General features: G+C 62.1%; 54 protein-coding genes (1 of these 54 only partly in view). 34 read left to right on the top strand and 20 right to left on the bottom strand.

The annotated features are described in order from the left end of the window. The 4 genes from NCT03_RS02040 to aroG form a co-directional block, all read left to right on the top strand. Positions 1–773 carry the final stretch of a YhdP family protein gene (locus NCT03_RS02040; RefSeq protein ID WP_250491800.1) on the top strand. Its footprint begins 3,550 nt before the window's first position, so the window shows 773 of its 4,323 coding nt (coding positions 3,551–4,323); the start codon falls outside the window, past its left edge; the stop codon is at positions 771–773. 57 nt (positions 774–830) lie between these two features. Further along, a complete protein-coding gene (locus NCT03_RS02035) occupies positions 831–1,658 on the top strand; it encodes a carbon-nitrogen hydrolase family protein (RefSeq protein ID WP_250491799.1) in 828 nt (275 codons plus the stop codon). 133 nt (positions 1,659–1,791) lie between these two features. After that, on the top strand, positions 1,792–3,258 hold the full coding sequence (gene tldD / locus NCT03_RS02030) for a metalloprotease TldD (protein ID WP_244827035.1): 1,467 nt from the start codon (positions 1,792–1,794) through the stop codon (positions 3,256–3,258). Between the two features lie 351 nt (positions 3,259–3,609). Beyond that, positions 3,610–4,683 carry a 3-deoxy-7-phosphoheptulonate synthase AroG gene (gene aroG / locus NCT03_RS02025; RefSeq protein WP_250463084.1) on the top strand — a complete coding sequence of 358 codons (1,074 nt, stop codon included), beginning with the start codon at positions 3,610–3,612 and terminating at the stop codon, positions 4,681–4,683. Positions 4,684–4,732: 49 nt separating this feature from the next. Here aroG and NCT03_RS02020 read toward each other — a convergent pair whose 3' ends face one another. Beyond that, positions 4,733–5,299 carry a cob(I)yrinic acid a,c-diamide adenosyltransferase gene (locus tag NCT03_RS02020; protein WP_250491798.1) on the bottom strand — a complete coding sequence of 189 codons (567 nt, stop codon included), beginning with the start codon at positions 5,297–5,299 and terminating at the stop codon, positions 4,733–4,735. 345 nt (positions 5,300–5,644) lie between these two features. Here NCT03_RS02020 and NCT03_RS02015 point away from each other — a divergent pair, with 345 nt between their 5' ends. The 6 genes from NCT03_RS02015 (at position 5,645) to proC (ending at position 12,784) form a co-directional block, all read left to right on the top strand. Next, the gene (locus NCT03_RS02015; RefSeq protein WP_250491797.1) at positions 5,645–7,066 is read left to right on the top strand and encodes an FAD-binding oxidoreductase; all 1,422 of its coding nucleotides are present in this window, start codon (positions 5,645–5,647) and stop codon (positions 7,064–7,066) included. 157 nt (positions 7,067–7,223) lie between these two features. Beyond that, on the top strand, positions 7,224–8,777 hold the full coding sequence (locus NCT03_RS02010) for an FAD-linked oxidase C-terminal domain-containing protein (protein ID WP_244827031.1): 1,554 nt from the start codon (positions 7,224–7,226) through the stop codon (positions 8,775–8,777). A gap of 111 nt (positions 8,778–8,888) precedes the next feature. Then, positions 8,889–9,977 carry a glycolate oxidase subunit GlcE gene (glcE, locus tag NCT03_RS02005; RefSeq protein ID WP_244827030.1) on the top strand — a complete coding sequence of 363 codons (1,089 nt, stop codon included), beginning with the start codon at positions 8,889–8,891 and terminating at the stop codon, positions 9,975–9,977. A gap of 8 nt (positions 9,978–9,985) precedes the next feature. Beyond that, positions 9,986–11,212, top strand: a complete 1,227-nt coding sequence (glcF, locus tag NCT03_RS02000) for a glycolate oxidase subunit GlcF (protein WP_244827029.1) — start codon at positions 9,986–9,988, stop codon at positions 11,210–11,212. A 41-nt stretch (positions 11,213–11,253) separates the two neighbouring features. Continuing rightward, complete coding sequence (locus NCT03_RS01995) at positions 11,254–11,949, top strand: YggS family pyridoxal phosphate-dependent enzyme (RefSeq protein WP_250491796.1); 696 nt, start codon at positions 11,254–11,256, stop codon at positions 11,947–11,949. A gap of 22 nt (positions 11,950–11,971) precedes the next feature. Beyond that, the gene (gene proC / locus NCT03_RS01990) at positions 11,972–12,784 is read left to right on the top strand and encodes a pyrroline-5-carboxylate reductase (RefSeq protein WP_250491795.1); all 813 of its coding nucleotides are present in this window, start codon (positions 11,972–11,974) and stop codon (positions 12,782–12,784) included. 149 nt (positions 12,785–12,933) lie between these two features. On the opposite strand, the gene NCT03_RS01985 is transcribed toward proC, so the two are convergent. The 7 genes from NCT03_RS01985 to recG all read right to left on the bottom strand — a co-directional run bounded on the left by NCT03_RS01985 (position 12,934) and on the right by recG (position 21,078). Next, positions 12,934–13,764 (bottom strand): FkbM family methyltransferase, encoded by an 831-nt coding sequence (locus NCT03_RS01985; RefSeq protein ID WP_250463073.1) that lies wholly within the window; start codon positions 13,762–13,764, stop codon positions 12,934–12,936. 114 nt (positions 13,765–13,878) lie between these two features. Continuing rightward, positions 13,879–14,736, bottom strand: a complete 858-nt coding sequence (gene ubiA, locus NCT03_RS01980) for a 4-hydroxybenzoate octaprenyltransferase (protein ID WP_250491794.1) — start codon at positions 14,734–14,736, stop codon at positions 13,879–13,881. 139 nt (positions 14,737–14,875) lie between these two features. Continuing rightward, positions 14,876–15,364 carry a Dps family protein gene (locus NCT03_RS01975; protein WP_244827024.1) on the bottom strand — a complete coding sequence of 163 codons (489 nt, stop codon included), beginning with the start codon at positions 15,362–15,364 and terminating at the stop codon, positions 14,876–14,878. A gap of 196 nt (positions 15,365–15,560) precedes the next feature. Next, positions 15,561–15,719 (bottom strand): hypothetical protein, encoded by a 159-nt coding sequence (locus tag NCT03_RS01970; protein WP_244827023.1) that lies wholly within the window; start codon positions 15,717–15,719, stop codon positions 15,561–15,563. A 20-nt stretch (positions 15,720–15,739) separates the two neighbouring features. Then, on the bottom strand, positions 15,740–17,224 hold the full coding sequence (locus NCT03_RS01965; RefSeq protein WP_250491793.1) for a catalase: 1,485 nt from the start codon (positions 17,222–17,224) through the stop codon (positions 15,740–15,742). Between the two features lie 336 nt (positions 17,225–17,560). Continuing rightward, a complete protein-coding gene (locus NCT03_RS01960) occupies positions 17,561–18,520 on the bottom strand; it encodes a hydrogen peroxide-inducible genes activator (RefSeq protein ID WP_244827021.1) in 960 nt (319 codons plus the stop codon). A 140-nt stretch (positions 18,521–18,660) separates the two neighbouring features. Next, positions 18,661–21,078, bottom strand: a complete 2,418-nt coding sequence (gene recG, locus NCT03_RS01955) for an ATP-dependent DNA helicase RecG (RefSeq protein ID WP_250491792.1) — start codon at positions 21,076–21,078, stop codon at positions 18,661–18,663. 84 nt (positions 21,079–21,162) lie between these two features. Between recG and queA the strand changes: the two genes are divergently transcribed. The 5 genes from queA (at position 21,163) to secF (ending at position 27,209) form a co-directional block, all read left to right on the top strand. Beyond that, entirely contained in the window at positions 21,163–22,215 is a 1,053-nt protein-coding gene (gene queA, locus NCT03_RS01950) for a tRNA preQ1(34) S-adenosylmethionine ribosyltransferase-isomerase QueA (RefSeq protein ID WP_250491791.1), read from the top strand. Positions 22,216–22,326: 111 nt separating this feature from the next. After that, the gene (gene tgt, locus NCT03_RS01945; RefSeq protein WP_250491790.1) at positions 22,327–23,487 is read left to right on the top strand and encodes a tRNA guanosine(34) transglycosylase Tgt; all 1,161 of its coding nucleotides are present in this window, start codon (positions 22,327–22,329) and stop codon (positions 23,485–23,487) included. A 222-nt stretch (positions 23,488–23,709) separates the two neighbouring features. After that, on the top strand, positions 23,710–24,036 hold the full coding sequence (yajC, locus tag NCT03_RS01940; RefSeq protein ID WP_244827017.1) for a preprotein translocase subunit YajC: 327 nt from the start codon (positions 23,710–23,712) through the stop codon (positions 24,034–24,036). Between the two features lie 123 nt (positions 24,037–24,159). After that, a complete protein-coding gene (secD, locus tag NCT03_RS01935) occupies positions 24,160–26,232 on the top strand; it encodes a protein translocase subunit SecD (protein WP_244827016.1) in 2,073 nt (690 codons plus the stop codon). A gap of 26 nt (positions 26,233–26,258) precedes the next feature. After that, positions 26,259–27,209: a protein translocase subunit SecF gene (secF, locus tag NCT03_RS01930; RefSeq protein WP_250463062.1), complete on the top strand. Its 951-nt coding sequence runs from the start codon at positions 26,259–26,261 to the stop codon at positions 27,207–27,209. 132 nt (positions 27,210–27,341) lie between these two features. On the opposite strand, the gene NCT03_RS01925 is transcribed toward secF, so the two are convergent. The 3 genes from NCT03_RS01925 to NCT03_RS01915 form a co-directional block, all read right to left on the bottom strand. Beyond that, positions 27,342–27,860, bottom strand: coding sequence for a YceI family protein (locus NCT03_RS01925; RefSeq protein ID WP_244827958.1), 519 nt, complete (start codon positions 27,858–27,860; stop codon positions 27,342–27,344). Between the two features lie 124 nt (positions 27,861–27,984). Beyond that, positions 27,985–28,548 (bottom strand): YceI family protein, encoded by a 564-nt coding sequence (locus NCT03_RS01920; protein ID WP_250491789.1) that lies wholly within the window; start codon positions 28,546–28,548, stop codon positions 27,985–27,987. 119 nt (positions 28,549–28,667) lie between these two features. Further along, positions 28,668–29,237 (bottom strand): cytochrome b, encoded by a 570-nt coding sequence (locus tag NCT03_RS01915; RefSeq protein WP_244827013.1) that lies wholly within the window; start codon positions 29,235–29,237, stop codon positions 28,668–28,670. A 498-nt stretch (positions 29,238–29,735) separates the two neighbouring features. Here NCT03_RS01915 and NCT03_RS01910 point away from each other — a divergent pair, with 498 nt between their 5' ends. The 5 genes from NCT03_RS01910 to NCT03_RS01890 all read left to right on the top strand — a co-directional run bounded on the left by NCT03_RS01910 (position 29,736) and on the right by NCT03_RS01890 (position 34,147). Next, positions 29,736–30,401, top strand: a complete 666-nt coding sequence (locus tag NCT03_RS01910) for a paraquat-inducible protein A (RefSeq protein WP_250463059.1) — start codon at positions 29,736–29,738, stop codon at positions 30,399–30,401. After that, entirely contained in the window at positions 30,398–31,087 is a 690-nt protein-coding gene (locus NCT03_RS01905) for a paraquat-inducible protein A (RefSeq protein ID WP_250463056.1), read from the top strand. Before NCT03_RS01910 ends, NCT03_RS01905 begins: the two co-directional genes overlap by 4 nt. Continuing rightward, the gene (locus NCT03_RS01900; RefSeq protein ID WP_250491788.1) at positions 31,080–32,747 is read left to right on the top strand and encodes a PqiB family protein; all 1,668 of its coding nucleotides are present in this window, start codon (positions 31,080–31,082) and stop codon (positions 32,745–32,747) included. Before NCT03_RS01905 ends, NCT03_RS01900 begins: the two co-directional genes overlap by 8 nt. Continuing rightward, positions 32,744–33,466 carry a PqiC family protein gene (locus NCT03_RS01895; RefSeq protein WP_250491787.1) on the top strand — a complete coding sequence of 241 codons (723 nt, stop codon included), beginning with the start codon at positions 32,744–32,746 and terminating at the stop codon, positions 33,464–33,466. The genes NCT03_RS01900 and NCT03_RS01895 overlap by 4 nt, the downstream gene beginning before the upstream one ends. 72 nt (positions 33,467–33,538) lie before the next feature. Then, positions 33,539–34,147 (top strand): glutathione S-transferase N-terminal domain-containing protein, encoded by a 609-nt coding sequence (locus NCT03_RS01890; RefSeq protein WP_244827008.1) that lies wholly within the window; start codon positions 33,539–33,541, stop codon positions 34,145–34,147. 422 nt (positions 34,148–34,569) lie between these two features. Here NCT03_RS01890 and NCT03_RS01885 read toward each other — a convergent pair whose 3' ends face one another. From NCT03_RS01885 to NCT03_RS01875, 3 genes are all read right to left on the bottom strand, one after another. After that, positions 34,570–35,127 carry a TetR/AcrR family transcriptional regulator gene (locus NCT03_RS01885; protein WP_244827007.1) on the bottom strand — a complete coding sequence of 186 codons (558 nt, stop codon included), beginning with the start codon at positions 35,125–35,127 and terminating at the stop codon, positions 34,570–34,572. Positions 35,128–35,290: 163 nt separating this feature from the next. Next, positions 35,291–36,427, bottom strand: a complete 1,137-nt coding sequence (gene mnmA, locus NCT03_RS01880) for a tRNA 2-thiouridine(34) synthase MnmA (RefSeq protein WP_250491786.1) — start codon at positions 36,425–36,427, stop codon at positions 35,291–35,293. A gap of 14 nt (positions 36,428–36,441) precedes the next feature. After that, complete coding sequence (locus NCT03_RS01875; RefSeq protein ID WP_250491785.1) at positions 36,442–36,933, bottom strand: NUDIX hydrolase; 492 nt, start codon at positions 36,931–36,933, stop codon at positions 36,442–36,444. A gap of 222 nt (positions 36,934–37,155) precedes the next feature. Here NCT03_RS01875 and NCT03_RS01870 point away from each other — a divergent pair, with 222 nt between their 5' ends. From NCT03_RS01870 to ruvB, 12 genes are all read left to right on the top strand, one after another. Beyond that, on the top strand, positions 37,156–38,301 hold the full coding sequence (locus tag NCT03_RS01870) for a Re/Si-specific NAD(P)(+) transhydrogenase subunit alpha (RefSeq protein WP_250491784.1): 1,146 nt from the start codon (positions 37,156–37,158) through the stop codon (positions 38,299–38,301). A gap of 16 nt (positions 38,302–38,317) precedes the next feature. Further along, a complete protein-coding gene (locus NCT03_RS01865; protein ID WP_244827003.1) occupies positions 38,318–38,638 on the top strand; it encodes an NAD(P) transhydrogenase subunit alpha part 2 in 321 nt (106 codons plus the stop codon). Further along, on the top strand, positions 38,639–40,081 hold the full coding sequence (locus NCT03_RS01860) for an NAD(P)(+) transhydrogenase (Re/Si-specific) subunit beta (protein WP_244827002.1): 1,443 nt from the start codon (positions 38,639–38,641) through the stop codon (positions 40,079–40,081). Between the two features lie 156 nt (positions 40,082–40,237). After that, complete coding sequence (locus NCT03_RS01855) at positions 40,238–41,551, top strand: THUMP domain-containing class I SAM-dependent RNA methyltransferase (RefSeq protein ID WP_250463021.1); 1,314 nt, start codon at positions 40,238–40,240, stop codon at positions 41,549–41,551. A 328-nt stretch (positions 41,552–41,879) separates the two neighbouring features. Next, positions 41,880–43,277, top strand: a complete 1,398-nt coding sequence (locus tag NCT03_RS01850; protein WP_250491783.1) for an aminopeptidase P N-terminal domain-containing protein — start codon at positions 41,880–41,882, stop codon at positions 43,275–43,277. Between the two features lies 1 nt (position 43,278). Further along, the gene (locus NCT03_RS01845; protein ID WP_250491782.1) at positions 43,279–44,490 is read left to right on the top strand and encodes a UbiH/UbiF/VisC/COQ6 family ubiquinone biosynthesis hydroxylase; all 1,212 of its coding nucleotides are present in this window, start codon (positions 43,279–43,281) and stop codon (positions 44,488–44,490) included. Between the two features lie 257 nt (positions 44,491–44,747). Next, on the top strand, positions 44,748–45,839 hold the full coding sequence (gene dusB, locus NCT03_RS01840; protein WP_250491781.1) for a tRNA dihydrouridine synthase DusB: 1,092 nt from the start codon (positions 44,748–44,750) through the stop codon (positions 45,837–45,839). Beyond that, positions 45,836–46,069 (top strand): Fis family transcriptional regulator, encoded by a 234-nt coding sequence (locus NCT03_RS01835; protein ID WP_040052966.1) that lies wholly within the window; start codon positions 45,836–45,838, stop codon positions 46,067–46,069. The genes dusB and NCT03_RS01835 overlap by 4 nt, the downstream gene beginning before the upstream one ends. Positions 46,070–46,133: 64 nt before the next feature. Next, positions 46,134–47,699 (top strand): bifunctional phosphoribosylaminoimidazolecarboxamide formyltransferase/IMP cyclohydrolase, encoded by a 1,566-nt coding sequence (gene purH / locus NCT03_RS01830; RefSeq protein ID WP_244826997.1) that lies wholly within the window; start codon positions 46,134–46,136, stop codon positions 47,697–47,699. 111 nt (positions 47,700–47,810) lie between these two features. Beyond that, positions 47,811–48,353: a crossover junction endodeoxyribonuclease RuvC gene (gene ruvC, locus NCT03_RS01825; protein ID WP_244826996.1), complete on the top strand. Its 543-nt coding sequence runs from the start codon at positions 47,811–47,813 to the stop codon at positions 48,351–48,353. A 24-nt stretch (positions 48,354–48,377) separates the two neighbouring features. Beyond that, positions 48,378–48,959: a Holliday junction branch migration protein RuvA gene (gene ruvA, locus NCT03_RS01820; RefSeq protein WP_244826995.1), complete on the top strand. Its 582-nt coding sequence runs from the start codon at positions 48,378–48,380 to the stop codon at positions 48,957–48,959. An 80-nt stretch (positions 48,960–49,039) separates the two neighbouring features. Further along, positions 49,040–50,098, top strand: a complete 1,059-nt coding sequence (gene ruvB / locus NCT03_RS01815) for a Holliday junction branch migration DNA helicase RuvB (RefSeq protein ID WP_244826994.1) — start codon at positions 49,040–49,042, stop codon at positions 50,096–50,098. A gap of 3 nt (positions 50,099–50,101) precedes the next feature. Here ruvB and NCT03_RS01810 read toward each other — a convergent pair whose 3' ends face one another. From NCT03_RS01810 to tyrS, 3 genes are read right to left on the bottom strand one after another with little or no spacing between them, the layout of a single operon-like run. Then, the gene (locus NCT03_RS01810) at positions 50,102–50,749 is read right to left on the bottom strand and encodes a histidine phosphatase family protein (protein WP_250491780.1); all 648 of its coding nucleotides are present in this window, start codon (positions 50,747–50,749) and stop codon (positions 50,102–50,104) included. Beyond that, positions 50,746–51,219: a D-aminoacyl-tRNA deacylase gene (gene dtd, locus NCT03_RS01805; protein ID WP_244826992.1), complete on the bottom strand. Its 474-nt coding sequence runs from the start codon at positions 51,217–51,219 to the stop codon at positions 50,746–50,748. Before dtd ends, NCT03_RS01810 begins: the two co-directional genes overlap by 4 nt. Further along, positions 51,216–52,463 (bottom strand): tyrosine--tRNA ligase, encoded by a 1,248-nt coding sequence (tyrS, locus tag NCT03_RS01800; RefSeq protein WP_250463004.1) that lies wholly within the window; start codon positions 52,461–52,463, stop codon positions 51,216–51,218. The genes dtd and tyrS overlap by 4 nt, the downstream gene beginning before the upstream one ends. A 291-nt stretch (positions 52,464–52,754) precedes the next feature. Here tyrS and NCT03_RS01795 point away from each other — a divergent pair, with 291 nt between their 5' ends. After that, complete coding sequence (locus NCT03_RS01795; RefSeq protein WP_309845120.1) at positions 52,755–53,885, top strand: anhydro-N-acetylmuramic acid kinase; 1,131 nt, start codon at positions 52,755–52,757, stop codon at positions 53,883–53,885. 69 nt (positions 53,886–53,954) lie between these two features. Here NCT03_RS01795 and erpA read toward each other — a convergent pair whose 3' ends face one another. The 3 genes from erpA to rplM form a co-directional block, all read right to left on the bottom strand. Beyond that, entirely contained in the window at positions 53,955–54,320 is a 366-nt protein-coding gene (gene erpA, locus NCT03_RS01790) for an iron-sulfur cluster insertion protein ErpA (protein WP_244826990.1), read from the bottom strand. A gap of 208 nt (positions 54,321–54,528) precedes the next feature. After that, positions 54,529–54,921, bottom strand: coding sequence for a 30S ribosomal protein S9 (gene rpsI / locus NCT03_RS01785; RefSeq protein ID WP_244826989.1), 393 nt, complete (start codon positions 54,919–54,921; stop codon positions 54,529–54,531). A gap of 11 nt (positions 54,922–54,932) precedes the next feature. Next, the gene (rplM, locus tag NCT03_RS01780) at positions 54,933–55,361 is read right to left on the bottom strand and encodes a 50S ribosomal protein L13 (protein ID WP_244826988.1); all 429 of its coding nucleotides are present in this window, start codon (positions 55,359–55,361) and stop codon (positions 54,933–54,935) included. A 639-nt stretch (positions 55,362–56,000) separates the two neighbouring features. Between rplM and NCT03_RS01775 the strand changes: the two genes are divergently transcribed. Then, positions 56,001–56,423 (top strand): OsmC family protein, encoded by a 423-nt coding sequence (locus tag NCT03_RS01775; RefSeq protein WP_244826987.1) that lies wholly within the window; start codon positions 56,001–56,003, stop codon positions 56,421–56,423. The last annotated feature ends 145 nt before the right edge of the window (positions 56,424–56,568 follow it).

Here is a 56,568-nt window from a genome sequence, read left to right as displayed (position 1 = left end):
TCACCGCAAACGCGACGTGGCGCACGCTGCCGGGCGGCGTGGTCTCGACCGCCGTGAAACCCGCGAACGACGACACCCTTCCGCGCCGCACGGCACTCGACTTCAAGCTCGACGTGAACGACGCCGGTCAGTTGATCGACCGCTTCGGTCTGCCGCGCACGGTCAATCACGGCGCGGGCACGGTGTCCGGTCACGCGGCGTGGAACGGCGGCCCGACGACAGTCGATCCAAATTCGCTCGATGGCAACGTCGCTGTCGATTTGCGTCACGGCCAAATTCTGCGCGCGCCCGGCGCCGCGAAATGGCTCGGCATCTTCAGCTTGCGCAGCCTTGCGAATCTGCTCACGCTGCATTTTCAGGATGTCGTCGGCAAGGGACTGCCGTTCGAGAAAGTCACGGGCGACGCGCATATCGAACAGGGCATCGCGAGGACGGACGATCTGGTGATGATCACATCGCCCGCGCGCGTGCAGATGCAAGGGCTCGTCGACCTGCCACAACGCACGCAGGATTTGCACGTTAAGGTCATACCGACCGTCGGCGCGGGCGCGGTCGCAATCGGCGCGGCGGTCATCAATCCGCTGCTCGGTCTGGGCGCGCTGGCCGCCGATCTCGCATTGTCGAAGTCCATTCAAAAGGCGTTCGAACTCGACTATTCGATCACCGGTCCCTGGTCCAAACCCGTCGTTCAGCGCCTGCGGGGCGATCAGGGTAAGATCGAAACACCTGCCGCCGCCGCTGTCCCTGCTGCCGTACCAGCAGTCGCTCCGTGAAGGCGTCACGGTTCCGCCCTATTTTCGTCACCTTTTTTGGCAAACGCGCACAAAAATATGAACGATAAATCGAGCGAAAGCGCGAATTTCCGCGTCGCCGCGCTGCAGATGGTCAGCGCGCCGGACCGCGATCGCAACCTGACCGAAGCCGGCCGGCTGATCGCGGAAGCCGCGCGCGACGGCGCCCAACTCGTGCTCCTGCCCGAATACTTCTGCTACATGGGCTTCAAGGACACCGACAAACTCGCCATTCGCGAGACGCCGGGCGCGGGTCCGATCCAGCAATTCTTGTCCGATGCGGCGCGCGAGCATCGCGTGTGGGTGATCGGCGGGACTTTGCCGTTGCAGTCGGCGGAGCCGGATCGCGTGCTGAACACCACGCTCGTGTTCGACCCCGCCGGCAAGCAGGTTGGGCGCTACGACAAGATTCATCTTTTCAATTTCGAGAAAGGCGAGGAATCGTTCGACGAAGCGCGCACCATCTGTCCCGGCAGCGAAGTGCGGACTTTCGACGCGCCATTCGGACGAGTCGGCCTTTCGGTGTGCTACGACCTGCGATTCCCGGAGCTGTACCGAAAAATGGGCGACTGCGCGTTGATGGTCGTCCCCTCCGCGTTCACCTACACGACCGGCAAGGCACATTGGGAAATCTTGCTACGCGCCCGCGCCATTGAAAACCAGTGCTACGTCCTCGCCGCGGCACAAGGCGGCAAACATGAAAACGGCCGGCGCACTTTCGGCCACAGCATCCTGATCGACCCTTGGGGCGAAATCATCGACGTGCGCGACGAAGGCGCGGGCGTCGTGGCCGGCCAGATCGATCCGGCGAGCATCGCGTCAGTGCGACAGAGCTTGCCGGCGTATCGGCATCGCGTGATCGGCTGAGACGCGCGCGCCAAGTATCTTGAAAATAGGTTTTCCGACGGTCTTGAAAGCGCGATTTTTTCTCCGCACATGACCGAACCCCGTCAGCCATTAGAATGGTCTGAAATATCACCGAACTCGCAACAGGCACCGCATGAACATCATCGAACCCGGCATTAGGAATCTGGTCACGGCGAAGGACGTTTTGCTTACGCCGTATGGCCTCGACGAGGGGCTTATCACGCGTACGCTTGCGGAAATTTTCACGCATCGCGTCGATTACGCCGACCTCTATTTTCAGTCCACGCGCAGCGAAGCGTGGAGTCTGGAAGAAGGCATCGTCAAATCGGGCAGCTTCAGCATCGATCAGGGCGTCGGCGTGCGCGCCGTTTCGGGCGAGCGCACGGCTTTCGCCTATTCCGACGATCTTTCGCCCGAATCGATTCGCCAGGCGGCGCACGCAACACGCGCGATCGCCAAGGCGGGCGGCGGCAAGCACAAAATCAAGTCGGCGAGCACGCTCACGGGCGTGTCGGGCCGCGATCTGTATTTGCCCGCCGATCCGCTGCATTCGCTCGATTCCGACGCGAAGGTGAAGCTGCTGGAGCGCGTCGAGCAGATGGCGCGCGGCCGCGATCCGCGCATCACGCAAGTCATGGCCGGGCTCGCCGGTGAATACGACGTCGTGCTGGTGGCGCGCAGCGACGGCGCGCTCGCCGCCGACGTGCGACCGCTCGTGCGCGTATCGGTCACGGTGATCGCCGAGCAAAACGGACGCCGCGAGATCGGCACGGGCGGCGGTGGCGGACGCTTCGACTACGGCTATTTCACCGACGACATCCTGAACCGCTACGTCGACGACGCGGTGCACGCGGCGCTGGTGAACCTGGAAGCGCGTCCGGCACCCGCAGGCGCCATGACCGTCGTGCTCGGGCCGGGCTGGCCGGGCGTGCTCTTGCACGAAGCGATCGGGCACGGGCTGGAAGGCGACTTCAACCGCAAGGGATCGTCGGCGTTCGCGGGTCGTATTGGCGAACAGGTCGCGGCGAAGGGCGTGACCGTGGTCGATGACGGCACGCTGCCGAATCGGCGCGGCTCGCTCAACATCGACGACGAAGGCAATCCGACGCAGTGCACGACGCTGATCGAGGACGGCATTCTCAAGGGCTACATTCAGGATTCGCTCAACGCGCGTTTGATGAAGATGCCCGTGACGGGCAACGCGCGCCGCGAATCCTACGCCGCCCTGCCGATGCCGCGCATGACCAACACGTACATGCTCAACGGCGACAAGGACCCGAAGGAGATTCTGGCTTCGGTGAAGAAAGGCTTGTACGCGGTGAATTTCGGCGGCGGTCAGGTAGATATCACCAACGGCAAGTTCGTGTTTTCGGCGTCCGAGGCGTACATGATCGAGGACGGCAAGATCACGTATCCGGTGAAGGGCGCGACCTTGATCGGCAGCGGACCGGAATCGCTCAAATACGTGACGATGATCGGTAACGACATGTCGCTGGATACGGGCGTCGGCGTGTGCGGCAAGGAAGGCCAGAGCGTGCCGGTGGGCGTTGGGCAACCGACGTTGCGCATCGAAAAAATGACGGTGGGCGGCACGGTTTAATGTTTTCGATGCGGGCTTTCCGCGTCGCTTCGGGCTGGGTTTGCGATTGCACGGGCCGGCGATGCGGGATTCCCGCGTTCTTCGAGTAGAAGGCTTGCCAGCGCCGCGTGTTTGCGGTTATAAAAGCAGCTACCTGATTTTTTTGCGACAGACTTTTCTCTCTTAAGCCATGACCGCCAAGTTTTATTTTTATTTCTTTTGGCATCTCAAGCCGCTGGCGGATGGAGAGGGGTCGTTGCAAGTACGGTAAGTACGCAAAACCAAATTTCCGAAAAACCGCCAGCGAGTCTGGCGGTTTTTTTTCGCCCTTCACACGTTGGTTTTGATTGAAAGAGACGCAGGAGAAAAGAAATGCCCCCGCACAATACCGACGATGTCCGCATTCGTGAGCTGAAAGAACTGACGCCTCCCGCGCATCTGATTCGCGAATTCCCTTGCGCCGAACCCGTGTCGGAACTGATCTACAACGCGCGCAAGTCGATGCATCGCATACTGCACGGAATGGATGATCGCTTGATCGTGATCGTCGGACCGTGCTCCATTCACGATCCCAAGGCGGCGATGGAATATGCCGGACGACTGATCGAGCAGCGTAAGCGCTTCGCGGGCGAATTGGAAATCGTGATGCGCGTGTACTTCGAAAAGCCGCGTACCACGGTGGGCTGGAAAGGGCTGATCAACGATCCGTATATGGATAACAGCTTCAAGATCAATGATGGATTGCGGGCTGCGCGAGAATTGCTCATGCATATCAACGAGCTTGGTTTGCCGGCCGGCACCGAGTATCTGGATATGATTAGTCCGCAGTACATTGCGGACCTGATTTCGTGGGGCGCGATTGGGGCGCGGACTACCGAATCTCAGGTTCACCGTGAGCTTGCATCGGGATTGTCTTGTCCGGTAGGCTTTAAAAATGGCACGGATGGAAACGTCAAGATTGCCGTCGATGCTATCAAGGCCGCTTCGCAGCCGCATCATTTCCTGTCGGTCACGAAGGGCGGACATTCGGCGATCGTTTCAACCGCCGGCAACGAGGATTGCCATATCATTTTACGTGGAGGTAAATCGCCGAATTTCGATGCCGCTAGTGTCGATGCCGCTTGCAGCGATATCGGCAAGGCGGGATTAGCGGCGCGCTTGATGATCGATGCGAGTCACGCGAATAGCTCGAAGAAACACGAGAATCAGATTCCGGTTTGCGAGGATATTGGCAAGCAACTCGCTTCCGGCGATGAGCGAATTATCGGCGTGATGATTGAATCGCATCTGGTTGGCGGCCGGCAAGACCTCAAGCCGGGATGCGAGCTGACTTACGGACAAAGCGTGACGGATGCTTGCATCGGCTGGGATGAGAGTGTGACTGTACTCGAAGGATTGGCAGCGTCGGTTAAACAGCGGCGCATTGCGCGAGGCGGCGGCAATTAAGATATAGATAGCGGCTGCTAACTCAGCGGCCGCTGTCATTCATTCACGGTTAATCGGTTGCCGCGTCGCGCTGATGCTTCCACAAGACATCGTTCTGGCCATCCGCGCGATTCAAAGCCCGCGCCAGTACAAAAAGCAAATCCGACAGCCGATTGACATACCGCCTCGGCGCTTCATTTACTCCGGCTTCATCGATTTTCCCCAGCGCCACGATCGACCGCTCCGCTCTTCGGCAAACCGTCCGCGCCACATGCGCCACTGCCGCCGCTCTCGATCCGCCCGGCAGAATGAATTCAGCCAACGGCGGCAACGTCCCGTTGTATTCCGCGAGCCAGTCATCGAGCTGCGCCAAATGCGATTCCTCTATCATCGAATGCCCGGGAATCGATAACTCGCCGCCTAAATCGAAGAGATCGTGCTGAATCGTCGTCAACGCATCGCGCACGTCCGTTGGCAGCGGTTCGCATAGCAATACGCCCAAAGTCGAATTCAATTCATCGACATCGCCGATTGCGGCAATCCGCGCATCGTCCTTGGAGACGCGACGGCCGTCGCCGAGCCCCGTGGTGCCATCATCGCCGGTACGGGTGGCGATCTTGCTCAGACGGTTGCCCATCGTTTTCTCCTTGCTCGTTGATTCATCGCTCGAAACGCGCGTTCACACTTTGAACCGCGCCGAAACTCCGACCCATTATAGGCACGCGGTCCCACGGTTTTACCCGCCTGCCGCCCTCCATCTCATCGGCGTAAAATGAGATGGAAGTCGTGAAGCAAGCACTCGACCACGCCGAGCGCAGCAGCCCAACGAGCGCGACGATTAAGCACCGGCGCGCAAAACGCAAAACGCAACGTGCTCGATCCGTCGCCTGAAGCATTTAGTGGCACGAATAAGCAACACGCGACGAATCCGCCGCGAAAATCGACCGAACAATCGCAGCGCCCAAGCTGCCCCGGAGACACCGTGAACCACCCCGCCGAAGCCGCACGAACCGCCTTCCGCCGCCCGTTCCCCGCCGCCCTGCTCGATGCGCTGCGCTCAAGATTCGCGGAGCGCGTCTCCACCGCCCAGGCGGTGCGCGAGCACCACGGCCGCGACGAATCCCCGTTCGACCCGCAACTGCCCGACGCCGTCGTCTTCGCGCGCAGCACAGATGACGTGCAGGCCATCGTCAGACTTTGCGCCGAACACGACACGCCGATCATTCCCTACGGCAACGGCTCGTCGCTCGAAGGGCATCTGCTGGCGGTGCAAGGCGGCGTTTCCATCGACTTGTCGGAGATGAAAAACGTCATTTCGATCAACGCCGAAGATCTCACGGTCACCGTCGAACCCGGCATTTCACGCAAGCAACTGAACGAAGCGCTGAAAGACACCGGCCTCTTCTTCCCGATCGATCCCGGCGCGGACGCGAGCATCGGCGGCATGTCGGCAACGCGCGCTTCCGGCACCAACGCCGTGCGCTACGGCACGATGCGCGAAAACGTGCTCGGCCTCACGGTGGTTACCGCCGATGGCCGAGTCATCAAAACCGGCACGCGCGCGCGCAAATCGTCGGCGGGATACGACCTGACGCGTCTTTTCGTCGGCTCGGAAGGCACACTCGGTGTCATCACCGAAATCACCGTGCGGCTTTATCCGCAGCCCGAAGCCATTTCCGCCGCCATCTGCGCTTTCCCGTCGATGGGCGATGCGGTGCGCGCCGTCATCGAAACCATTCAGATGGGCGTGCCGATTGCGCGCGTCGAATTCGTCGATTCGCTCGCCGTGCGCGCAATCAATCGTCATTCGAATCTAACGCTCGCCGAATCGCCGACGCTATTCTTCGAATTTCACGGCACGGAAGCGGGCGTCAAGGAGCAAGCACAAACGGTGCAGGACATCGCCGCCGAGAACGCCGGCACCGGTTTCGAATGGGCGACCCGTCCCGAAGACCGCAGCCGTCTCTGGAACGCGCGCCACAACGCCTACTTCGCGATGCTGCAACTGAAACCCGGCTGCCGCGCCGTCACCACGGATGTCTGCGTGCCGATCTCGCGTCTCGCGGAATGCGTCGAGGAAACGGAAAAAGACCTGGTGGATTCGCCGCTTCCCTGCCCAATCGTCGGCCATGTCGGCGACGGCAACTTCCACGTCGCCATGCTGCTCGATCCGGCCAAGCCCGAGGAACTGGCGGAAGCCGAACGGCTGAATCACCGCATCGTCGAACGCGCGCTGATGGTCGGCGGCACCTGCACGGGCGAACACGGCGTCGGCTTGCACAAGATGGGCTTCATGATCGAGGAGCACGGCGAGGACGCCATCGCCGTGATGCGCTCGATCAAACACGCGCTCGACCCGAAAAACCTCATGAATCCGGGCAAGATCTTCGCGTTCGAGCAGTAATCGCGCGGTTTGCGCTTCATTTTGCGCACACGGCGACGGCAATGGACGCTGTCGCCGCAAGCGGGCAAGATGGACCGCGGTATCCGAATCATTCGTCGACGAAGAGCATCTGCGTCGATCAAACCGAACGAAGCGCCGCCGAGCGCCCGGAGGAGACATGAACGCACCCGACGAGCTCAAGACCGCACTCGTGACCGACACTTCGCCGAATTTGCCGCATGCGGACGCGCCTCGGTTCTCCGAGGAACAACTCGCGGCGCGTCAGCGCGATGTCGTGCAGGCGCTGATGGCCGTGCTGCCCACGCATTGCCTCCTGTTTCGCGAGGAAGACACGGCGCCATACGAGTGCGACGGTCTCGCGGCGTATCGCCGTCTGCCGCTTGCGGTCGCATTGCCGGAAACCGAAGCGCAGGTGCAGCGCGTCGTGCAGATCTGCGCGCGCCTCGACGTGCCGATCGTGCCGCGCGGCGCGGGCACGGGGCTCTCGGGCGGCGCGATGCCGATTCGTCATGGCATCGTGTTGTCGCTTGCGCGCTTTCGCAAGATCATCGAAGTCGATCCGTACGCGCGCACCGCGACGGTTCAGCCGGGCGTGCGCAATCTCGCCATATCGGAGGCCGCCGCCCCTTACGGGCTCTACTACGCGCCGGACCCTTCGTCGCAGATCGCGTGCACTATCGGCGGCAACGTCTCCGAAAATTCGGGCGGCGTGCATTGCCTGAAATACGGCCTTACCGTGCATAACGTGCTGCGCGTGCGCGCCGTCACCATGGACGGCGATGCCGTCGAATTCGGCTCGCTCGGACCCGACGCGCCCGGCCTCGATCTGCTCGCCGTGCTGATCGGCAGCGAAGGCATGTTCGCCATCGTCACCGAGATCACCGTCAAGCTGATCCCGAAGCCGCAGACAGCGCAAGTCATCATGGCGAGTTTCGACGACGTGGTCAAAGGCGGCAATGCGGTCGCGGCGATCATCGCGGCAGGCATCATCCCGGCCGGCCTCGAAATGATGGACAAGCCCGCGACGCGCGCCGTCGAGCAATTCGTCAACGCTGGCTACGACCTGGACGCCGCCGCCATCCTGCTGTGCGAATCCGATGGCACGCACGACGAAGTCGCCGAGGAAATCGTCCGCATGACGGCGGTGCTGCGCGAGTTCGGCGCATCGCGCATCCAGATTTCGCGCACGGAAAGCGAGCGGCTCAAGTTCTGGTCGGGCCGCAAGAACGCCTTTCCCGCTGCCGGCCGCATGTCGCCCGACTATTACTGCATGGACGGCACGGTGCCGCGCCGCTCCATCGGGCCGCTGCTCAAGCGGATCGAAGAGATGGAACAGAAGTACGCGCTTCGCTGCATCAACGTGTTCCATGCGGGCGACGGCAACATGCACCCGCTCATTCTCTTCAATGGCAACGATCTCGACGAATGGCATCGCGCGGAGGCGTTCGGCAGCGATATCCTCGAAACCTGCGTGGAACTGGGCGGCACGGTGACGGGCGAACACGGCGTGGGCATCGAGAAGATCAATTCGATGTGCGTGCAGTTCTCGCCCGAGGAGCGCGACGCCTTTCACGCGGTCAAGCGCGCGTTCGATCCGCCCGGCCTGCTCAATCCCGACAAGGGCATTCCCACGCGCGCGCGCTGCGCCGAATACGGGAAGATGCACATTCGCGGCGGGCTTTTGCCGCACCCGGAGATTCCGCGCTTTTGACGAGTGCGCGATCCCGCTATCCACGTTTGTCCGACTGTGGCTGCGTTAAGCGCCCGGTACAATCGACCGGACGAGACGGAATAGAAAAAGCATCAATCAAGCGGGACACCCATGGAACAGGACGACATCGTCGCCGGCTGGTCGGAGCGGATTGCGCACGCCACCGAGACCGGCACGCCGCTACGCATTCGCGGCGGCGGGACGAAGGACTGGTACGGACAGACGCTCCAGGGGGAGATTCTCGACACGCGCGCGCATCGCGGCATCGTCGAATACGATCCGGCGGAACTCGTGATCACCGCGAAGAGCGGCACGCCGCTCGCGGAAATCGAAGCCGCGCTCAGGGAGCACGGACAGATGCTGCCCTTCGAGCCGCCGCACTTCGGCCGCAACGCGACCTTCGGCGGCTGCATCGCGGCGGGACTTGCCGGCCCGCGTCGCGCATGGACCGGCGCGCCGCGCGATTTCGTGCTCGGCGCGGTGGTGATGAACGGGCACGGAAAAGTGCTGCACTTCGGCGGCCAAGTGGTGAAAAACGTGGCGGGCTATGACGTCGCGCGCCTGCTCGCGGGCTCGCTCGGCACGCTCGGCCTCATGCTGCAACTGTCGATCAAGGTGCTGCCTCGCCCCGTCGCCGAAGCCACGCTCAAATTCGACATGCATGCAACGGACGGCGTGCGCAAGCTCAACGAATGGGGCGGTCATCCCTTGCCGATCACCGGCAGCGCGTGGCGCGACGGCACGCTCGCGCTACGTCTCGCGGGCGCGGAAGCTGCTGTTAAATCCGCGCGCAACACGCTCGGCGGCGAGGTGGTCGACGCCGTCGAAGCCGACCGTTTCTGGATCGGCATGCGCGAGCAGACCGATCCGTTCTTCGCGGTCATTCAGCCGCGTTCGGCGCTTTGGCGGCTCGCGTTGCCGTCCATTGCGGAGCCGCTGCATTTGCCGGGCGCGCAACTCATGGAATGGGGCGGTGCGCAGCGCTGGTGGATCACGGACACCGACCCGCAGACCGTGCGTATCAGCGCGAAGCAAGCCGGCGGGCACGCGACCATCTTCCGCGCCGGTTCCGCGTATGACCGCAATGCGGGCGTGTTCACGCCGTTGCCCGCGCCGCTGATGAAGATCCATCGCGGGCTGAAGGCGGCGTTCGATCCGGCGCGCGTGTTCAATCGCGCCCGGCTGTACCCCGATTTCTAGGCGCCTCGATGCAAACCAATCTCGCCGATTTCATCCGCGGCACGGCCGATGGCGACGAAGCCGACGCCATCCTGCGCAAATGCGTCCATTGCGGCTTTTGCACGGCGACTTGCCCGACCTATCAAATTCTCGGCGACGAACTCGACGGACCGCGCGGGCGCATCTATTTGATGAAGCAGATGTTCGAAGGCGCGCCGGTCACGCGCAGCACGCAACTGCATCTGGATCGCTGCCTTACCTGCCGCAATTGCGAGAGCACATGTCCGTCGGGCGTGCAGTACGGGCGGCTCGTGGAGATCGGCCGCAAGGTGGTCGAAGAGAAAGTCGAGCGCCCCATGCGCCAGCGTTTGCAGCGGCGCTTGCTGGCGAGCTTTCTGCCGAACAGCACGCTCTTCACGCCGGCGATGAAACTCGGCCAGCAGTTTCGCGGCATCCTGCCACGCAATCTGCGCGCGAAGATTCCCGTCCCGGAGAAGCCGCTCGCCGCGCCCACGCGCAAACACGAGCGCAAGATGCTGATGCTTTCCGGCTGCGTGCAACCGGCCATGATGCCCAACGTCAACACGGCGACCGCACGCGTATTCGACGCGCTCGGCATCGAGATCGTCACCGCGCCGGATGCGGGCTGCTGCGGCGCGATCCGCCTGCATCTCGGCTACAACGACGAAGCGCTCGACGACGTGCGCAACAATATCGACGCATGGTGGCCGTATGTGGAGAACGGCGTCGAGGCAATCGTGATGAACGCGTCGGGTTGCGGCGCGACGGTGAAGGAATACGCGCACCTTTTACGCGACGATCCGGTCTACGCGGACAAGGCGGCGCGCATCGTCGAGCTTACGCGCGACCTCGCCGAAATCCTGCCGATGTACGAGGAAGAACTCATCGCGCTGGCAAGACGCCGCAGCGTGCATACGGTCGCCTACCATCCGCCGTGTACCTTGCAGCACGGGCAGCAGATTCGCGGACGCGTCGAGCATCTGCTGACCGCGCTCGGGCTCGAAGTGCGTTTGCCCGCGGATAGCCATCTCTGCTGCGGATCGGCGGGCACGTATTCGGTGCTACAGCCAAAGCTCTCATACACGCTGCGTAATCAAAAGCTCGACCGGCTGGAAAAGACCGAGCCGCAGATGATCGTGTCGGCGAATGTCGGGTGTATCGCGCATCTGCAAAGCGGCACGTCCACGCCCGTCGCGCACTGGATTCAGTTGCTCGAGCATCTGCTTTACGGTTGAGCGCTTCGTATAATGGCTGGATTGCTTTTCAGGCGGCCAGCATGTCTATCGCTCAACATCTCGAAGAAGTCCGGCAGCGTATTGCGAAGGCTGCGGCGGACGCCTCGCGCGACGCCACGTCCGTGCAGCTTCTCGCCGTCTCCAAGACCTTTCCCGCCGAAGACGTGCGCGCCGCGTTCATTGCCGGCCAGCGCGCGTTCGGCGAAAACTACGTGCAGGAAGGCATCGCGAAGATTGCCACGCTCGCCGACTTACGCAGCGACATCGAGTGGCACTTCATCGGGCCGCTGCAATCGAACAAGACCAAGCTCGTCGCCGAGCAGTTCGACTGGGTGCATTCCATCGACCGGCTGAAGATTGCCGAGCGTCTGTCCGCGCAACGGCCCGAAGGCACGCCCGCGCTCAATGTCTGCGTGCAGGTCAACGTGAGCGGCGAGGCTTCGAAGAGCGGCGTGGAACCGGCAGAAGCCGCCGCGCTCGCGCATGCGGTCGCGGCGCTCCCCGCCCTGCGCTTGCGTGGCCTGATGGCCGTTCCCGAAGCCGCCGACACACTCGACGCGCAACGCGAGCCGCACGCGCGCCTTCGCGAACTCATGAACAAGCTTCGCGCAGACGGTCTCGATCTCGACACGCTTTCCATGGGCATGTCCGCCGACCTCGAAGCCGCCGTGCTCGAAGGCGCGACCATGGTGCGCATTGGCACCGCGATCTTCGGCGCGCGCGACTATTCGCATTGATTTCACTCTCGACTACTTCACCATGAAAATTGCATTCATCGGCGGTGGCAACATGGCTGCCGCGCTCATCGGCGGTCTGGTCAAGCGCGGCGTCGCGCCGGCGGATATCTATGCCGTCGATATCAACGACGAAGCGCGCGAACGCACCGCGAAGCAGTTCGGCATTGCGACGGGCGCGGCCATCGACGAGAAACTCGCGGCTTACGACGCGATCCTGCTGGCCGTGAAGCCGCAAGTGCTCAAGAGCGTGGCCGAATCGCTCGCGCCGCATCTGTCGAAGCAAACCATCATCAGCATCGCGGCGGGCATTCGCGCGACGGATCTGTCGCGCTGGCTGAACGGCTATACGCAGATCGTGCGGACCATGCCGAATACGCCCGCGCTGATCGGCATGGGCGTGACCGGACTCGCCGCGCTGCCGGGCGTGAGCGATGACGCGAAGGCGCTGGCATCGCAAGTTCTGGAAGCGGTGGGCTCCTCCGTCTGGTTCGACGACGAAGCGAAACTCGATGCCGTCACTGCTATTTCCGGCAGCGGTCCGGCCTACGTGTTCTACTTCATCGAAGCGATGCAGGAAGCCGCGCGCGCACTCGGCCTTGACGAAGCCCAGGGCCGCGAACTCGCGGTGGCGACCTTCACCGGCGCGGCACAGCTTGCTGCACAATCGGGCGAAGCGGCGAGCGTGCTGCGCGAACGGGTGACATCGAAAGGCGGCACGACGGCGGCGGCGCTGGCATCGTTCGAGGCTGAAGGTGTGAAGGACGCCATCGTGCGTGGCGCGCTCGCGGCGCAGGCGCGCGCGAAGGAGATGGGTGACGAGTTGGGCGGCTTGTGAAAACGTGAATCGTGCGCGGTGCGCTGGCAACTCGCATGCGCACAAAAGGAACTGGCGGCACGGCAACACGTGCAGCTTGCGCGGTGCGCGGGCTTCGCACCCGCGCATTGAAGGATTCGCTCGCGCTCACCGCCGCCGCGCGAGCTCGCTCAACCGATATTGAGCACGCCATCGCGCTCGTTCAAATGAGCATGCAGCGGATCACCCTTGGCGATGGCAAGCACATTCGGTTCGACCGAATAAAACGTCTCGTAGCCAACGCCTCTCAGATAGTCGCGAATATCGTTCTCGCTGCCCTTGATCCATTCGACCAAAAGCGCAGGCTTGCATCGAAGCAAGGTCTCGCGCGCGCCTCTCAACACATCCATTTCCATGCCTTCGACGTCGATCTTCAGAAGATCGACGCGTTCGAGCTTCAGGGAATCGATACTGATCATCGGCACCGTCGTGCTTGCGGCGGCATCGTAAGAGATAGCCTGGCCGATGAACTCGGTGTGCTCACGCGGCCTGATCTCCAGACTGCCGAAGCTCGCCGAAGAGAAGTAATCCGGTTGAGGAATGCCGATCTCGCCCACGGACTCACCCAATGCAGCCAGCCTGGCCCGCGCATTGAGGCAGTTGTTGAGCGCGAGATTGCCGGCCAGCGCGTAGTAGATGATCTCCTGCGCCTCGAAACTCAGCACCCGTCCCCAGCCGTTCATGTGACGCGCCCATTCCACGGAATGCACGCCGATATTCGCGCCGCCGTCTATGGCGAATACGCCGTCACCGAAATAACGACGACGCAGCGCGAGAAGAGAGAGCACGAACTGCACTTCTTGCGGATCGAAGCTGGACTTGCTGAGGATCTGATGCCCGACGCCGTAGGTGTAGTTCGATACGGCGTTCTGCACGGCGTTGAAGTCGTTGCGATTGACGATCAGCGTGCCATGGTTTGACGCGGCCAGAATGAAGGCGATGGGGCGCTCGATGTGACTCATGCGGTTTTAAGCGTGTAAGTAAATCCGCAAGAGTCTAGCCATTGGACGGCTTCGCGCAATCAGTCGATGGCCCGAAAACTGTCATAAAGATGCGTCGGCAAGATCAACGGCGCATCAAGCCAGCGCGTAATGCAGCGCAATTCCCACGAACAACATGCCGCCGAGCCAGTTGTTATGTTTGAACGCAGCGAAACATCCCATGCGGTCGCGCTCGCGAATCAGCGCGTAGTGATAGACGGAGCATGCCGCGGCGGCAAGCCAGCCGAGCCAGTACGCCCAGCCAAAGCCAAGCGCCACGCCTATGCCCACATAGATGGCGAGCGTCACGGCATAGCAAAGCATGACGGCGAACACGTCGTATCGCCCGAAAGTGAGCGCCGATGTACGGATGCCTATCTTGATGTCGTCGTCGCGATCGACCATGGCGTATTCGGTGTCGTAGGCCACCGACCAGAACACGTTGGCCGCGAGCATGATCCACGCGAGCGCGGGCACGTGATTCTGCACGGCGGCAAACGCCATGGGAATGCCGAAGCCGAACGCAATGCCGAGATACGCCTGCGGTATGGCGAAGAATCGCTTGGTGAAGGGATAGCTGCCCGCGACGAACAGCGCGAACACCGACAGCTCTTTCGTGAGTGTGTTGAGCGGCAGTATCAGCAAAAACGCAAGGAGCGATAAAGCCGCCGCGAGCGCCACCGCTTCCCATGCCTTGATCTTGCCCGACGTGATCGGACGCTCGGCCGTACGCTTCACGTAGCGGTCGAAATCGCGGTCGGCGTAGTCGTTGATGGCGCAGCCCGCCGAGCGCATGAGAATGGTGCCGATCACGAAGATGACGAGCAGCATTGGCGAAGGATGCCCGTTGGACGCGATCCACAATGCGTTGAGCGTCGGCCACAACAGCAGCAGGCTGCCGATCGGTTTATCCAGGCGCACGAGGCGCATATACAGCGGAAGGCGGGCGAGCATGGCGAGGCAGCGAAAGTTCGATGGCCTATTTTAGACCAGCGTGCTGGCGCAAGCCCGCGCATTGCGCCCACAAAAAAACCCCGCGCACGGGGTTTTCATCGAAGCGTTTGAAGCTTTCCAAGCGTTTGAAGCCGAGACGTCAGGCCAGCATGGCGCGCAACATCCACGCGGTCTTCTCATGCGTCTGCATGCGCTGCGTGAGCAAGTCGGCGGTCGGCTCGTCGTTGGCGGCGTCCGTCGCGGGGAAGATTTCGCGCGCCGTGCGCACCACCGCTTCCTGACCCTGTACCAACTGGCGAATCATCTCTTCGGCCGAGGGCACGCCATCCGCTTCCGGAATGGTCGACAGCCGCGCGAAGTCTTTGTAGCTGCCCGGTGCATGCACGCCCAGCGCGCGAATACGTTCGGCGATGGCATCCACGGCGAGTGCAAGTTCGTTGTACTGCGTCTCGAACATCAGATGGAGCGTGTTGAACATCGGCCCCGTGACGTTCCAGTGAAAATTATGCGTCTTCAGGTACAGCGTGTACGTGTCGGCCAGCAGACGGGACAGCCCGTCGGCGATCTTCTTGCGATCCTCGTCGTTGATGCCGATGTTGACGGGAGGTGCAGCGTCTTTGTTCGCCATATTGACTCCGTGAAAGTGTGATTCGAACGTTGAGTGCGCCTATTGCTCAAGCGAGGCGCGAAGCTACAGACCGTCCGCTAGTTTATCGTAGAAACAAGGTCACTTTTTTATATGGCGCGGCTTTGCATGCGTGGAAGACAGGCCGCCGCGTGGTGCTGACAGAGCGGCCTGTCTTCGTGTCGATAGACGTCCTGCCTCAGGCAAAAACGCCCGCGCCCGCGCCATGCAATGCACTGGCAACGACGAGCCCGTAACCCATCGCGACGGCGCCAAACGCAAGCGTAACGCGCACTTTGCGACTAGTGGCTTCGATATGTTTCATGGCCTGCTCGATGGTGTTGAATGCCTGATTCATGGTCGTTTCTCCCTGGCCGATCACGCGGCCGCGGTATCTTCCTCGTCCTGCTTCACGGTTACTTTCTGTCCGAGCTTGATAAGAGCATCTATCACGCCTGCCGCATAAGCCGGGTTCGCGCGGCGGAAGTGTTCGATCTGACGCGCGACGATCTCATCCGGTACGCCGAAGATATGCCGCGCGATATTGCCGAAGAACCGCTCGCGCTGCGCTTCGTCGAAGAGACGGAAAAGCGCGCCTGCCTGGCTGTAGTAGTCGTCGTCCTCACGGTGATCGAAGCGATACACCGTCCCCGCCGCGAGCGGCGGCTCGTTCACGCTCGCGTCCTGCGCGAATTCGCCAAAGCGGTTCGGCTCGTAATTGACGCGCGATCCGAGATTGCCGTCGACGCGCATTCCGCCATCGCGATGAAATGCATTCGCCACCGGCACGCGCGGCGCATTCACCGGAATCTGATGATGATTGATGCCGAGCCGATAGCGCTGCGTGTCGCCATAAGAGAAGAGACGCCCTTGCAGCAAGCGGTCCGGCGAGAAGCCGATGCCCGGCACCACGTTGGCGGGCGTGAACGCGGCCTGCTCGACTTCCGCGAAATAGTTCTGCGCATTGCGGTTCAATTCGATCACACCGACATCGATCAGCGGATGGTCCTTGTGCGGCCACACCTTGGTGACATCGAACGGATTGATGCAATAGCGCGCCGCTTCCTCCTCGCTCATCACCTGAATGCGGAAATTCCAGCGCGGAAACTCGCCACGATCGATGTTGTCGACCAGATCGCGCTGCGCGCTTTCCCGATCGTTCGCGATCACGGCGCCGGCTTCGGCATCCGTGTAGTTTTCGAGCGGCTGCTGCGACTTGAAATGGAACTTCACGTAGAAGCGCTCGTTATCGGCGTTGACGAACGAGAACGTGTGCGAGCCGAAGCCATGCATCTGCCGATAATTCTTCGGAATACCGCGATCGCTCATGAGAATCGTCACCTGATGCAGCGATTCCGGATGACGCGACCAGAAATCCCAAGCGGCGACATTGCTGCGCATGTTCGTGTATGGGTCGCGCTTCTGCGTGTGGATGAAGTCGGGAAATTTCAGCGGATCGCGGATGAAGAACACCGGCGTGTTGTTGCCGACCACGTCCCAGTTGCCTTCCTCGGTGTAGAACTTGATGGAGAAGCCGCGCACGTCGCGTTCGGCATCGGCGGCGCCGCGTTCGCCTGCCACCGTCGAGAAGCGCATGAAAATCGGCGTTTCCTTGCCGATCTCCGAGAAAATCTTGGCTTTCGTATAGCGCGAGATGTCGTGCGTGACGCGGAACGTACCGAAGGCGCCCGAACCCTTTGCATGCACGCGGCGCTCGGGAATCACTTCGCGGTCGAAATGCGCGAGTTTTTCGATCAGCCAAAAATCCTGCAAGGTCACGGGACCGCGCGGACCGGCGGTTTGCGAATTCTGATTGTCGCCGACGGGTGCGCCAGCGGCAGTCGTGAGGCGTTCGTTGGTCATCGTGATACTCCTGTTTTTGCGTTGGCTTGAGATGAGTGATGCGAGACGGTTCGCCGAGATTCAGGCGACGCGCGCGAAGTCCGCTAGAACGCGCACGGCGACGTGGCGCAGTTCGTTCCATGATTTGGCGATGGCGGCGTGGCGGTGCATGACGTTCCTCCGTGGGCTTGGCCGGAGTGGCCAAGCGCTGTCGATAGAGCAATCTTATAGAAAACTATCGAAAACAAAAATTTGATTGAATTTATCTATTCGATAGCTGGGGCGCCACCCAGATGAAAAAGCCGTGACTTCGATGAAGGCACGGCTTTGCGATGACACGTCAAACTTACGGCGGACTCAGTTCACCGCCACCGGTATGTCCAGCTTTCTCACGCCAGGCAAATCGCAGGCAGCGATCGCATCGCTGATCGCGTCGATGGCAGGCACGCGCGTGAAGCTCTTGCGCCACGCCAGCACGACACGCCGGTCCGGGACGGGGTCATCGAACGCGACGTAACTGAGCAGGCCGGAATCGATGCCCGCCGCGTGCGGCTTCACTTCATGCACCGACATACGCGGCAGAACCGTGATGCCGACGCCGCTTGCCACCATATGCCGGATGGTTTCCAGCGACGAGCCTTCGAAGGTCTTCTGAATGCCGTCCGCGTTCTGCGAGAAGCGCATCAGCTCCGGACACACGCCGAGAACGTGATCGCGGAAGCAATGGCCGCTGCCGAGCAGCAGCATGGTTTCCTGCTTCAAATCGTCCGGATCGATCTTCGCGCGGTTTTCCCACGCATGACCCGAAGGCATGGCGACGACGAACGGCTCGTCGTACAGCGCGCGCACCATGAGGCCCGTCTCGGGAAACGGCAGCGCCATGATCGCCACATCAATCTCACCCTGCTTCAGCAGTTCGATCAGCTTGAGCGTGTAGTTTTCCTGGAGCATTAGCGGCATCTGCGGCACCGCCTTGATCATCTGCTTGACGAGCGTCGGCAGCAGATACGGCCCGATCGTATAAATGACGCCCAACCGCAGCGGCCCGACAAGCGGGTCTTTGCCCTGTTTGGCGATCTCCTTGATGGCGAGCGTCTGTTCGAGCACGCGCTGCGCCTGCGTGACGATCTGCTCGCCAATGGGCGTCACGCTGACTTCGCTCGTGCCGCGCTCGAAGATCTGCACGTTGAGTTCGTCTTCGAGCTTCTTGATTGCCACCGACAGCGTCGGCTGGCTGACGAAGCACGCTTCGGCGGCGCGGCCAAAGTGCCGCTCGCGCGCAACCGCGACGATGTACTTCAGTTCAGTGAGCGTCATTGGAGGCCAATGGAATACATTGATTCGATAGGTTTATCTTATACACCCGCCAAGCGCAATTCGACAACTCTCGCGGCTATTGCAAACGCGGCTGTGTATTTAGCAAATAGGGACCGACGACACCCGCTCAAGTTCACCCATCACGCTTTTAAATACTGTTCGCGCACGCCCAGCCAGCGGGTGAGATGGCGCGTAACGGCGTCCGGGAACGCTTCGAGCATGCGATCCGCGGCCGCGCGCGCGGGTTCGATCAGCCAGCCGTCGTTTTCGAGGCTGGCAAAACGCAGCATCGCCTCACCGGACTGGCGCGCGCCGAGAAACTCGCCGGGACCGCGAATTTCAAGATCGCGGCGGGCGATCTCGAAGCCATCGGTCGTTTCGCGCATCGTTTGCAACCGGGAGCGGGCGGTTTGCGAAAGCGGATTCGCGTACATCAGCACGCACACGGAAGCGGCGCTGCCGCGCCCCACGCGTCCACGCAACTGATGCAGCTGCGCGAGCCCGAAACGCTCCGCATGCTCGATCACCATCAGCGATGCATTCGGCACGTCCACGCCCACTTCGATCACCGTCGTCGCAACCAGCAATTGCACTTCGTTGCGCGAGAAGGCGTCCATGACCGCCGCCTTTTCAGCGGGCGCAAGCCGACCGTGAACCAGCCCGACGCGCAGTTCGGGCAGCGCCGCGACGAGCGTTTCGTAAGTTTCGACGGCGGTTTGCAACTGCAGCGTCTCGCTTTCCTCGATCAGCGGACACACCCAATAAACTTGCCGACCAGTCAGCGCCGCCTCGCGCACGCGGCCGATGATCTCGTCGCGGCGGCTGTCGGAGACGATTCTCGTGAGAATCGGCGTACGGCCAGGCGGCAGTTCGTCGATGGTCGAGACATCGAGATCGGCGTAATAGGTCATGGCGAGCGTTCGGGGAATCGGCGTCGCGGACATCATCAGCTGATGCGGCTGGAAGTCCTTCGCTCCGTTCGATGCTTTCTGCGCCTTCGCTCGCAGCGCAAGCCGCTGCGCGACACCGAAGCGATGCTGCTCATCCACGATCACGAGGCCCAAGCGCGCGAACTCGACTGAGTCCTGAATGATCGCGTGCGTGCCGATGACGAGGTGCGCGGTGCCGAGCGCGGCGGCCTCGCTTGCGCTGCGTTTGTCCCGGGCTTTGAGACTGCCGGCGAGCCACGCGACCGACACGCCAAGCGGTTCGAGCCAGCCGCGCAGCTTGCGCGCGTGCTGTTCCGCGAGAATTTCGGTCGGCGCCATGAGCGCGGCCTGATAACCGGCGTCGATGGCCTGCGCCGCCGCGAGCGCCGCGACGATGGTCTTGCCGCTGCCGACATCGCCTTGCAAAAGACGTTGCATCGGATGCGCGAGCGTCAGTTCGTGCGCGATTTCCGCGCTGACGCGCTGCTGCGCGCCGGTCAGCGAAAACGGCAGCGCTTTCAGGAGACGCACGACGAGCGAGGCGGAATCGCCGGCGGCGCGGCGCGGCATGGCGGGCGCGGCGCGAGTGCGGCGCTCGGCGTGCGCGCGCTTGAGCGACAACTGCTGCGCGAGCAGTTCCTCGAACTTGATGCGCGTCCACGCCGGATGCGTGCCGTCGATGAGCGCGGTTTCGTCGGAATCCGCGCGCGGATGATGCAGTGTGCGCACCGCGTCGAGCAGGCCGGGCACGTTGAGCGGGGCGAGATGCGCGCGCGCGATCGGCTCGGGCAGCAACTCCGGCAGAAACACGCGAGAGAGCGCGCTGTCGATCGCCTTGCGCAGATACGCCTGCGAGACGCCCGCGGTCGCCGGATAGACGGGCGTGAGCGCTTGCGGCAGCGGCGTGTCGTCATCGACGGGGCGCACGACCGGGTGCACCATCTCCAGGCCGAAAAAGCCGCCGCGCACGTCGCCGCGCACGCGCAGGCGCACGCCGACGGACATCTGCTTGACTTGCGAACCGTAGAAGTTGAGAAAGCGCAGCGTCAGGTCGTCGCCGGCATCGTCGCGAATTTTCACGAGCAATTGCCGCTTCGGCCGATACGCGATCTCGTTATCGAACACGACGCCTTCCGTCTGCGCGGTGTTGCCGGGAATGAGTTCGGCGATTGGCGTGAGCGACGTTTCGTCTTCATAGCGCATCGGCAGATGCAAGACGAGGTCGATGTCGGTCTTCAAGCCGAGCTTGGCGAGCTTGTCGGCGGGTTTGACGAGCTTGGGCGCGGTTTTGCCGGCGCTGGTCGGACCCGCGTTCCCAGTTTTCGCGGCCGACGCGGGTTGGGCGGCGCGAGTGGAGTGCGCGTCCGCCTCGCTCGGCTCCTCGAAGGTTTCGGCGGTGCTGTCGAAACCCGCGTCTTGAGCCTTCGCCGCCGAAGCAGTCGGCTGCGAATCACCGTCGTCGAGCGCGGACGCCCGCACCTCGCCTTCCGGCTGGATCGTGCCCGCCATGACCGGCTTCGGCGCTTTCTTCCGCGTGCGCGCGGCCTTCCCTTCGACACGCGCGCCGCTGTCTTCGGCGCTTGGAAACGCTTCGTCGGGAGAAGTCACGCGGCGGTCGGACAAGGGCATCTGCTCTCTTCGCAAGTACAATATGGGGTTTTGGTCGGCGCGCCTGTGCCGCCCTCAAGCAACGTCGGGCAACTATCAAACGCCATGTTCACGCTTTCCGATTTCGATTTTAATCTGCCGCCCGAGCTGATCGCGCAGAGTGCGCTCACCGAGCGCAGCGCGAGCCGTCTGCTCGAAGTGGACAATCACGTTTCGCCGGCCACGCTCATCGACCGGCGTTTCTCCGATCTGCCGAACCGGCTCGACGCCGGCGACCTGCTCGTCTTCAACGATACCAAAGTACTCAAGGCACGCTTCCTCGGCCAGAAGGCCAGTGGCGGACGCGTCGAAGTGCTGGTAGAGCGTCTGACGGGCGCAACCACCGCGCTTGCGCAGATTCGCGCGAGCAAGAGTCCCGGGCCGGGCACGACCATTCGCCTCGCCGATGCATTCGATGTCACCGTCGGCGAGCGCGTCGAACCGTTCTATACGCTGCATTTTCCGGCCGAATGCCTGACGCTCATCGAGCAATACGGGCGCTTGCCGCTTCCGCCGTATATCGAGCACGACCCCGACGCCTACGACGAAACGCGTTATCAGACCGTCTACGCAGCGAATCCCGGCGCGGTAGCGGCGCCGACGGCAGGCCTCCATTTCGACGATGCCCTCTTCGCCCGACTCGACGCGCGTGGAGTCGAACGCGCCACGCTCACGCTGCACGTCGGCGCGGGCACGTTTCAGCCGGTACGCGTGGACAATATCGCCGAGCACAAGATGCACAGCGAGTGGTACGAGTTGCCGCAGTCGCTCGTCGATAAAATCGCGGCGGTGAAGGCGCGCGGCAATCGCGTGATCGCCGTGGGCACGACGTCCATGCGCGCGCTGGAAGCCGCCGCCCGCGACGCCGCCGAAGCCGGCCGCCCGCTCGCCGCAACGAGCGCCGAGACAGATATCTTCATCACGCCGGGTTACACCTTCCGCGTGGTCGACCGGCTCGTCACCAATTTCCATTTGCCGAAGTCGACGCTCCTGATGCTCGTGTCCGCCTTCGCCGGCATGGACGCGATCCGCGCGGCTTACCAGCACGCCATCGACGAGAAATACCGCTTCTTCAGTTATGGCGATGCCATGCTTTTGACTCGCCATTCCCAAACTTAACCATCTACGCGCCGGACGTATCGACCGAAGCTGACGGCTTGACTTCCATGGCCAGCGACAGCGCTTACCATGGCGACAATCTCTGCGCTCCCCGGCGGCCCAGGAACCACAATGACCGAGAATCACACTCCGCCCGACAACGGCCTCAAGTTCGAACTGCTCGCCACCGACGGACAGGCGCGTCGCGGCCGTCTGACGCTGAATCACGGCGTCGTCGAAACGCCGATCTTCATGCCGGTCGGTACCTACGGCACCGTCAAGGCAATCCAGCCGCGCGAACTCGAAGAGATTCGCGCGCAGATCATCCTCGGCAACACGTTTCATCTTTGGCTGCGTCCGGGTCTCGAGACCATCGGCGCGCATGGCGGGCTGCACAGGTTCATGGGATGGAACCGTCCCATTCTCACGGACTCGGGCGGCTTTCAGGTGTTTTCGCTGGGCGAACTGCGCAAGATCACGGAAGAAGGCGTGACGTTCGCTTCGCCGATCAATGGCGACAAACTCTTTCTCTCGCCCGAAGTGTCGATGCAGATCCAGAAGGTGCTGAATTCAGACATCGTCATGCAGTTCGACGAGTGCACGCCTTACGCCACGAACGGCGTACCGACGACGCACCAGGAAGCCGCCGACTCCATGCGCATGTCCATGCGCTGGGCGAAGCGTTCCATCGACGAGTTCAACGGGCTCGGCAATCCGAACGCGCTGTTCGGCATCGTGCAGGGCGGCATGTTCGAGGACTTGCGCGACGAGTCGCTCGCGGGCCTCTCGGAAATCGGCTTCCATGGGCTCGCCATAGGCGGCCTTTCGGTCGGCGAGCCGAAGGAGGACATGATGCGGGTGCTCGATCACATCGGCCCGAAGCTACCCGCCGACAAGCCGCATTATTTGATGGGCGTCGGCACGCCGGAAGATCTGGTCGCGGGCGTGGCCGCAGGCGTCGACATGTTCGATTGCGTGATGCCCACGCGCAACGCGCGCAACGGCTGGCTCTTCACGCGCTTCGGCGACCTCAAGATCAAGAACGCGACGCACAAGAACTCGCAAAAGCCGCTCGACGAAAGCTGCGGTTGTTATACGTGCCGCAATTTCACGCGCGCTTATCTGCACCATCTGCATCGCGTCGGGGAAATTCTGGGCGCGCAACTGAACACCATTCACAACTTGCATTACTACCTGGAACTTATCGGCGAAGTGCGCCAATCGATCGAAACGCACACGTTCGAGGCATTTCGCAAGACGTTCGCGGAGAATCGTGCGCGCGGCGTCGACTAAGGCGGGACGGATATCGCCTGGACAAGCATTACAATCGCCTTTCCGTCGCTCGCAACGGACTCTCGAAAGTCTCGGTAACGGCTTGATGCCAAAGCGCATTCCAGCCATTTGAGGGGCGCGGCGAGTGGTAGAATATCGGGCTAATTTCTGGCCCAGGTTTTCAAACGCATTTGCGAACGTCATTTCGAACGCAATTCTGAACGTATTAACGGAGAGACCAACGTGTCGTTCATTTCCAATGCCTTTGCACAAGGCACCGCCAGCAGCGCGGAATCGAGCCTGATGAGCTTCCTGCCGCTGATCCTGATGTTCGCCGTGTTGTACTTCATCATGATCCGTCCGCAGATGAAGCGTCAGAAAGAACATCGCAACATGCTGTCGGCCATGGCCAAGGGCGATGAAGTCGTCACGAACGGCGGCATCGTCGGCAAGGTCACGAAGGTGTCGGAAGCTTACGTCGGCGTGGAAATCGCCGAAGGCACGGAAATCACCGTGCAGAAGGCTGCCGTCACGACCATTCTCCCGAAGGGCACCATCAAAGCGCTGTAAGGCCACGTTCCTTCGCGTCCGGCGCGGCCTCGCCACCGAGCCACCGGGTCTTCCCATGCGGTTCGCAGCGCATGACGCCGGACGCCCCCTCCCCCGCAGCCAACTTTCCGTTCGGCCATCCCCATGAATCGTTATCCCCTCTGGAAGTATGTCGTGATGCTGGTGGCGCTCGTCATCGGTCTCGTCTACACGCTTCCCAATTTCTTCGGCGAAGCGCCTGCCGTGCAGGTATCGAGCGGCAAGGCAACCGTGAAGCTCGACTCCGCCACGCTTTCGACTGTCGAGAGCGCGCTCGCCGCGGCAAAGATCCAATCCGACGAAGTCACGTTCGACAACTCGTCGGCGAGTGCGAACATTCGCGTGCGTCTGAAAGACACGGACACGCAATTGCATGCGAAAGACATCATCACGAAGGCGCTGAACAGCGACCCGACCGACCCGCAGTACATCGTCGCGCTGAACCTGCAGAGCGCATCGCCGCGCTGGCTCTCCGCGCTGCATGCATTGCCGATGTACCTCGGTCTCGACTTGCGCGGCGGCGTGCACTTCCTGCTGCAAGTGGACATGGCCGGCGCGCTCAACAAGAAGCTCGATTCCGACGCCGCCGACGCGCGCACTTACCTGCGCGACCGCAATATCCGCGATGGCGGCGTGAATCGCGTGGGGCAATCGGTGGTGGTGAATTTCGCCGATGCGGCCGCGGCCGACAACGCGCGCACGTTGCTCACGACGGGCGTCGCCGAATTGCAATGGACCACGCGTCAGGGCGGCGACGGCTATCAGGTGGTCGGCACCTTCACGCCGGGCACGCAGCGCACGGTGGAAGACGGCGCGCTCAAGCAAAACATCACGACGCTGCATAACCGCGTCAACGAACTCGGCGTGGCCGAGCCCGTGATTCAGCAGCAGGGTTCGGACCGGATCGTCGTCGAGCTGCCGGGCGTGCAGGACACGGCGAAGGCAAAGGACATCATCGGCCGCACGGCGACGCTCGAAGCACGTCTCGCCGATCCCGTGAACACCTACGGAAACGCAACTGACCCGGTGCCGCCGGGCGACGAAGCGTTCAAGCAGGGCGACCGCACCGTGTTCCTGCGCAAGCAGATCATCTTCACGGGCGACCGCATCATCGACGCGTCCACGGGCTTCGACGATCATCAGCGTCCGTCCGTGAATCTTCGCCTCGACTCGGCCGGCGGCCGCGCGGTGTCGAGCGTGTCGCGCGACAACATCGGCAAGCCGATGGCCATGGTTCTGTTCGAAAAGGGCAAGGGCGAAGTGCTGACGGTCGCGACCATTCAGTCCGAACTCGGCGACCGCTTCCAGATCACCGGCCAGCCGACGCCGCAAGCCGCCACGGATCTCGCGCTGCTCTTGCGCGCCGGTTCGCTCGCAGCGCCAATGGACATCATCGAGGAACGCACGGTCGGGCCGAGCCTTGGCGCCGACAACATCAAGAAGGGCTTCGATTCGGTGCAGTACGGTTTCGCCGCGATCGCCATCTTCATGATCGTGTACTACATGCTGTTCGGCCTGATCTCCATGTTGTCGCTGTCGGTCAACCTGCTGCTGCTCGTCGCGATCCTCTCCATGCTGCAGGCCACGCTGACCTTGCCGGGTATCGCGGCTATTGCGCTTGCGCTCGGCATGGCGATCGACGCGAACGTGCTGATCAACGAACGTATCCGCGAAGAACTGCGTAACGGCGCGCCGCCGCAAACGGCGATACAGGAAGGTTTCAAACACGCCTGGGCGACCATTCTCGACTCGAATGTCACCACGCTGATCGCCGGTCTCGCGCTGCTCGCGTTCGGCTCGGGTCCGGTACGCGGCTTCGCGGTCGTGCACTGTATCGGCATTCTGACCTCGATGTTCTCGGCGGTGTTCTTCTCGCGCGGCCTCGTGAACCTGTGGTACGGCGGCAAGAAGAAGCTGAAGTCGCTGGCTATCGGTCAGGTGTGGCGCCCGGAAGGCGGCAACACCGAAGCTGCGGCGGCCGCGTATCTCGCCGCCCAACGCGGTGACGATTCGCCCGTCGACGAAATCATCAAGACGGCGAAAGGCAAGACCAAGACGGCTGTTCCCGTCGCGGCGCCGCGTGCTCAGGTTCAGACGCCTGCGCGCGGTGGCAAGCCGAGCGTGCGCCGCCGTTCTGGTCCTGGCATCGATGAGGAAAAACCGGGTTCGCCCCGCTGATTGACTGAACCCCGGAGAAACGAAACATGGAATTCTTCCGCATTCGCCGCGACTTGCCGTTGATGCAGCGCGCGTTGATCTTCAACGCGATCTCGCTCATCACGTTCCTCGCGGCCGTTTTTTTCCTCGTGCATCGAGGCCTGCATCTGTCGGTGGAGTTCACGGGCGGAACGGTCATCGAGGTGCAGTATCCGCAAGCCGTGCCGCTCGAACCCGTGCGCGGCACCATGGCCAGGCTCGGTTACGCCGATGCGCAGGTGCAGAACTTCGGCACATCGCGCGACGTGCTCATCCGTTTGCCGATCAAGCAAGGCCTCACGTCGGCGCAGCAGAGCGATCAGGTGATCACTGCGCTCAAGGTCAACGACCCGCAAGTCACGCTGCAACGTGTCGAGTTCGTCGGGCCGCAGGTGGGCAAGGAACTCGTGACCAACGGGCTGTTGGCGCTGGCTTGCGTGGTGATCGGCATCGTGATCTATCTGTCGTTCCGCTTCGAGTGGAAGTATGCGGTGGCGGGCGTTATCGCCAACTTGCACGACGTGGTGATCATTCTCGGCTTCTTCGCTTACTTCCAGTGGGAGTTCTCGCTGTCCGTGCTGGCGGCGATTCTCGCGGTGCTCGGCTATTCGGTGAACGAGTCGGTGGTTATCTTCGACCGGATTCGTGAAACCTTCCGCAAGCAGCGCAAGATGACGGTGATCGAGGTTATCAACCACGCGATCACGAGCACGATGTCGCGAACCATCATCACTCACGGCTGTACGGAAATGATGGTGCTCTCGATGTTCTTCTTCGGCGGTCCGACGCTGCATTACTTCGCGCTGGCGCTGACGGTGGGTATTCTGTTCGGTATCTACTCGTCGGTGTTCGTGGCTGCCGCGCTCGCGATGTGGCTGGGCGTGAAGCGTGAAGATCTCGTCAAGGACAAGAAGGACAGGTTCGATCCGAACGATCCGAACGCGGGCGCTCAGGTTTAAGGCGCGTCGTAACGATGGACAAGTAAAGGGCCGGTCTTCGAAAGGAGACCGGCCCTTCGCATTTGGCGCGGGCGCAAAAAAACCGCCTCACGTACAGCACGCGAGGCGGTTTCATCCCACACTCGATGAGACTTACTGCTTCACGCCTTCGGCCTGGATATGAAGCGTCGTCTTCAGGCTGAAGCCGTACGACTTGCCGTAGTCCATGCCGAAGTCGCCGCGATCGAACGTCGCCGACGCTTCCGTGCCGCACACTTCCTTCTTCATCATCGGATTGACGAAGCACTTGAAGGTGTCGAGCTTCAAGTTGAGCGGCTTGGTCACGCCGTGCATGGTCAGCGTGCCGATGACTTCAACCGGCGTGTCGCCGTTGAAGCGGATCGACGTGCCCTTGTACACCGCGGTCGGGTACTTGGCGACATCGAAGAATTCGGCTTTTTGCAGATGCTCGTCGAGCTTCGCGTTGCCGGTGTTGATCGATGCAATGTCGATCGTCACTTCAGCCGTGCCGGTCTTCGCCGCGCGATCGAGCACGACGGTGCCGCTGCTCTTGTTGAACTTGCCGCGCCACGTGGACACGCCGCCGAAGTGATCGGATTCGAAGCTCGGATACGTGTGGTTGGGATCGAGCTGGTAGGTATCAGCGGCCATTGCGCTGAACGAGAGGCTGGCTGCAAGCGCGCCTGCGGCGAAAACGGAAAGTTTGTTCAAGTGCTTCTCCTGGTTGAATCGTTGCGATGCAATGAGTTGGCTTTAATTTGCTTGAGTCGGCCGCTTACTTCTTCGCGGCGACGATATGAAACTTGATGACGACATCGTCGGCGACCACCGACGTGTCTTTCCATTCACCCGTTCCAATGTCGAACTGGTTGCGCTTGATCGGCAGCGAGCCGTCGAACGTTTCCGTTGCGCCCTGCTGCGTGATGGTCACGGGCGCCGTGACCGTCTGCGACTTGCCCTTGATGGTGATTTTGCCCGTCACCTTGTATTGATTGCCGCCCGCCGGCGCAATGGCGCTCGAAACGAACGTGGCGGTCGGATAGGTCGCGGCATCGAACCATTCCTTGCCGCGCACCTGCTTGTTGTAGTCGTCGTCGCCGAGATCGTAGCTGCCGGTATCGATCGTGATATTCGCGCTGCCGGCGGCGGGCTTGGCCGGATCGAACGAAATCTGCGCCGTGAACTTGTTGAACTTGCCGTCCGTGGGCACGTTCATCTGCTTCGATGTCGCGGTCACGCTGCTCTTGCTCACGTCCACTTGCGCATGTGCGCCGATGGCGAGCGCAAGCGAGCTTGCCGATACGGCGGCCAGCATCCAACGATTGAGTTTCACTTTCATGTGTACCTTTTCCTGATCGGGTCCGACGAACATCCGGTATTGGAAATCAAAAGAATGCTGGAACAAACAGCAGGCGGGAAACGCCTTGCCAACGCACAGGAAACAATCGCATCGGCGGCTTAGCGCAGAAACGGAAGCATGCGGCCGAGCAAGCCATCGCGATCGACGAAATGATGCTTGAGTGCCGCGAGCACGTGCATCACGACGAAGAAGAGCAACGTGTAGTTCAGCGCAATATGCACGATTCTCAGCGTCGCCTTCAAAGCCTTGTCCGGCCCGATGATGGTTGGCAACGGCAACACGCCGAGATAAACCACCTGCAAGCCGGCCGCGGAACTATAAAGATAACCCGATGCGGGAATCACCAGCATGAGTGCGTAAAGGAGGAAATGCGTGAGATGCGCCGCGCCCTTCTGCCAGCCCGGCATGTCGACGGGCATCGGCGGCGCGCGATGCGTGGCGCGCCACACGAGCCGCAGAACGGCAAGCGCAAACACGGTCACGCCAATCCACTTGTGCCACGAAAAGTACTTGAGCTTGGTCGGCGTGAAACCCGGTATGTCCGTCATGATCCAGCCGAGATAAAAGCCGCATACGATCAGCAACGCAATCAGCCAGTGCAGGCCGATTGCCGTGGCGCTGTATCGTCCGGTCGACTGAGCCGACGCGATGCGAACGCTGCTTTCCATATTGCTTCACCCTGATATTCATCGTTATGCGGCTGGCCGTCCGGAACGACGGGTCTTCAAGGCCGCAATCCTACATCAACAATACGGAATTGCCAGCGCGTGCGAGGTGTCTGCCCAATAGCCGCAAAGCCCCGCCGCCATTGACGCTGCGCGCTCTTTTGCTGCTACGTCGCACTGTTGCAACGAACTATTCCGCCCATGCAACGGTCGATTGATTCATTCGGCTTCAGTCGCCCGCGCGCCCTGTAAGACGCCTATTACACGCCCGACCGACGCCCGACCGACGCCCAATGAGGAATAACGATGGAGCATGCGCCAATATTCCCGCGCTCGTTTCACCGCGTCCACCACCTGTCCGCGCCGCCAGATAAGCGTCAGTCCCGCGACGTTTGTTACCATGCTGCTTCCGATCGCGCTGGCTCGTAATTTGCTGTGCTCGCTCCGAGCCGATCTTCGCGGCGCCAGATCAACCCGCATCAGAAGGCTCGGCTTCAGACCATGAACGAGAACGAACCGGATGAACTCATTGCGTGCCACGAATGTGACGCGCTTTTCAAGAAGCGCGCGTTGCCCCGGCATACGTCGGCGCGCTGTCCGCGTTGCGGTGCGCTGCTCTATCGCAGTATCGCGGGCAATCTCGATCGCATCAGCGCCATGACGCTCGCCGCGCTGATCACCTTCGTGATCGCGCAGGCGTTTCCCATCGTCGAACTGGACGCCAACGGCATCACTTCGCAGACCACGCTGATCGGCGCAATCGTTTCCTTGTGGAACGAGCAGATGGAGATCATCGCGGTGCTGGTGTTCTTCGCCACCATCTTCGCGCCGCTCGCCGAACTGCTCGCGCTGCTCTACGTGCTCGTGCCACTGCGCGCGGGTTACGTGCCGCCGGGCTTCAATGCCACGTTACGCACCATTCAGTTCGTGCGTCCGTGGGGAATGATCGAGGTGTTCATGCTCGGCGTGCTCGTCACGCTCGTGAAGATGGTGAGTCTCGCGCGCGTGATTCCCGAAGCCGCGCTGTTCGCTTTCGGCGCGCTGACGCTGATGGTCGCCGTGGTCGTGAGCTTCGATCCGCAGCGGCTGTGGGATATCGCCGAAAAGCTGCCCAAGCGCGCGGAACGCAGACAACGCATCGCACCGACGGTGAGGCAGAAATCATGAATCCGGATCAAACCAGCGCGGCCGTCGATGAACCCGAAGCGCCGCCGCCTACGCTCTACACCACGGCATCGCGCCAGAACGTCGTGGCGTGCCACGCATGCGGTCTGGTGCAGCCGCTCGCGCATACCATCGAAAGACAGCGCTGCACGCGCTGCGACGCGGTCGTGCACCGGCGGCACCCGGATGCCATCGCGCGCACGTGGGCACTTCTTATCAGCGCGGCGATTTTGTACATTCCGGCGAACCTGTTTCCGGTCATGCACACGTCGTCCATTCTCGGCTCCGAGGACGACACCATCATGTCGGGCGTCGCGCTCTTCTGGAACGATGGCGACTATCCGCTCGCGGCAATCATCTTCATCGCCAGCATTCTCGTACCGATGATGAAGCTCGCCACGCTCGGCTTCCTGCTCATCAGCGTACAGCGACGCTCGGTGTGGCGACCGCGCCAGCGGACCACGCTCTTTAGAATCGTCGAAGGCATCGGACGATGGTCGATGCTCGACGTCTTCGTGGTCACGCTCACCGTCGCGCTGGTGCGTTTCAAGTCGCTCGCGGTCATCACGGCGGGACCGGGAACCATCGCCTTCGCTTCGGTGGTCGTGCTCACCATGCTCGCATCCATGCAATTCGACCCGCGCCTCATATGGGACAACATAGAACCGTCAGGAAAGAAACATGACTAGTGGCCAGGGGCCGAACGGGCCGAACGAATCCACGCGTGGTGACGAGCCGTCGAAACAAAGCGGCGGACTGCCGCCCAATCTGCCGGAACCGGTGATCGAGCCACGCAGCCGCTGGCTGCCTTCGCTCGTGTGGGTCATTCCGCTCGTGGCGGCGTTGATCGGCATCTTTCTGGTGGTCAAGACGGTGACGAGCCGTGGACCGACGGTGACCATCAGCTTCGTCAGCGCGGAAGGGCTCGAGACCGGCAAGACCAAGGTGAAGTACAAGGACGTGGATATCGGCACGGTCAAGTCGATCACGTTGTCGAAAGACCATTCACGCGTACTCGTCGATGTGCAACTCACCAAGGAAGCCACCGATTTCGCCGTGAAGGACACGCGCTTCTGGGTCGTGCGCCCGCGCGTGGCGGCAAGCGGGGTGACGGGGTTGTCCACCTTGCTCTCGGGTGCGTATATCGGTGTCGATGCGGGCAAGTCCTCCGAGGATCAGAGCTATTTCGTCGGGCTGGAGACGCCGCCCGCCGTCACGGCGGATCAGAAAGGCCACACTTTCACGCTGCACGGAGAATCTCTCGGTTCGCTCGATATCGGCTCGCCGGTCTATTACCGGCGCGTGCAGGTCGGTCAGGTGACGGCGTTTTCGCTCGATAAGGACGGCACCGGCGTCACCATGCAAGTGTTCGTCAATTCGCCCTACGATCAATACGTAGGCGGCAATTCGCGCTGGTGGCATGCGAGCGGCGTGGATCTGCGCCTGGATTCGAGCGGCTTCACGCTGAACACGCAGTCGCTCGCGACGGTGATTCTCGGCGGCATTGCGTTCCAGACGCCGCCGAACCAGCAGTCGGGCGCGCAGGCAAAGGACAACTCCACGTTCCGCCTCGCCGCCGACCAGGCCGACGCCATGCGCGATCCGGACGGCGAACCCGTGCACGTGGTGATGAACTTCAATCAGTCGCTGCGTGGCTTGTCGGTCGGCGCGCCGGTCGATTTCCGCGGCATCGTGCTCGGTCAGGTGACGGGTATCGGCGTGCGCTACGACCAGGAATCGCATTCCTTCATGATGCCGGTGACGATCGACCTCTATCCGGACCGCCTCGGCCGGCGCGCGAAGGAAGCGCTCCCCGACAAGGGGTCGCCGGCGAGCCAGGACATGCTCAATCTGCTCGTCAAGCGCGGTCTGCGCGGCCAGTTGCGCACGGGCAATCTGCTGACGAGCCAGCTTTACGTCGCGCTCGACTTCTTCCCGAAGGCGCCGGCCGCGAAGGTGCTCGCCAACACAGACCCGATCGAGTTGCCGACCGTGCCGAACACGCTCGACGAATTGCAATTGCAGATCGCCGACATCGCCCGCAAGCTCGACAAGATTCCGTTCGACGAGATCGGCACGAATCTGAACGGCTCGCTCAAGCAGGCCAATGCGCTCTTCAAGCAACTCGATACGGAAGTCGTGCCGGAAATGCGCAGCACGCTGACCGAGGCGCAGAAAACCTTCGGCGCGGCGCAATCGACGCTTTCGCAAGATTCGCCGGTCCAGTCCGACGTGCGTCAGGCCATGCAGGAACTCACGCGGACGCTGCAATCGCTCAATGCGCTCGCCGATTATCTGGAACGCCATCCGGAATCGCTGTTGCGCGGGAAAACGGGAGAAAAACCATGAGGTTCGTCGCGTCGTTGTTGACTCTGGGCGCGGCAGGCGTGCTCGCCGCCTGCGCCTCGTCGCCGTCGAGCCGCTTCTACACGCTCACCGGAACGGACGCGCCGGGCGCGGCGCCCGCGCAGCCGGCCTCGCTCTACTTCGAACTCGCGCCGGTGGACATGCCGCAGCAGGTCACGCGCAACCAGTTGGTCGTGCAGACGAGCCCCGCGCAGGTCAAGGTGCTCGAAACGGAACGCTGGGCCTCGCTGCCGTCCGACGAAATGCGGCGCGCGCTGTCCGCGGATCTGACACGCCAGCTCGGGGCAATCGATGTCTCGGGCACGGCGCGGCCGGAAGGAACGCCGCTGTATCGCGTGAAGGTGAACGTGCAGCGCTTCGAATCGTGGCCGGGCTCGCGGGCCGTGATCGACGCCGTGTGGAGTGTGCAGACATCGGCGGGAGCGCAGACGACGCTCACGTGCCGGACCGTGGCGCAGGAACGCGTCGGCGATGGTTTCGATGCGCTCGTCGACGGGCATCGGCAGGCGGTGAGCGAGATTGCATCGGCGATTTCGAGCGGTGTGCGAAGTGTTGCCGCGCTGCCGCCCGCGCCCGCCGTCTCGTCTTCTGCAAAGGGCAAGACGCCCGCCAGCCCGCCGAGTGCGCCGCTCTTGCCGTGCCCGGCGGGGAATCTGGCGGCGTTGTCACCAGACGACACCCACGCGCGGCGTCCCCTGTAATTTGCCGATGGCTTGCGTGCGTCCGTTAAGATCATTCTCGACTGCATTAAGAAATGATCGCGAAGATAGATAATGAAACTGATCGGTTCGCACACAAGTCCATACGTCCGCAAGGTTCGGATCGTGATGGCAGAGAAGAAGATAGATTGCGAACTGGTGCTCGAGGACGTATGGGCATCCGATTCCAAGATCCACGACTACAACCCGCTCGGCAAGGTGCCCTGCCTGATTCTGGACGACGGCGAAGCGGTGTTCGATTCGCGCGTGATCTGCGAATTCGTGGATACGCTCACGCCTGTCGGCAAGCTTCTGCCGCAGGAACGCCGCGAGCGCACCGAAGTGCGCTGCTGGGAAGCGCTCGCCGACGGCATGCTCGACGCCGCCGTGCTGATTCGCCTGGAAGGCGTGCTGCGTGAGGAAGGACAGCGCAGCGAGGCGTGGATCAAGCGGCAGCGTTTGAAGATCGACGACGGCATTCGCGCAATGGCGCGCGGTCTTGGCTCGAAGCAATGGTGCTCGGCGAACCGTTTCACACTTGCCGATATCGCCTGTGGCTGCGCGCTCAGTTATCTGGATTTCCGCCTGCCGGAGTTGAATTGGCGCGATGCGCACCCGGCGCTCGATAAGTTTTACGCGCGGCTTGCGCAGCGGCAGTCGTTCGTGGATACGGCGCCGGCTTGAACGAGAGCGGACGCTTCGCTTCCCGGATTGACGCGGCCTCGACGGCCGCGTTTGCTTTGTTAAACGCTACGCGTGGCCCATTCAGCATTCGCAAATCGATCTTGTCACGATAATCGCGGCGAATTTGCGATTGTTTTGCGGCTTGCTTCATACGACGACTGCTGCACGAAATCGTCACTAATCCGCAATTCAAATTGAATCTACTCCTAGATAGATTTTCGTAACGGTTAGCCCGTTGCACATATTTAATATGCGACGGAATTCAAGCCGCAAGCTTTAAACGGCGGCTACTGTCGCTCAATTGGCCGCACCGACACCATTCGAAGGCAAAGTAAAACACCTCCCGTCAAAATCTATCTACCTAAAGATAGGTTACACAACGCGAAAACCCATGAAATCCACATAGTTATCCACAGGGTTATCTACCGTCTGACAGCGTCGACAACTTCGTCCAGTCTGGCGCGCGTTTGAAACAGCCGGCAAGCAAGCAAACTGCCTTGAAATGCGGCATATAAGGCGCGCGCCGCCGCTTCCGGCTTGCCACCCGCATCGAGCGTGTCTTGCGCTTCACCTTCCGCGAGCACTTTCGCCAGCCAATTCTCGTTCGCCTTGAAAAACCCCTGCACGGCTTGGCGAACCTTTTCGGGTAACGAATCGAAATCCGCCGAAAGCATGCCGCACAGGCACACTTGCTTCCCGTCGCCGAGAATGCGCCCAAACAGCTTCGTGTATCGATCGAGTTTTTTGTCGGCCGCCGCGGAACTGTCGATGGCATAGACCGACGACATGACATCCGCGCTGTAGGCGTTCACGGCTTCCAGCGCCAAATCTTCCTTGGCGGGAAAGTAGTAATGGATGCTCGACGTCTTCACGCCGACCAACTCGGACAAGTCGCGATAGCTGAAGCCGTTGTACCCGCGCGTCATGATGAGCGTCTGTGCATGTTCCAGCAGTGCTTCGCGTACGGTGTTCTTGTCCATTGCGCAGTCTCCGGATTTTCTGACACTGATGATAGTTATCGCATCCCACGTCGGAGAATTTATCTATCGCTAGATAGACAGTCAAGCACTTGTATCAAAATAGCTTTATTGCGTCGGTGGAACTCGGCGAGTTTCGATGATCCGGAAAACTCGCCGATAAGCGTCAAAGCGCCTGCGTGGCCAACTGCTCCGCGCTCATCGCGGAAGTCTGCCCCGAAGCCGCCTGTTCGATGATGCCGCCGCCAAGACACACATCGCCCTGATACAGCACCGCCGATTGCCCCGGCGTCACCGCCCATTGCGCGTCGTCGAAATGGAGCGCAAAGCGGGCATCGTCGGCGCGCGAGAACTGGCACGCGGCATCCTGTTGCCGATAGCGCGTCTTCGCGCCACAAGCCGCGCCTTCTTCCGGCGCGAACCCGGCGACCCAACTCGTGTTTCCCGCTTCCAGCGTGTTCGACAAGAGCCACGAATGGTCATGCCCCTGCACGACATAAAGCGTGTTGCTCGCCATGTCCTTGCCCGCGACGAACCACGGCTCGCCGCTGCCGTCCTTCGCGCCGCCAATACCAATGCCCTTTCGCTGCCCAAAGGTATAGAACGCCAGTCCGATATGTTCGCCGACGACCTTGCCGTCCGGCGTCTTCATCGGACCGGGCTTGGTCGGCAAATAGCGATTCAGGAATTCGCGAAACGGCCGTTCGCCGATAAAGCAAATACCGGTCGAATCCTTCTTCTTCGCGTTCGGCAAACCGATCCGGGCCGCGATCTCGCGGACCTGCGTCTTCGGAATTTCTCCGAGCGGAAACAGCGTCTTCGATAACTGCTGCTGATTCAACCGATGCAGAAAGTACGACTGATCTTTCGTGGAATCGGTCGCCTTGAGCAACTGGAACAGGCCGTCCTGCTCGCGCACGCGCGCGTAATGCCCGGTCGCGATGGTTTGCGCGCCGAGCGACATCGCGTGATCCAGGAACGCCTTGAACTTGATCTCGGCATTGCACAGCACGTCCGGATTCGGCGTGCGGCCGGCCGAGTACTCGCGCAAGAACTCCGCGAAGACGCGGTCCTTGTATTCGGCGGCGAAGTTCACGGCTTCCACGTCGATGCCGAGCAGATCCGCCACCGACACCACGTCGATCCAGTCTTGACGCGTCGAGCAATATTCGCCGTCGTCGTCGTCTTCCCAGTTCTTCATGAAGAGGCCGACGACGTCGTAACCCTGCTCTTTCAGAAGCCATGCCGTGACCGACGAATCCACGCCGCCCGACATGCCCACCACTACTCTGCGCTTGCTCATAGGAATACCGCGGCTCAAGTCTGCTTAAGAGGCGCGACCGGCGCGACCGAATGCGTATGAATGAAATCGAGCGGCACGCGCCGCCCGGATAAATAATCGTCGACCCGCTGCATGACGAGCGGCGTCCGATGCCGCTCGCTGATCGCGCGGAGCTCGTCGGCGGTCAACCACATCACGCGGACAATGCGTTCGTCAAGCGCCCGCCCCGCCGTCTCGCCGAGCGACTTGCCGCAAAACGTAAAGCTCAGATACGTGACATCGCCGCTCGCCCGCGTGAAGTGCGTCATGTACGCGCCGACGAGGGCCTCGGGTTCGAAGCGATGCGCCGTTTCCTCCAGCGTCTCGCGGATAGCTGCCTGAACCAGCGATTCGCCTGCTTCCAGATGACCGGCAGGCTGGTTGATTTTCAGGCCGCCGGATGTGTGCTCCTCGACGACGAGGAAGCGTCCATCGGCTTCGATGACCGAAGCCACCGTGACGTGAGGAGCCCAAGTATCTGATTTCATGTTCGATATTTTATCGTGCCGACGCTCATCGCGCCCGGCGCCGCCGAAGCTCGCTCGTGAAAACGAGTGACAACCCTCGGCGGGAAAGAACGAGTGCCGGATCGGCTCATTCTTCGGTTACAGTGGAGACAGCCGTTGATTCCAGCATTTGAAACGAAACTCAGCCCCGAGTTTCCTGACGCCAGCCCCGGCGCGGAAGCGAGAAGACAGGAGGATTCGAATATGCACATCGGAGTGCCTGCTGAAACAGGGGCGAACGAGGCGCGCGTCGCCGCCACGCCCGAAACGGTCAAGAAACTCGTCACTCAGGGGCATCGTGTTTCGGTGCAAAGCGGCGCGGGCTTGCGAGCAAGTTATGTCGACGACGCCTTCGCGCAATCGGGCGCCGATCTCGTCGATGCCGCCACCGCTTTTTCCGCCGAACTCGTTCTGAAAGTTCAGTCTCCGGGCATCGACGAACTCGCGTGGCTCACGCCGGGCGCCGTGGTCATCGGCATGCTCGATCCATTCAATACCGAAAACACCGCGCGGATCGCCGCCACCGGCGTGACCGCGTTCGCGCTCGAAGCCGCGCCGCGCACGACGCGCGCGCAAAGTCTCGACGTGCTGTCGTCGCAGGCGAACATCGCGGGATACAAGGCGGTGCTCGTCGCCTGCCAGTATTACCAGCGCTTCATGCCGATGCTGATGACCGCCGCCGGCACCGTGAAAGCCGCGCGCGTGCTCGTGCTGGGCGCGGGCGTCGCGGGACTGCAGGCGATTGCGACGGCCAAGCGCTTGGGCGCCGTGGTCGAAGCGTCGGATGTGCGGCCAGCCGTGAAAGAGCAGATCGAATCCCTGGGCGCGAAGTTCGTCGATGTCCCCTTCGAAACCGACGAGGAACGCGCGGCGGCGGAAGGCGTGGGCGGCTACGCGCGGCCCATGCCACCGAGCTGGCTCGCGCGTCAGTCGGCGCAGGTGCATGAACGCGCGAAGGCGGCGGATATCGTCATCTCAACCGCGCTGATTCCCGGCCGTCCCGCGCCCACCTTGCTGTCCGTGGAAACGGTCAAGCATATGAAACCGGGCTCGGTGATCGTCGATCTCGCGGCGGGACGCGGACCCGAATTCGACGGCCGCAAAGGCGGCAACTGTCCGCTCACCGAAGTCGATCAGGTGGTGATGAAGCATGACGTGCATATCGTAGGCTTCACGAATCTGGCGTCGATGGTCGCCACCGACGCCTCCGCGCTCTACGCGCGCAACCTGCTCGACTTCCTGAAGCTGATCATCACGAAGGAAGGCACGCTCAACATCGACCTTGCGGACGATATCGTCGCGGCCACGCTTCAGTGCCGCGACGGGCAAGTCACGCGCCCGGCGGCTTAAGCACACGGAGATCAACATGGACGTCATCAATCACACGGTGATCAATCTCATCATCTTCGTGCTGGCGATTTACGTCGGCTACCACGTGGTCTGGAACGTCACGCCCGCGCTGCACACACCCTTGATGGCGGTGACGAATGCAATCTCGGCAATCGTCATCGTCGGCGCGATGCTCGCGGTCGGTCTGACAATCGGCGGCGCTGGCAAGTTCTTCGGCACGCTCGCGGTGCTGCTTGCGGCGGTGAACGTGTTCGGCGGCTTTCTCGTGACCCGGCGAATGCTTGAAATGTTCAAGCGCAAAGAGCCGAGAAAACTCATCAAGAAGGAGGGCGCGTAAATGAGCATGAACGTCGTCACTCTTCTGTATCTCGTCGCTTCGGTATGCTTCATTCAGGCGCTGAAGGGCTTGTCCAATCCGAAGACCGCGCGCATCGGCAATACGTTCGGCATGGCGGGGATGGCGATTGCCATCGTCACCACGCTCGCGCTCATTGCGAAGCAGGCTTCCTATCTCGGTTCCAATCTCTCGCTCGGACTCACGCTCTTGTTCGCGGCGCTTCTGATCGGCGGCGCGGCGGGCGCCTATATCGCGGCGAAAGTCGAGATGACGAAGATGCCCGAACTCGTCGCCGCGATGCACTCGCTGATCGGGCTCGCGGCGGTCTGCATTGCGTATGCCGTGGTGTCGGAACCTTCGGCGTTCGGCCTTGCGCCGCCGGGCTATTACATGCCGTACGGCAATCGCGTCGAGTTGTTCATCGGCACGTTCGTCGGGGCGATCACGTTTTCCGGTTCGGTGATCGCGTTCGGCAAGCTGTCGGGCAAGTACAAGTTCCGGCTCTTTCAGGGCGCGCCCGTCACGTATTCGGGACAGCATCTCATCAACTTGCTCCTTGCCGTGGCGATGATCGGCTTCGGCGTGATTTTCATGCTGACGCAATCGTGGTTGCCGTTCATCGTGATGACGTTGATCGCGTTCGCGCTGGGCGTGCTCATCATCATTCCGATTGGCGGCGCGGATATGCCGGTGGTCGTGTCCATGCTCAATTCGTATTCGGGCTGGGCGGCGGCGGGCATTGGTTTCTCGCTCAACAATCCGATGCTGATCATCGCGGGTTCGCTGGTGGGATCGTCGGGCGCGATTCTGTCCTACATCATGTGCCGGGCGATGAACCGCTCCTTTTTCAACGTGATTCTCGGCGGCTTCGGCGGCGAAGCGGGCGGCCCGGCGGTGGGCGGCGCGCAGGAACAGCGCCCGGTGAAATCCGGTTCCGCCGATGACGCGGCCTTCATGCTCGGCAATGCGGAAAGCGTGGTGATCGTGCCGGGTTACGGGCTTGCGGTGGCGCGCGCGCAGCATGCGCTGAAGGAATTGACGGACAAGCTCGTGGAGAAAGGCATCGACGTGCGCTATGCGATTCACCCGGTCGCGGGGCGCATGCCGGGGCACATGAACGTACTGCTCGCCGAAGCGGAAGTGCCCTACGAAATGGTGCAGGAGATGGACGACATCAACAGCGAGTTCGGGCAGGTGGATGTGGTGCTCGTGCTCGGCGCCAACGACGTGGTGAATCCTGCGGCGAAGACCGACCCGAAATCGGCGATTGCGGGCATGCCGATTCTTGAAGCGTACAAGGCGCGCACGATCATCGTGAACAAGCGGTCGATGGCGGCGGGCTACGCCGGGCTCGATAACGAACTGTTCTATATGGACAAGACGATGATGGTTTTCGGGGACGCGAAGAAGGTGGTGGAGGATATGATGAAGGCGGTGGATTGATCGCATGAAGCCGCCGCGGCGACAGCGATAAACGCGCCAGCTTCGCTCGAAGAACGCTGGCGCAGCCGGCTTTACGGGTTCACGCGCACGAACGGTGCGCGACCTTCGGATGGCCCCGCGTACAATACCGCCTTTACGCCATCCAGAATCCGCCTCATGTCCTCCCCCCTCTTCGACTGGTTTGTCCCCTGCCCGCGCGGTCTCGAAGCGCCGCTTGCCGCCGAGCTCGCCGAGATCGGGGAGCGCCATGTCGCAAGCGCGCCGTTATCCGGCGGCGGAACGCTTGCCGTCGGCGCACAGGTTCCCGGTGGCGTGCACTTCCGGGGCGGCTGGGTCGCGGGCATGGCGGCGAATCTGCATTCGCGTATCGCGAGCCGCGTGCTCTTGAAGATCGCGCAGGGCCCGTATCGCAACGAACACGATATCTACGAACTCACGCACCAGCAGCGCTGGGAGCAATGGTTCACGCCGAGCCAGACAATGCGCGTCGATCTCACCGCCATCAAGTCGCCGGTGAAGAGCCTCGAATTCACGACGCTGCGTGTAAAAGACGCCGTCTGCGACCGCCTGCGCGATGTTGCCGGCGCGCGCCCGAGCATCGACACCGCGCAGCCGGACGTGCGCGTGTTCGCGTTCCTCACGGTGAACGAATGCACGCTCTATCTCGATACCTCCGGCGAGCCGCTCTTCAAGCGCGGCTGGCGTCTGGACAAGGGCGCGGCGCCCCTGCGCGAAAATCTTGCAGCCGGCATCCTGCGTCTCACGGGATGGACGCCCGGCACGCCGCTCTTCGATCCGATGTGCGGCAGCGGCACCTTCCTCGCCGAAGCCGCGCAGACCGCGCTCGATATCGCGCCGGGTAGCGAACGGCGCTTTGGCTTCGAGAAGCTCAAGCCGTTTCATCCGGGCATGTGGCAGAAGCTCAAGTCGGCCGCTGGCGAAGCGAAGCGCGCCGCGCGTTCGGCGCGCTCGGAGTTGAACATCTTCGGCAGCGACATCTCCGGCGACATGCTGGAAAAGGCGCGCGCCAATCTGAGCCGCGCCGGTGTATCGAACCTGCAGCTCAAACAGGTCGATGCCCGCAACATGATGCCGCCCACGGAAGCGCCCGGCATTCTCGTGGCGAATCCGCCGTATGGCGAGCGGATCGAAGTGCGTGGACGCGGCCCGCGCGGCGAGATTCGCGACACGCCGCGCTCGCGTCGCGACGATCGTGACGACGAAGAAGCCTTCGCGCGCGCTCAACCCGATCCCGCCGATACCGAATTCTTCATCTCCTTCGGCAACGCGCTCAAGCAACGCTTCCCGGGCTGGCGCGCCTACGTGCTGACTTCGGACCGCAAGCTGCCGGGCATGTTGCGACTGCGCGAATCGACCAAGACGCCGCTCTTCAATGGCGCGCTCGAATGCCGTTTGTTCCGCTTCGATCTGATCGCGGGCAGCGTGCGGAATCGGGCGAGCGAAGAGTAAGCAGCTTGGTTTGCGAGTAAGCGACACGTCGTAGTGCGGCGTTCGCCGCTTCGCTTCGGTGACTCGACTGCCGACAGCGCGCATCGCGGAAGTCGAAGACATGCGACGAATCAATCCGTGATGCTGCGTAGATCCATCGGGCCTGAGACCCTGCGCATCGCCGCAAATCGATATTCCGCGCGCCGATTCGTCCGCGACGCAAGCACATACGCCCCGCGCGCTCCACTCGACCGCAAATTCTGCCCTACCCTCACCGCACTCACCGCACTAACCACCAGGCCGAATGGCCGAGTCCCCCTGCATCGAAACCCGGCGCTACAATCGGCGAATGAACTCACTCACCGAAGTCGCCAGCCCCATCGCCGTCGACGTCTATCGCGGCCGCCGCGAACGCGTGCTCGCCGCGATGCGCGCCCAAGGCGGGGGCATCGCCGTCGTGGCTACCGCGCCGGAAGTCTTGCGTAATCGCGACGCCGACTACCCCTTTCGCCACGACAGCTATTTCTACTATCTGACAGGCTTCACCGAGCCCGAGGCGACGCTCGTGCTGAACGCGAGCGCGCAAGACGGCGAGCCTGCATCCATCCTCTTTTGTCGCGAAAAGAACGCCGAGCGCGAAACCTGGGAAGGCTTTCGGTTTGGCCCCGAAGCCGCGCGTGATGCCTTCGGTTTCGATGCCGCCTTCGCCATCGATTCGCTCGACGAGGAGATGCCGCGTCTCATCGCGGATAGACCCGCGTTGTACTACGCGCTCGGGGCATTGGCGGAAGTGGACGCGCAAGTGCGCGGCTGGCTCGCCGCCGTGCGCGCGCAAGGCCGCAGCGGTGTTCGCGCGCCGGAAGAGGCACGCAATCTCCTGCCGCTGCTCGACGAAATGCGGCTCGTGAAAGACGCGCACGAAATCGCGATCATGCGACGCGCCGGGTCGATTTCAGCCGAAGCGCATCGGCGCGCCATGCGTGCGTGTCGTCCCGGCATGCACGAATACGAGATCGAAGCCGAACTGCTCTATACGTTCCGCCGACGCGGCGCGCAGGCGCCCGCTTACGGTTCCATCGTCGCGGCGGGGGCGAATGCCTGCGTGCTGCACTATCCGGCGGGCAATGCCATCGCGCGGGATGGCGACCTGATTCTCATCGACGCCGCCTGCGAACTCGACGGCTACGCCTCCGACATCACACGCACTTTCCCGGCAAGCGGTCTGTTCACGCCGCCGCAGCGCGAGCTTTACGACATCGTGCTGGCCGCGCAAAGCGCCGCCATCGAAGCGACCCGCGCCGGCGTCAGTTTCGACGCGCCGCATCAGGCCGCGGTGAAAGTGCTGTCGCAAGGTTTGCTCGATACCGGCATCCTCGATAAAGCGAAGTTCGGCACTATCGACGACGTGATCGGCGAACGCGCCTTCGCGCGCTTCTACATGCATCGCACGGGGCACTGGCTCGGCATGGACGTGCATGACGCGGGCGACTATCGCAACGCCGACGGCCCGCGCGATGCGCAGGGCGCGCGCGAGTGGCGCACGCTCGCGGCGGGCAACGCGCTCACCATCGAGCCAGGCCTTTACGTGCGCGCCGCCGAAGACGTGCCCGAGCGCTACTGGAACATCGGCATTCGTATCGAGGACGACGCCATCGTCACGCCCGATGGCTGCGAGCTGCTCACCCGCGAAGTGCCCGTCGATGCCGACGAAATCGAAGCGCTGATGCGCGAATCGAACCAACACTGATATGAACGACACGACCAGGCCCGTGCAGGACGAAGGGCATTTCGACCATGACATCGCCATTGTCGGCGCGGGGCCGGTCGGGCTCGCGCTCGCGGGCTGGCTTGCGCGGCGCAGCGCCACGCAACGCTTGTCGATCGCGTTGATCGACGCACGCACGCCTGAAGCCGCCGCGAGCGATCCGCGTTCGCTCGCGCTCTCGCATGGCAGCCGCGTGATGCTTCAGCCGCTCGGCTTTCCCGCCGATGCCACGCCGATCCGCCGCATCCACGTGTCGCAGCGCGGGCACTTCGGCCGCACGCTGATCGAGCACGACGAACACGAGTTGCCCGAGCTGGGCTACGTGGTGCGCTACGGTTCGCTCGTCAGTGCGCTTGCCAGCGGGGTGCGCGCAACGAACGTGGACTGGCTCACCGAGACCTCCGCGCTGCCGCCGCTGCAGGACGACGAGGGCGTCACCTTGCCGCTCAAGGGTTCGGCGGGCGAACGCACGATCCGCGTGCGCGTGCTGGTGAATGCGGAAGGCGGGCTGTATCAGCAGACTTCGGGCGAGAGCGCCGTTTCGAACGAACGGCACGCGCGCGATTATGGGCAAACGGCGATCGTCGGTACGGTGAGCGTATCGGAGCCTCAGGCGAACGTGGCATGGGAGCGCTTCACGCGCGAAGGTCCGATTGCGTTGCTGCCCTGCGGCGGCGCGCGTCACGCGGACTATTCGCTCGTCTGGTGCGGTTCGCCCGATGAAGCCGCGCGGCGCATGCAGCTCGACGACTCGGCGTTTCTCGCCGAACTCGGCGATGCCTTCGGTACGCGCATGGGCCGCTTCACGCGCATCGCGTCGCGGGCGGCGTTTCCGCTCGGGCTCACCGCGCTCCACGCGCTGGTGGATCGCCGCACGGTCGCAATCGGCAACGCGGCGCAGACCTTGCACCCGGTCGCGGGTCAAGGCCTGAACCTGGGCTTGCGCGATGCACGCGCGCTGTCGGATGCCTTGTCCGCCGATGGCGCGCGTCCGCTTGCGCTTCTGCGCTTCGCTCAACGCCGCGCGCTTGACCGGCGTCTGACGATCGGCGCCACCGATACGCTCGCGCGCATCTTCACGGTGGACTTCGCTCCGCTTGCCGCGATGCGCGGGCTTGCCTTGACGGCGCTCGAGTTCCTGCCGCCATTGAAGACGGCGCTCGCCCGTCAGATGATGTTCGGGCAAAGACGCTGATCCACTTTCTATCTGTATTCGGCGGCGGGTCGCACGACGCGACGCCGCCTCATTCGTCAGCACAAAGCCCGACTTATCCTCTATGAGCTCGTCCGCTTTCATAGAAGATTTAAAGACTTGCGCGCGATTGCTCTTAATTTCAGCACCCGCTTCGCGTTAAAATACGCGTTTCCCTTCAGCACTAGCAAACGCTCGACGCAGCGCGGCGCTTTTCATGGCGCCTTGCTTCATGTCGTCGGCGCCACGCCCAAGCCTTCATGCCAAGCATTGGTTCACACGTTCTGCGCAACAACCTGTTCGTCGCCCCGATGGCAGGCGTCACCGACCGACCGTTCCGTCAGCTCTGCAAGCGCATGGGCGCGGGCTACGCGGTGTCGGAGATGGTCGCTTCGAACGCGCAGTTGTGGAAGAGCGAAAAGACCATGCGGCGCGCCAACCACGCGGGCGAAGTCGAGCCGATCTCCGTTCAGATCGCGGGCGCGGACCCGCAGATGCTGGCCGAAGCCGCGCGCCACAACGTCGCGAACGGCGCGCAGGTCATCGACATCAACATGGGATGTCCCGCCAAGAAGGTCTGCAACGTCGCGGCGGGTTCCGCGCTCTTGCAGAACGAAGAACTCGTGGCGCGTATCGTCGAGACGGTGGTGCAGGCCGTCGGCGTAGGGCCGGATGCCGTGCCCGTCACGCTCAAGATTCGCACGGGGTGGAATCGCGAGAACAAGAACGCGCTGAATATCGCGCGGATCGCGGAAGATGCCGGCATCTCCATGCTCACCGTGCATGGCCGCACGCGCGCGGACCTTTATAAGGGCGACGCCGAATACGAAACCATCGCGGCCGTCAAGAACGCGGTGAAGATTCCAGTGGTCGCGAACGGCGACATCACGACGCCCGAGAAGGCGCGGCACGTGCTGACGGTGACGGGCGCGGACGCGATCATGATTGGCCGCGCGGCGCAGGGTCGACCGTGGCTCTTTCGCGAGATCGAACATTTTCTGACGACGGGCGAACGGCTGCCGCCGCCGCTCATCGAAGAGATCCAGCAGGTGATGAACGAGCACCTCGAAGATCACTACGCTTTCTACGGGGAATTCACGGGCGTACGGACTGCGCGCAAGCACATCGGCTGGTACACTCGCGGCCTTTCCGGCGCCAACACCTTCCGGCACCGGATGAATACGCTGGACACGACCAAAGAACAATTGCTCGCGGTCAACGAATTCTTCGACGCGCAAAAAGCGTTGTCCGACCGTCTGGTCTATGTCGACGAGAGCGGCGACGACTGCGACGCGGCTGCCGAAGAATCGTGCGGCGGGCATCACGACATAGACCGACAAAAAGCCGCATGAGCAGACATAACATCGAACAATGCGTCCGCCAGAGCCTGGACAATTATTTTCAGGATCTGGACGGCTCCAACCCGCACGACGTCTACGACATGGTGATTTCGTGCGTGGAAAAACCGCTGCTCGAAGTGGTGCTCGAGCAGGCAGGCGGCAACCAGTCGCTTGCGGCCGAGTATCTCGGCATTAACCGCAACACCTTACGCAAGAAGCTTCAGCAGCACGGACTGATTTGATTCATCGGACCGGGGCGTCCGCCCTGGTCTGGCCTGGCTATCCTTTTTGGTTTCAGTGTTCACCATGATCAAGCAAGCGCTCATTTCCGTTTCCGACAAATCCGGCATCATCGACTTCGCCAAATCGCTGGCGGAGCTTGGCGTCAAGCTCCTCTCGACCGGCGGCACGGCGAAACTGCTGGCCGACGCGGGCTTGCCCGTCACGGAGGTCGCCGACTACACCGGCTTTCCGGAAATGCTCGATGGGCGCGTGAAGACGCTGCATCCCAAGGTTCACGGCGGCATTCTCGCGCGCCGCGATCTGCCGGAGCACATGGCGGCGCTGGAGAAGCACGACATTCCGACCATCGATCTGCTGGTGGTGAATCTGTATCCGTTTGTGCAGACCGTGGCGAAGGAAGAGTGCTCGCTGGAAGACGCCATCGAGAACATCGATATCGGAGGGCCGACCATGCTGCGCTCGGCGGCGAAGAATCATCGCGATGTCACCGTGATCGTCGATCCGGCCGATTACGCCACCGTGCTCGACGAAATGCGCGCGAATCACAACAGCGTGGCCTACAAGACGAACTTCCGTCTCGCCACCAAAGTGTTCGCGCATACCGCGCAATACGACGGTGCGATCACGAACTATCTGACGAGTCTGACCGAAGAGCTTCAACACGCAACTCGCAATACGTATCCGGCAACCTTCAACGTCGCTTTCGAGAAGGTGCAGGATCTGCGTTACGGCGAGAATCCGCATCAGAGCGCGGCGTTCTATCGCGATCTCGCGGTGCCCGCTGGCGCGCTCGCTAACTACGAGCAGTTGCAGGGCAAGGAACTCTCGTACAACAACATCGCCGATTCCGACGCGGCATGGGAATGCGTGAAGACCTTCGACGCGCCCGCCTGCGTCATCATCAAGCATGCGAATCCGTGTGGCGTGGCGCTTGGCGCAAACGCGCACGAAGCCTACTCGAAGGCGTTCAAGACCGATCCTACGTCGGCGTTCGGCGGCATCATCGCGTTCAATCGCGAAGTGGACGAAGCGGCGGCGCAGGCCGTAGCCAAGCAGTTCGTCGAAGTGCTGATCGCGCCTTCGTTCAGCGATGCCGCGCGCGCGGTGTTCGCGGCCAAGCAGAACGTGCGTCTCTTGCAGATCGCGCTCGGCGACGGTCATAACGCGTTCGACCTGAAGCGCGTGGGCGGCGGGCTGCTGGTGCAATCGCTCGATTCGAAGAACGTGCAGCCGCATGAACTGCGCGTGGTGACGAAGCGTCACCCCACGCCCAAGGAAATGGACGACCTCATGTTTGCGTGGCGCGTGGCGAAGTTCGTGAAGTCGAACGCCATCGTGTTCTGCGGCGGCGGCATGACGCTTGGCGTCGGCGCGGGGCAGATGAGCCGCGTGGATTCGGCGCGCATTGCGGGCATCAAGGCGCAGAACGCGGGTCTCACGCTGACCGGCTCGGCCGTGGCTTCGGACGCGTTCTTCCCGTTCCGCGACGGGCTCGACGTGGTGGTCAATGCAGGCGCGACCTGCGTGATCCAGCCAGGCGGCTCCATGCGCGACGACGAAGTGGTCGCCGCTGCCGACGAGCACAATGTTGCGATGATTCTCACCGGCACGCGTCATTTCCGCCATTAATCGCTGCGGCATCCTTTATTATTGGCCTGTTTGCGCTGCCTGCTAATTGGCGGCACAAACAGGCCAATTTCATTTCGAACGACCGCCACGCCGGAGCGCATTTCCGCAAACATGAGAATTCTAGGCATCGATCCGGGCTTGCGCGTGACCGGCTTCGGCATCATCGACAAGTCCGGGCACTCGCTCACCTACGTGACGAGCGGCGTGATCAAGACAGCCGACGCAGACTTGCCTTCGCGTCTGAACACCATCTTCGAGGGCATTTCCACGCTCATCGGGCAGCACAATCCAGATCAGGCGGCGATCGAAAAAGTCTTCGTGAACGTGAATCCGCAGTCCACGCTGCTGCTTGGCCAGGCGCGCGGCGCGGCCATCTGCGGCATGGTGGCGAGCGGCCTGCCGGTCGCGGAATACACCGCGCTGCAATTGAAGCAAGCCGTGGTCGGGTATGGCCGCGCGACCAAGGAGCAAATGCAGCAGATGGTCGTGCGTCTGCTCGGCCTGACAGGCGTACCCAGCACCGACGCAGCGGATGCGCTCGGCATGGCGATCTGTCACGCGCATGGCGGCACCGGCCTCGCGGCGCTCGGCACCATCGCGCCGTCGCTGGCGAAAAAAGGCTTGCGCGTCAGGCGCGGTCGTCTCATCGGCTAATCAACCTCGATACTTACTGCAAATATGATCGGTCGCATTGCCGGCGTTCTGCTGGAAAAAAATCCGCCGCATCTGCTCGTCGATTGCGGCGGCGTCGGCTACGAAATCGACGTGCCGATGAGCACCTTCTACAACCTGCCGCATGCCGGCGAAAAGGTCGTCCTGCTCACGCAGATGATCGTGCGTGAGGACGCGCATCTGCTGTACGGATTTCTCACCGCGCAGGAGCGTTCGACGTTTCGCGAGTTGTTAAAGATCAGCGGCATCGGCGCGCGCATGGCGCTGGCCGTGCTCTCCGGCATGAGCGTGCAGGAGCTCTCGCAAACGGTGACGACGCAGGACGCCGCGCGCCTCACGCGCGTGCCGGGCATCGGCAAGAAGACGGCCGAGCGTCTGCTGCTCGAACTCAAGGGCAAGCTCGGCGCCGATCTCGGCGCGATGGCAAGCGCGGCTTCGCAGTCCGATCACGCCTCCGACATCCTCAATGCCCTGCTTGCGCTCGGCTATTCCGAGAAAGAAGCGCTCACCGCGATCAAGAACGTGCCTGCCGGAACCGGCGTCTCCGAGGGCATCAAGCTCGCGCTCAAGGCGCTCTCGAAAGGCTGATTCTGCGGGCGTTTCGCGTGTTGCGCCATTAGGCCGTTCGGCCAGGTTCATCGCGGGAAAGCTCGCTGTACAATCGACGGATGATCGAAACCGACAAACTCGCCGCCGAGCGCATCATCGCGGCCACGCCCGTCTCGCCGAACGAAGAAGCCTTCGAGCGCGCGTTGCGACCGCGCCAGCTCGACGAATACGTTGGCCAGGAAAAGGTGCGCGGCCAGCTCGAGATTTTCATCGAGGCGGCCAAGCGCCGTTCGGAAGCGCTCGATCATGTACTGCTGTTCGGGCCGCCGGGTCTCGGCAAGACGACACTCGCACACATCATCGCGCGGGAAATGGGCGTTAATTTGCGACAGACCTCGGGGCCGGTGCTGGAACGCGCGGGCGACCTCGCTGCCCTCCTCACCAATCTCGAAGCGAATGACGTGTTGTTCATCGACGAGATTCATCGGCTCTCGCCGGTCGTCGAGGAAATTCTTTATCCGGCGCTGGAGGATTATCAGATCGACATCATGATCGGCGAAGGCCCGGCCGCGCGTAGCGTGAAACTGGATCTGCAGCCGTTCACGCTCGTCGGCGCGACCACGCGCGCGGGCATGTTGACCAATCCTCTGCGCGACCGCTTCGGCATTGTGTCGCGGCTCGAGTTTTATAACGCGAGCGAACTGGCGCGTATTGTGTCGCGTTCGGCTTCGTTGCTGAAGGCGGAGATCGTGCCCGAGGGCGCGCTCGAGATTGCGCGGCGTTCGCGTGGCACGCCGCGTATCGCGAACCGGCTGCTGCGCCGCGTGCGCGATTTCGCCGAGGTGAAAGCGGACGGCAACATTACCGCCGAAGTCGCGGATGCCGCGCTGAAGATGCTCGATGTCGATCCCGTCGGCTTCGACCTGATGGACCGCAAGCTGCTCGAAGCCATCCTGCAGAAGTTCGATGGCGGCCCGGTGGGCGTGGACAATCTCGCGGCGGCTATCGGCGAAGAGCGCGATACCATCGAAGACGTGCTGGAGCCGTATCTGATTCAGCAAGGGTATTTGCAACGCACGCCGCGCGGGCGCGTGGCGACGTTGCTGACTTATCGGCACTTCGGGCTGGCTGCGCCCGATGCAGGGCCGATTCGGGAGCTTTGGGATGCGAAGGGGTGAGGGTTAGGCTTGCTTTCGCAACCCATCGTCGTCCGTATCCGTCGCCAGATGCGAAACGTCGCCCCACGAAACCACCCTCGCCGCATCCCCGTCGTAATCCACGACATTGACGCTGCAATTCAACAACGGCCAGTCGCGAGCGTCCTGCAACGACAGCTTCTTAGCAAACCGATAGATGCAGTCCAGCACGCCGCCATGCGCCACGCACGCAATGCGCTCGCCCGGATGCGCGGCTAGGATCGGCTCCATTGCATGCACGACACGGTGATAAAACACCCGCTGTGATTCGCCACCCGGCGGCGTAAAACCCGGGTCCCGCGTTTGCCACTCGACGAACTCCGCAGGAAACTTCTCGCTGATCTCGTCGCTGTCATGACCTTGAAACGCGCCGTACAAGCGCTCGCGCAGTCCCTTCGAAAGACACAGTTCGAGCCCGAGCGCATCCGCGAAAGGACGCGCCGTTTGCTGCGCGCGTTGCAGGTCACTCGAATAGACCGCATCGAGCCCGCCCTCGCGCGCCATGCGCCGGCCCAGTTGCTCGGCCTGCAGACGCCCGTGCTCGGAGAGCGGAATGTCGATATGCCCTTGTATGCGCTTGATGCGATTCCAGTCGGTTTCGCCGTGGCGAATGAAAAGGACCTGAGTGGTCATGGCGTTTCCGGTTGCGGCCGCACTTGCAGCCAGAATGTGACCGGCCCGTCGTTCACGAGCGATACCTGCATGTCCGCACCGAATTCGCCGGTCTCGACCACCGGATGCTTCTTGCGCGCCTCGCGCACGAAGTGGTCGAAGAGGCGCTTGCCTTCGTCGGGCGGCGCGGCGGGCGTGAAGCTCGGACGCAAGCCGCTCGACGTATCGGCGGCAAGCGTGAATTGCGACACCAACAAGACGCCGCCCGCGCGCCCCGCGCCGTCCATGTTCTGCACGGAAAGATTCATCTTGCCGGCAGCGTCGCTGAAGACTCGATACGCAAGCATCTTCGCCAGCAGCTTGTCGGCGGTTGCTTCGTTGTCGCCGCGCTCGGCGCAAACCAGCGCGAGCAAGCCTGCGCCGATGGCGCCCGTGACACGCTCGCCCACGCGCACGTCGGCGCGCGCCACGCGCTGGATGAGCGCAATCATGCGGTCAACGTGATCCGCGCAAAACGGCGCTTGCCGACTTGCACGACGAACTCGCCCGCCTCGACCTTCAAGCCTTTGTCGGTGATGGTCACGCCATCGATCTTCACGCCGTTCTGCTCGATGTTACGCAGCGCTTCGCTCGTCGATGGCGCGAGTCCCGCCTGCTTGAGCAACTGACCGATCGCGAGCGGCGCACCCGCGAGCGTGACGCTCGGGATATCGTCCGGCACGCCGCCCTTCGCGCGATGATTGAAGTCTTCGAGCGCGCGCTCGGCATCTGGCGCCGAATGAAAGCGCGTGACGATCTCCTGCGCCAGCAACACCTTGAAGTCGCGCGGATTGCGGCCGCCTTCCGCTTCCTTCTTGAAGCCCGCGATTTCCTCGATGCTGCGGAAAGACAGCAGTTCGAAATATCGCCACATGAGCACGTCGGAGATGCTCATCAGCTTGCCGAACATCTCCGTCGGCTTCTCGCTGATGCCGACGTAATTGTGCTTCGACTTCGACATCTTCTCGACGCCATCGAGACCTTCGAGCAGCGGCATCGTCAGAATACATTGCTGCTCTTGACCGTATTGCTTTTGCAATTCGCGGCCGACAAGCAGATTGAATTTTTGGTCCGTGCCGCCGAGTTCGAGGTCCGCGTTCAGCGCGACGGAGTCGTAGCCTTGCATCAGCGGGTAAAGCAACTCGTGGATGGAAATGGGCACGCCGCCCTGAAAGCGCTTGGTGAAATCCTCGCGTTCCAGAATGCGCGCGACCGTGTAGCGCGATGCCAGCTTGATCATGCCGTCGGCGCCGAGCGGCATCGACCATTCGCTGTTGTAGCGAATCTCGGTCTTCTCGCGGTCGAGCACGAGCGCGGCCTGTTCGAAATACGTCTTTGCGTTGTTTTCGATCTGCTCGCGTGTGAGCGGCGGGCGGGTGGCGTTGCGGCCGGAGGGATCGCCGATCAGCGAAGTGAAATCGCCGATCAGAAAAATGACCTGATGCCCGAGGTCCTGCAACTGGCGCATCTTGTTCAGCACGACCGTATGGCCGATATGAATGTCCGGCGCCGTCGGATCGAGGCCGAGCTTGATGCGCAGCGGCTTACCCGTGGCCGCGCTTTTGGCGAGCTTCTGCGCGAATTCGTCTTCGATCAGCAGTTCGTCGCAACCGCGCTTGGCGATGGCGAGCGCATTGCGCACTTCGTCGGTAATCGGAAAGGCTTGCGCGGCAGGTGCGTTGGATTCAGTGGTCATGCTTTGCGGCTTGTGAGGTCAAAATGAGCGGTCGCGGGCGGCACTAACGCCGATGACGAAGCCGTCCGAACAACGCGGCGACATTCGCGAAAATGAGTGCAATTGCAAGTTCGAGCCGACGATTTTACGCGATGACGTGCCCTTTCGCGCCCTTTCGGCCAGCAATCGCGCCCGAATTGCAGAACGAGGCTTTTGACGCCGCTTAACGATTCGGCCAGTTACGCGGATAATCGCGGCTTAGCGGACTCGAGCGAATCGAAGGAGAGCAGCGTGGGTAAAAAGACCGAGGTAATCGAAAGCGGCGCGGCGGACGGCGTGTACTTCGGTTTAATGTCCGGCACGAGCATGGATGGCGTCGATGGCGTCGCGGTGCAGTTCGCGACCGGCAAGACGCCCGTTGTTCTTGGCGAGGCTCACGTCTCGTTCTCGAAGGGTCTGCGCGACGCGCTTTTCGAACTCCAAGCGCCCGGCGCCAACGAGCTTGAACGCGAGGCGCTCGCCGCCAACGCGCTCGCCACGCGCTACGCCGTTTGCTGCCACGAGTTGCAGAGCATGAGCGGCTATTCGTCCACAAAGGTGCGCGCAATCGGCGTGCATGGCCAGACGGTGCGGCATCGGCCGGAAAAGGGTTACACGCGCCAGATAAACAATCCCGCGTTGCTGGCGGAAATGACGAACATCGACGTGATAGCAGATTTCCGCAGCCGCGATGTCGCCGCCGGCGGCCAGGGCGCGCCGCTCGTGCCGGCGTTTCACGCGACGCTCTTCGGCGCGAAAAACGAAACGCGCGTGGTCTGCAATCTCGGCGGTATCAGCAACATCACGATTCTCTCGTCGAGCGGCGCGGTACGCGGCTTCGACTGCGGCCCGGCAAATGCGCTGCTCGACGAATGGGCGCTTCGTCATTTGCAAAGACCCTATGACGACGGCGGACAATTCGCGGCATCGGGTCAAGTCAATCAGGCGCTCCTGAACGCGTTTCTCGATGAACCGTTCTTTCAGGAAGCACCGCCCAAGAGTACCGGGCGCGACTTGTTCAATCCCGCATGGCTCGACGCCAAACTCGCGGCGTTCACGGGCCTCGCTCCCGCCGATGTACAAGCCACGCTCGCCGCGCTGACGGCGACTTCGGTGGCGCGCGAGATCGAGCGTCACGCATCCGACGCCCGAGCGGTCTACGTTTGCGGCGGCGGCGCGCGTAATCCGGTGCTGCTCAGGATGCTTCAACAGGCGCTGGAAGAAAGCGGCGTGGCGGGCGTTCCCGTCATGACGACCGACGCGCTCGGCGTGCCGCCGCAACAGGTCGAGGCTTTTGCCTTCGCATGGCTCGCAATGCGCTGCGTCGCGCGCAAGCCCGGCAATCTGGCAGCCGTGACAGGCGCAGCGGGCGAACGCGTGCTCGGCGCAATCTATCCGCACTGAGCCCACTAAAGCCTGGAAACGAAAACGGAGCCCGAAGGCTCCGTTTTTCATTCGACCGCTAAACCGAACTCAGACCGAGAACGACGATCCGCAACCGCAAGTGGTCGTGGCGTTCGGATTCTTGATCACGAACTGCGCGCCGTTGAGGTCGTCCTTATAGTCGATCTCCGCGCCGACGAGATATTGATAGCTCATCGAATCGACGAGCAATTGCACGCCCGCCTTGTCCATCACGGTATCGTCTTCGTTGACGGCTTCGTCGAACGTAAAACCATACTGGAAGCCCGAGCATCCGCCGCCCTGCACGAACACGCGCAGCTTCAGTTCCGGATTGCCTTCTTCATCGATCAATTGCTTGACCTTGTCCGCGGCCGCGTCGGTGAAGACGAAGGGCAAAGGCATCTCGGTCGTGGGGGTGTCGCTCACAGTGCTCATTCGAATTCTCCAATTAAGCTTCTAACCGCTATTGTAGGGCTCTTCCTAACATCGTGCTCGATGTCCATGAAATCAATGGGCTAAAGCAAATTCGACACAATTTGGCGCAGCGCGCGTCAGAACAAAAAAAGCCGCCGGCACGTGCGGTGCGGGCGGCTTTTTCGGGCAACTTCGCGTCCAGTAAGACGGAGGCGAAGCGCCAAAGCGCTTAACGCTTAGAGAACTGCTTCCGGCGGCGTGCCTTGTGGAAACCGACCTTCTTACGTTCCACTTCACGCGCGTCGCGGGTGACGAAGCCAGCGTTCGACAGTTGCGACTTGAGCGTTGCGTCGTAGTCCATCAGCGCGCGGGTGATGCCGTGGCGAACCGCGCCTGCCTGACCCGTTTCACCGCCGCCCGACACGTTGACCTTGATGTCGAACGTGCTTGCGTGATTCGTGAGTTCCAGCGGCTGACGCACGATCATCAGCGAGGTTTCGCGCGAGAAGTAGTCGGCGATGGGCTTGCCATTGACGACGATATCGCCCTTGCCCGACTTGATGAAGACGCGAGCGACGGCGCTCTTGCGGCGGCCCGTACCGTAGTTCCAGTTACCGATCATGTGGGCTCCCCTTAGATCTCGAGCGCTTTAGGCTGTTGAGCCGTATGCGGATGCGTTGCTTCGGCGTAGACCTTCAGCTTCTTGATCATTGCGTAGCCGAGCGGACCCTTCGGCAGCATGCCCTTCACGGCCTTCTCGAGCGCGCGGCCCGGGAAACGCTCTTGCATTTTGCCAAACGTCGTTTCATAGATGCCGCCCGGGTAGCCCGAGTGACGATAGTACTTCTTGTCCGTAGCTTTATTGCCCGTGACCTTCAGCTTGCCGGCGTTGATGATGATGATGAAATCACCAGTGTCGACGTGCGGGGTGAATTCAGGCTTGTGCTTGCCGCGAAGACGGCGTGCCACTTCGCTGGCGACACGGCCGAGAACCTTATCCGTCGCGTCAATCACGTACCATTCACGCGTCACCTCATGGGCTTTTGCGGAAAACGTCTTCATGATCGATCCAAAAATTTAAATCTGCCCTTGGCTGTTTTCAGCCTTTAGCTTTGTTCGGTCCTGCTTATATGAGCGTTCAAGAACTTGCGTTCAGGACGCGCTGCAGGCTCTCCCTGACTTCTCTTCGCGGGCGTGGAACGAAGAGAACTTTGAATTATAAAGGGAAATAGTCGCGGAGGTCAAAAGAATGACGCTTTTGGGCCCGCCACAAGGGCGCTGTGGGCGAAAAAAAGCCCGAGCGCTGAGGGCTCGGGCTTAATCCACCAAAGGAGGAGGTGGAGGAGACGCGGTAGATGTGTCTAACTGCGACAATCAATGAGACGAGTATAGGCACGGTCATGCGGGGAGGCAAGAAGATTTGCATCGTGAAAGATGAGTTCATAATGTGGAATTTCCATAAAGGTGCAGTGCGCGCGACTTCCCCTTATAAAACATCGCGATAGAACGGATTCAGCGGTCATCCAGAGCGATTTAACCCGCTAGAGTCCTTCCTCCACTTCGCGAATCTGTTATCCGGCGGCAATACCCTCACGTAAAGGTTTGCTCGTCAACCGGTAGATGCGCGCATGCGCAGCCATCCCGACGACCGCGAGCCGCTACAATGAAACCCCTGTAAACGTAGAACGCTGGAGCCTGAGCATGGAAAGCAAAGTGAGCTGGATGGGACCGGACGGCATGGCGTTCGCGGCCGAAACGGGTAGCGGTCATATCGTTACGATGGACGGAGCGCCAGAAGGCGGCGGACGCAATCTCGCGCCGCGTCCGATGGAAATGGTGCTGCTTGGCACCGGCGGCTGCACCGCCTACGACGTGGTGATGATCCTGAAAAAGAGCCGCCAGGAGATTCAAGGCTGCTCCGTCACGCTCAAGGCCGATCGCGCGAGCGAAGATCCCAAGGTCTTCACGAAGATTCACTTTCACTTTACGGTCACGGGCAAGAATCTGAACCCGGCGACCGTCGAGCGCGCGATCAACCTGTCGCATGACAAGTATTGCTCGGCGTCGATCATGCTGGCGAAGACCGCGGAACTGACGCATTCGTTCGATATCGTCGAAGTCTAAGCGAGCGCGCAAGCAAAAAAGAGCCGGGGGGGGGGGGGGGGGGGGGGGGGGGGGGGGTGGGGGGGGGGTGGGGGGGGGGGGGGGGGGGGGTTTGGGGCCGGCCTTCGCCCCCCACGGAGCGCCCGTGGGCGGGCGCCCGGTAGGG

It is taken from the genome of Caballeronia sp. GAWG1-1, from assembly GCF_023631465.1.
Lineage (GTDB): Bacteria > Pseudomonadota > Gammaproteobacteria > Burkholderiales > Burkholderiaceae > Caballeronia.
This window is presented reverse-complemented; position numbering and strand designations above follow the sequence as displayed.

Bases quoted from the DNA above. Each gene is read 5' to 3' on its own strand.
- proC (WP_250491795.1), top strand. From the start codon at position 11,972: ATGAAAATTGCATTCATCGGCGGTGGCAACATGGCTGCCGCGCTCATC.
- tgt (WP_250491790.1), top strand. From the start codon at position 22,327: ATGACCGAGAATCACACTCCGCCCGACAACGGCCTCAAGTTCGAACTG.
- NCT03_RS01960 (WP_244827021.1), bottom strand. From the start codon at position 18,520: ATGACGCTCACTGAACTGAAGTACATCGTCGCGGTTGCGCGCGAGCGG.
- glcE (WP_244827030.1), top strand. From the start codon at position 8,889: ATGGAACAGGACGACATCGTCGCCGGCTGGTCGGAGCGGATTGCGCAC.
- dusB (WP_250491781.1), top strand. From the start codon at position 44,748: ATGCCAAGCATTGGTTCACACGTTCTGCGCAACAACCTGTTCGTCGCC.
- ubiA (WP_250491794.1), bottom strand. From the start codon at position 14,736: ATGCTCGCCCGCCTTCCGCTGTATATGCGCCTCGTGCGCCTGGATAAA.
- NCT03_RS01905 (WP_250463056.1), top strand. From the start codon at position 30,398: ATGAATCCGGATCAAACCAGCGCGGCCGTCGATGAACCCGAAGCGCCG.
- NCT03_RS02010 (WP_244827031.1), top strand. From the start codon at position 7,224: ATGAACGCACCCGACGAGCTCAAGACCGCACTCGTGACCGACACTTCG.
- NCT03_RS01895 (WP_250491787.1), top strand. From the start codon at position 32,744: ATGAGGTTCGTCGCGTCGTTGTTGACTCTGGGCGCGGCAGGCGTGCTC.
- tyrS (WP_250463004.1), bottom strand. From the start codon at position 52,463: ATGACCACTGAATCCAACGCACCTGCCGCGCAAGCCTTTCCGATTACC.
- NCT03_RS02035 (WP_250491799.1), top strand. From the start codon at position 831: ATGAACGATAAATCGAGCGAAAGCGCGAATTTCCGCGTCGCCGCGCTG.
- rpsI (WP_244826989.1), bottom strand. From the start codon at position 54,921: ATGATCGGTAACTGGAACTACGGTACGGGCCGCCGCAAGAGCGCCGTC.
- queA (WP_250491791.1), top strand. From the start codon at position 21,163: ATGTTCACGCTTTCCGATTTCGATTTTAATCTGCCGCCCGAGCTGATC.
- ruvC (WP_244826996.1), top strand. From the start codon at position 47,811: ATGAGAATTCTAGGCATCGATCCGGGCTTGCGCGTGACCGGCTTCGGC.
- NCT03_RS02020 (WP_250491798.1), bottom strand. From the start codon at position 5,299: ATGGGCAACCGTCTGAGCAAGATCGCCACCCGTACCGGCGATGATGGC.
- secF (WP_250463062.1), top strand. From the start codon at position 26,259: ATGGAATTCTTCCGCATTCGCCGCGACTTGCCGTTGATGCAGCGCGCG.
- NCT03_RS01850 (WP_250491783.1), top strand. From the start codon at position 41,880: ATGAACTCACTCACCGAAGTCGCCAGCCCCATCGCCGTCGACGTCTAT.
- dtd (WP_244826992.1), bottom strand. From the start codon at position 51,219: ATGATTGCGCTCATCCAGCGCGTGGCGCGCGCCGACGTGCGCGTGGGC.
- NCT03_RS01970 (WP_244827023.1), bottom strand. From the start codon at position 15,719: ATGAATCAGGCATTCAACACCATCGAGCAGGCCATGAAACATATCGAA.
- ruvB (WP_244826994.1), top strand. From the start codon at position 49,040: ATGATCGAAACCGACAAACTCGCCGCCGAGCGCATCATCGCGGCCACG.
- erpA (WP_244826990.1), bottom strand. From the start codon at position 54,320: ATGAGCACTGTGAGCGACACCCCCACGACCGAGATGCCTTTGCCCTTC.
- NCT03_RS01910 (WP_250463059.1), top strand. From the start codon at position 29,736: ATGAACGAGAACGAACCGGATGAACTCATTGCGTGCCACGAATGTGAC.
- NCT03_RS01835 (WP_040052966.1), top strand. From the start codon at position 45,836: ATGAGCAGACATAACATCGAACAATGCGTCCGCCAGAGCCTGGACAAT.
- rplM (WP_244826988.1), bottom strand. From the start codon at position 55,361: ATGAAGACGTTTTCCGCAAAAGCCCATGAGGTGACGCGTGAATGGTAC.
- aroG (WP_250463084.1), top strand. From the start codon at position 3,610: ATGCCCCCGCACAATACCGACGATGTCCGCATTCGTGAGCTGAAAGAA.
- NCT03_RS01985 (WP_250463073.1), bottom strand. From the start codon at position 13,764: ATGAGTCACATCGAGCGCCCCATCGCCTTCATTCTGGCCGCGTCAAAC.
- ruvA (WP_244826995.1), top strand. From the start codon at position 48,378: ATGATCGGTCGCATTGCCGGCGTTCTGCTGGAAAAAAATCCGCCGCAT.
- NCT03_RS01890 (WP_244827008.1), top strand. From the start codon at position 33,539: ATGAAACTGATCGGTTCGCACACAAGTCCATACGTCCGCAAGGTTCGG.
- NCT03_RS01965 (WP_250491793.1), bottom strand. From the start codon at position 17,224: ATGACCAACGAACGCCTCACGACTGCCGCTGGCGCACCCGTCGGCGAC.
- NCT03_RS01775 (WP_244826987.1), top strand. From the start codon at position 56,001: ATGGAAAGCAAAGTGAGCTGGATGGGACCGGACGGCATGGCGTTCGCG.
- NCT03_RS01855 (WP_250463021.1), top strand. From the start codon at position 40,238: ATGTCCTCCCCCCTCTTCGACTGGTTTGTCCCCTGCCCGCGCGGTCTC.
- mnmA (WP_250491786.1), bottom strand. From the start codon at position 36,427: ATGAGCAAGCGCAGAGTAGTGGTGGGCATGTCGGGCGGCGTGGATTCG.
- NCT03_RS01810 (WP_250491780.1), bottom strand. From the start codon at position 50,749: ATGACCACTCAGGTCCTTTTCATTCGCCACGGCGAAACCGACTGGAAT.
- NCT03_RS01860 (WP_244827002.1), top strand. From the start codon at position 38,639: ATGAGCATGAACGTCGTCACTCTTCTGTATCTCGTCGCTTCGGTATGC.
- NCT03_RS01975 (WP_244827024.1), bottom strand. From the start codon at position 15,364: ATGGCGAACAAAGACGCTGCACCTCCCGTCAACATCGGCATCAACGAC.
- recG (WP_250491792.1), bottom strand. From the start codon at position 21,078: ATGCCCTTGTCCGACCGCCGCGTGACTTCTCCCGACGAAGCGTTTCCA.
- glcF (WP_244827029.1), top strand. From the start codon at position 9,986: ATGCAAACCAATCTCGCCGATTTCATCCGCGGCACGGCCGATGGCGAC.
- tldD (WP_244827035.1), top strand. From the start codon at position 1,792: ATGAACATCATCGAACCCGGCATTAGGAATCTGGTCACGGCGAAGGAC.
- NCT03_RS01915 (WP_244827013.1), bottom strand. From the start codon at position 29,237: ATGGAAAGCAGCGTTCGCATCGCGTCGGCTCAGTCGACCGGACGATAC.
- purH (WP_244826997.1), top strand. From the start codon at position 46,134: ATGATCAAGCAAGCGCTCATTTCCGTTTCCGACAAATCCGGCATCATC.
- NCT03_RS01995 (WP_250491796.1), top strand. From the start codon at position 11,254: ATGTCTATCGCTCAACATCTCGAAGAAGTCCGGCAGCGTATTGCGAAG.
- NCT03_RS01875 (WP_250491785.1), bottom strand. From the start codon at position 36,933: ATGAAATCAGATACTTGGGCTCCTCACGTCACGGTGGCTTCGGTCATC.
- secD (WP_244827016.1), top strand. From the start codon at position 24,160: ATGAATCGTTATCCCCTCTGGAAGTATGTCGTGATGCTGGTGGCGCTC.
- NCT03_RS01845 (WP_250491782.1), top strand. From the start codon at position 43,279: ATGAACGACACGACCAGGCCCGTGCAGGACGAAGGGCATTTCGACCAT.
- NCT03_RS01865 (WP_244827003.1), top strand. From the start codon at position 38,318: ATGGACGTCATCAATCACACGGTGATCAATCTCATCATCTTCGTGCTG.
- NCT03_RS01920 (WP_250491789.1), bottom strand. From the start codon at position 28,548: ATGAAAGTGAAACTCAATCGTTGGATGCTGGCCGCCGTATCGGCAAGC.
- NCT03_RS01870 (WP_250491784.1), top strand. From the start codon at position 37,156: ATGCACATCGGAGTGCCTGCTGAAACAGGGGCGAACGAGGCGCGCGTC.
- NCT03_RS01900 (WP_250491788.1), top strand. From the start codon at position 31,080: ATGACTAGTGGCCAGGGGCCGAACGGGCCGAACGAATCCACGCGTGGT.
- NCT03_RS01925 (WP_244827958.1), bottom strand. From the start codon at position 27,860: ATGGCCGCTGATACCTACCAGCTCGATCCCAACCACACGTATCCGAGC.
- NCT03_RS01885 (WP_244827007.1), bottom strand. From the start codon at position 35,127: ATGGACAAGAACACCGTACGCGAAGCACTGCTGGAACATGCACAGACG.